This is a genomic window from Elusimicrobiota bacterium (assembly GCA_041660925.1).
Classification (GTDB): domain Bacteria; phylum Elusimicrobiota; class Elusimicrobia; order UBA1565; family UBA1565; genus JBAZUV01.
Genome location: JBAZVI010000010.1, coordinates 1 through 55687, shown reverse-complemented (window position 1 = coordinate 55687; position 55687 = coordinate 1). Strand labels below are relative to the sequence as shown.

51 protein-coding genes (1 of these 51 cut by a window edge) are annotated in these 55687 nt (G+C 72.9%); 10 read left to right on the top strand and 41 right to left on the bottom strand.

Annotated features, from left to right (window positions below; genetic code table 11):
• From WC969_13505 to WC969_13485, 5 genes are all read right to left on the bottom strand, one after another.
• Positions 1-889, bottom strand: partial view of a hypothetical protein gene (locus WC969_13505; GenBank protein ID MFA6030869.1) — the 5' portion only. The gene continues 41 nt to the left of window position 1, outside the view; only the first 889 of its 930 coding nucleotides appear in the window; the start codon lies at positions 887-889; its stop codon lies beyond the left edge, outside the window.
• Positions 886-1797 (bottom strand): radical SAM protein, encoded by a 912-nt coding sequence (locus tag WC969_13500; GenBank protein MFA6030868.1) that lies wholly within the window; start codon positions 1795-1797, stop codon positions 886-888. The genes WC969_13505 and WC969_13500 overlap by 4 nt, the downstream gene beginning before the upstream one ends.
• Positions 1794-2636, bottom strand: a complete 843-nt coding sequence (locus WC969_13495; protein ID MFA6030867.1) for a polysaccharide deacetylase family protein — start codon at positions 2634-2636, stop codon at positions 1794-1796. The genes WC969_13500 and WC969_13495 overlap by 4 nt, the downstream gene beginning before the upstream one ends.
• Positions 2633-3658 carry a radical SAM protein gene (locus WC969_13490; protein ID MFA6030866.1) on the bottom strand — a complete coding sequence of 342 codons (1026 nt, stop codon included), beginning with the start codon at positions 3656-3658 and terminating at the stop codon, positions 2633-2635. Before WC969_13490 ends, WC969_13495 begins: the two co-directional genes overlap by 4 nt.
• Before the next feature lie 63 nt (positions 3659-3721).
• Positions 3722-4792 carry a radical SAM protein gene (locus tag WC969_13485; GenBank protein MFA6030865.1) on the bottom strand — a complete coding sequence of 357 codons (1071 nt, stop codon included), beginning with the start codon at positions 4790-4792 and terminating at the stop codon, positions 3722-3724.
• A gap of 88 nt (positions 4793-4880) precedes the next feature.
• On the opposite strand from WC969_13485, the gene WC969_13480 reads away from it, so the two are divergent.
• Entirely contained in the window at positions 4881-5606 is a 726-nt protein-coding gene (locus WC969_13480) for an SDR family oxidoreductase (GenBank protein MFA6030864.1), read from the top strand.
• On the opposite strand, the gene WC969_13475 is transcribed toward WC969_13480, so the two are convergent.
• Positions 5595-5930, bottom strand: a complete 336-nt coding sequence (locus WC969_13475) for a response regulator (GenBank protein ID MFA6030863.1) — start codon at positions 5928-5930, stop codon at positions 5595-5597. The two genes, WC969_13480 and WC969_13475, sit on opposite strands and share 12 nt — an antisense overlap.
• A gap of 401 nt (positions 5931-6331) precedes the next feature.
• On the opposite strand from WC969_13475, the gene WC969_13470 reads away from it, so the two are divergent.
• The 3 genes from WC969_13470 to WC969_13460 all read left to right on the top strand — a co-directional run bounded on the left by WC969_13470 (position 6332) and on the right by WC969_13460 (position 9385).
• On the top strand, positions 6332-6676 hold the full coding sequence (locus WC969_13470) for a helix-turn-helix transcriptional regulator (GenBank protein ID MFA6030862.1): 345 nt from the start codon (positions 6332-6334) through the stop codon (positions 6674-6676).
• A gap of 109 nt (positions 6677-6785) precedes the next feature.
• On the top strand, positions 6786-7859 hold the full coding sequence (locus WC969_13465; protein ID MFA6030861.1) for a radical SAM protein: 1074 nt from the start codon (positions 6786-6788) through the stop codon (positions 7857-7859).
• A 53-nt stretch (positions 7860-7912) separates the two neighbouring features.
• Positions 7913-9385 carry a radical SAM protein gene (locus WC969_13460; protein MFA6030860.1) on the top strand — a complete coding sequence of 491 codons (1473 nt, stop codon included), beginning with the start codon at positions 7913-7915 and terminating at the stop codon, positions 9383-9385.
• Here WC969_13460 and WC969_13455 read toward each other — a convergent pair.
• The 16 genes from WC969_13455 to WC969_13380 all read right to left on the bottom strand — a co-directional run bounded on the left by WC969_13455 (position 9382) and on the right by WC969_13380 (position 30778).
• Positions 9382-10683, bottom strand: coding sequence for a hypothetical protein (locus WC969_13455; GenBank protein MFA6030859.1), 1302 nt, complete (start codon positions 10681-10683; stop codon positions 9382-9384). The genes WC969_13460 and WC969_13455 overlap by 4 nt on opposite strands.
• Positions 10680-11705, bottom strand: coding sequence for a GNAT family N-acetyltransferase (locus WC969_13450; GenBank protein ID MFA6030858.1), 1026 nt, complete (start codon positions 11703-11705; stop codon positions 10680-10682). Before WC969_13450 ends, WC969_13455 begins: the two co-directional genes overlap by 4 nt.
• Positions 11702-14215 carry a radical SAM protein gene (locus WC969_13445; GenBank protein ID MFA6030857.1) on the bottom strand — a complete coding sequence of 838 codons (2514 nt, stop codon included), beginning with the start codon at positions 14213-14215 and terminating at the stop codon, positions 11702-11704. Before WC969_13445 ends, WC969_13450 begins: the two co-directional genes overlap by 4 nt.
• On the bottom strand, positions 14212-15189 hold the full coding sequence (locus tag WC969_13440) for a radical SAM protein (GenBank protein ID MFA6030856.1): 978 nt from the start codon (positions 15187-15189) through the stop codon (positions 14212-14214). Before WC969_13440 ends, WC969_13445 begins: the two co-directional genes overlap by 4 nt.
• On the bottom strand, positions 15186-16643 hold the full coding sequence (locus tag WC969_13435) for a radical SAM protein (protein MFA6030855.1): 1458 nt from the start codon (positions 16641-16643) through the stop codon (positions 15186-15188). The genes WC969_13440 and WC969_13435 overlap by 4 nt, the downstream gene beginning before the upstream one ends.
• Positions 16640-17404 carry a methyltransferase domain-containing protein gene (locus tag WC969_13430; protein ID MFA6030854.1) on the bottom strand — a complete coding sequence of 255 codons (765 nt, stop codon included), beginning with the start codon at positions 17402-17404 and terminating at the stop codon, positions 16640-16642. The genes WC969_13435 and WC969_13430 overlap by 4 nt, the downstream gene beginning before the upstream one ends.
• Positions 17401-18798, bottom strand: coding sequence for a radical SAM protein (locus WC969_13425; GenBank protein MFA6030853.1), 1398 nt, complete (start codon positions 18796-18798; stop codon positions 17401-17403). The genes WC969_13430 and WC969_13425 overlap by 4 nt, the downstream gene beginning before the upstream one ends.
• Positions 18795-20222 carry a radical SAM protein gene (locus tag WC969_13420; GenBank protein ID MFA6030852.1) on the bottom strand — a complete coding sequence of 476 codons (1428 nt, stop codon included), beginning with the start codon at positions 20220-20222 and terminating at the stop codon, positions 18795-18797. The genes WC969_13425 and WC969_13420 overlap by 4 nt, the downstream gene beginning before the upstream one ends.
• Positions 20219-21220, bottom strand: coding sequence for a radical SAM protein (locus WC969_13415; GenBank protein MFA6030851.1), 1002 nt, complete (start codon positions 21218-21220; stop codon positions 20219-20221). Before WC969_13415 ends, WC969_13420 begins: the two co-directional genes overlap by 4 nt.
• Positions 21221-22219, bottom strand: coding sequence for an NAD(P)-dependent oxidoreductase (locus tag WC969_13410; GenBank protein MFA6030850.1), 999 nt, complete (start codon positions 22217-22219; stop codon positions 21221-21223).
• A gap of 377 nt (positions 22220-22596) precedes the next feature.
• Positions 22597-24210, bottom strand: a complete 1614-nt coding sequence (locus WC969_13405) for a hypothetical protein (protein ID MFA6030849.1) — start codon at positions 24208-24210, stop codon at positions 22597-22599.
• Positions 24207-25097, bottom strand: a complete 891-nt coding sequence (locus WC969_13400; GenBank protein MFA6030848.1) for a class I SAM-dependent methyltransferase — start codon at positions 25095-25097, stop codon at positions 24207-24209. Before WC969_13400 ends, WC969_13405 begins: the two co-directional genes overlap by 4 nt.
• Positions 25094-26845: a radical SAM protein gene (locus WC969_13395; GenBank protein ID MFA6030847.1), complete on the bottom strand. Its 1752-nt coding sequence runs from the start codon at positions 26843-26845 to the stop codon at positions 25094-25096. The genes WC969_13400 and WC969_13395 overlap by 4 nt, the downstream gene beginning before the upstream one ends.
• Positions 26846-26860: 15 nt before the next feature.
• On the bottom strand, positions 26861-27916 hold the full coding sequence (locus WC969_13390) for a radical SAM protein (GenBank protein MFA6030846.1): 1056 nt from the start codon (positions 27914-27916) through the stop codon (positions 26861-26863).
• Between the two features lie 40 nt (positions 27917-27956).
• A complete protein-coding gene (locus WC969_13385) occupies positions 27957-29501 on the bottom strand; it encodes a radical SAM protein (GenBank protein MFA6030845.1) in 1545 nt (514 codons plus the stop codon).
• The gene (locus tag WC969_13380; GenBank protein ID MFA6030844.1) at positions 29456-30778 is read right to left on the bottom strand and encodes an FAD-dependent oxidoreductase; all 1323 of its coding nucleotides are present in this window, start codon (positions 30776-30778) and stop codon (positions 29456-29458) included. Before WC969_13380 ends, WC969_13385 begins: the two co-directional genes overlap by 46 nt.
• Before the next feature lie 41 nt (positions 30779-30819).
• On the opposite strand from WC969_13380, the gene WC969_13375 reads away from it, so the two are divergent.
• Entirely contained in the window at positions 30820-32559 is a 1740-nt protein-coding gene (locus tag WC969_13375) for a PEP/pyruvate-binding domain-containing protein (GenBank protein ID MFA6030843.1), read from the top strand.
• The gene (locus tag WC969_13370; protein MFA6030842.1) at positions 32556-33260 is read left to right on the top strand and encodes a DUF2334 domain-containing protein; all 705 of its coding nucleotides are present in this window, start codon (positions 32556-32558) and stop codon (positions 33258-33260) included. The genes WC969_13375 and WC969_13370 overlap by 4 nt, the downstream gene beginning before the upstream one ends.
• Before the next feature lie 78 nt (positions 33261-33338).
• Here the strand turns inward: WC969_13370 and WC969_13365 are convergent, their stop codons facing one another.
• The 9 genes from WC969_13365 to WC969_13325 are packed head-to-tail and all read right to left on the bottom strand — an operon-like array spanning position 33339 to position 40775.
• Entirely contained in the window at positions 33339-34049 is a 711-nt protein-coding gene (locus WC969_13365) for a hypothetical protein (GenBank protein ID MFA6030841.1), read from the bottom strand.
• Entirely contained in the window at positions 34034-34879 is an 846-nt protein-coding gene (locus WC969_13360) for a U32 family peptidase (protein MFA6030840.1), read from the bottom strand. The genes WC969_13365 and WC969_13360 overlap by 16 nt, the downstream gene beginning before the upstream one ends.
• Positions 34876-35577 carry a hypothetical protein gene (locus WC969_13355; protein MFA6030839.1) on the bottom strand — a complete coding sequence of 234 codons (702 nt, stop codon included), beginning with the start codon at positions 35575-35577 and terminating at the stop codon, positions 34876-34878. Before WC969_13355 ends, WC969_13360 begins: the two co-directional genes overlap by 4 nt.
• On the bottom strand, positions 35577-36410 hold the full coding sequence (locus WC969_13350) for a U32 family peptidase (GenBank protein ID MFA6030838.1): 834 nt from the start codon (positions 36408-36410) through the stop codon (positions 35577-35579). The genes WC969_13355 and WC969_13350 overlap by 1 nt, the downstream gene beginning before the upstream one ends.
• Complete coding sequence (locus tag WC969_13345; protein MFA6030837.1) at positions 36401-37405, bottom strand: radical SAM protein; 1005 nt, start codon at positions 37403-37405, stop codon at positions 36401-36403. Before WC969_13345 ends, WC969_13350 begins: the two co-directional genes overlap by 10 nt.
• Complete coding sequence (locus tag WC969_13340; protein MFA6030836.1) at positions 37402-38553, bottom strand: hypothetical protein; 1152 nt, start codon at positions 38551-38553, stop codon at positions 37402-37404. The genes WC969_13345 and WC969_13340 overlap by 4 nt, the downstream gene beginning before the upstream one ends.
• Positions 38550-38852 (bottom strand): hypothetical protein, encoded by a 303-nt coding sequence (locus WC969_13335; protein MFA6030835.1) that lies wholly within the window; start codon positions 38850-38852, stop codon positions 38550-38552. The genes WC969_13340 and WC969_13335 overlap by 4 nt, the downstream gene beginning before the upstream one ends.
• Positions 38845-40308, bottom strand: coding sequence for a His-Xaa-Ser system radical SAM maturase HxsB (hxsB, locus tag WC969_13330; protein MFA6030834.1), 1464 nt, complete (start codon positions 40306-40308; stop codon positions 38845-38847). The genes WC969_13335 and hxsB overlap by 8 nt, the downstream gene beginning before the upstream one ends.
• Before the next feature lie 2 nt (positions 40309-40310).
• Positions 40311-40775 carry a hypothetical protein gene (locus tag WC969_13325; GenBank protein ID MFA6030833.1) on the bottom strand — a complete coding sequence of 155 codons (465 nt, stop codon included), beginning with the start codon at positions 40773-40775 and terminating at the stop codon, positions 40311-40313.
• Positions 40776-40858: 83 nt separating this feature from the next.
• On the opposite strand from WC969_13325, the gene WC969_13320 reads away from it, so the two are divergent.
• Positions 40859-42289: a radical SAM protein gene (locus tag WC969_13320; GenBank protein ID MFA6030832.1), complete on the top strand. Its 1431-nt coding sequence runs from the start codon at positions 40859-40861 to the stop codon at positions 42287-42289.
• Here the strand turns inward: WC969_13320 and WC969_13315 are convergent.
• Positions 42286-43488, bottom strand: coding sequence for a glycosyltransferase (locus WC969_13315; protein ID MFA6030831.1), 1203 nt, complete (start codon positions 43486-43488; stop codon positions 42286-42288). The two genes, WC969_13320 and WC969_13315, sit on opposite strands and share 4 nt — an antisense overlap.
• A gap of 121 nt (positions 43489-43609) precedes the next feature.
• Between WC969_13315 and WC969_13310 the strand changes: the two genes are divergently transcribed.
• Positions 43610-44269 carry a hypothetical protein gene (locus tag WC969_13310; GenBank protein ID MFA6030830.1) on the top strand — a complete coding sequence of 220 codons (660 nt, stop codon included), beginning with the start codon at positions 43610-43612 and terminating at the stop codon, positions 44267-44269.
• Between the two features lie 13 nt (positions 44270-44282).
• The gene (hxsA4, locus tag WC969_13305) at positions 44283-44609 is read left to right on the top strand and encodes a His-Xaa-Ser repeat protein HxsA4 (protein ID MFA6030829.1); all 327 of its coding nucleotides are present in this window, start codon (positions 44283-44285) and stop codon (positions 44607-44609) included.
• A 117-nt stretch (positions 44610-44726) separates the two neighbouring features.
• Here the strand turns inward: hxsA4 and WC969_13300 are convergent, their stop codons facing one another.
• Genes WC969_13300 through WC969_13280 form a run of 5 tightly spaced genes read right to left on the bottom strand, consistent with a single transcriptional unit; the run spans position 44727 to position 50005 of the window.
• The gene (locus WC969_13300) at positions 44727-45980 is read right to left on the bottom strand and encodes an aminotransferase class V-fold PLP-dependent enzyme (protein MFA6030828.1); all 1254 of its coding nucleotides are present in this window, start codon (positions 45978-45980) and stop codon (positions 44727-44729) included.
• On the bottom strand, positions 45977-46810 hold the full coding sequence (locus tag WC969_13295) for a radical SAM protein (GenBank protein ID MFA6030827.1): 834 nt from the start codon (positions 46808-46810) through the stop codon (positions 45977-45979). The genes WC969_13300 and WC969_13295 overlap by 4 nt, the downstream gene beginning before the upstream one ends.
• On the bottom strand, positions 46810-47757 hold the full coding sequence (locus WC969_13290; GenBank protein ID MFA6030826.1) for an EamA family transporter: 948 nt from the start codon (positions 47755-47757) through the stop codon (positions 46810-46812). Before WC969_13290 ends, WC969_13295 begins: the two co-directional genes overlap by 1 nt.
• Positions 47754-49505: a TIGR03545 family protein gene (locus WC969_13285; GenBank protein MFA6030825.1), complete on the bottom strand. Its 1752-nt coding sequence runs from the start codon at positions 49503-49505 to the stop codon at positions 47754-47756. Before WC969_13285 ends, WC969_13290 begins: the two co-directional genes overlap by 4 nt.
• Positions 49502-50005, bottom strand: a complete 504-nt coding sequence (locus WC969_13280) for a TIGR03546 family protein (GenBank protein MFA6030824.1) — start codon at positions 50003-50005, stop codon at positions 49502-49504. Before WC969_13280 ends, WC969_13285 begins: the two co-directional genes overlap by 4 nt.
• A gap of 85 nt (positions 50006-50090) precedes the next feature.
• On the opposite strand from WC969_13280, the gene WC969_13275 reads away from it, so the two are divergent.
• Positions 50091-51638: a tetratricopeptide repeat protein gene (locus tag WC969_13275; protein ID MFA6030823.1), complete on the top strand. Its 1548-nt coding sequence runs from the start codon at positions 50091-50093 to the stop codon at positions 51636-51638.
• A gap of 104 nt (positions 51639-51742) precedes the next feature.
• Here the strand turns inward: WC969_13275 and WC969_13270 are convergent, their stop codons facing one another.
• The 4 genes from WC969_13270 to WC969_13255 form a co-directional block, all read right to left on the bottom strand.
• Entirely contained in the window at positions 51743-52726 is a 984-nt protein-coding gene (locus tag WC969_13270; GenBank protein ID MFA6030822.1) for a glycosyltransferase, read from the bottom strand.
• On the bottom strand, positions 52723-53838 hold the full coding sequence (locus WC969_13265; GenBank protein MFA6030821.1) for a radical SAM protein: 1116 nt from the start codon (positions 53836-53838) through the stop codon (positions 52723-52725). Before WC969_13265 ends, WC969_13270 begins: the two co-directional genes overlap by 4 nt.
• 195 nt (positions 53839-54033) lie before the next feature.
• Positions 54034-55002, bottom strand: coding sequence for a serine protease (locus tag WC969_13260; GenBank protein ID MFA6030820.1), 969 nt, complete (start codon positions 55000-55002; stop codon positions 54034-54036).
• Positions 55003-55210: 208 nt separating this feature from the next.
• Positions 55211-55531 (bottom strand): P-II family nitrogen regulator, encoded by a 321-nt coding sequence (locus WC969_13255; protein MFA6030819.1) that lies wholly within the window; start codon positions 55529-55531, stop codon positions 55211-55213.
• Positions 55532-55687: the final 156 nt, after the last annotated feature.

The window sequence follows — 55687 nt, the reverse complement described above, 5'->3', positions numbered from 1 at the left end:
CCCCGGCCAGCCGGCGGCCTCCCGCGCGCACGGCGCCGCGGGAGACGGAAAGCTCCCCGCCGGCCAGGCGCCGCCGCAGGGCGGCCGGGAGCGGGGCCCGCGGAGCGCCGACCGAAGAGAAGCGGACCTCGCGGGCGCCGCGCTCCCCGCGCGAGAAGCGGGCGCCGTCGAGCGCCGCGAAGGCGAAGCGGTCGAAGTAGAGCACGGGCCGGCTCAGGAACGCTCTCAGCGCCCGGGCGTCGCCCGGGAAGAAGCGCTTCATGAGCGAGAAGACGGCCCGCGCGGAGCGCAGGCTCGGCGCGCAGCGGTAGGAGCAGGGGTGCCAGGAGACGACGCCCCGCTCCAGCGTCCCTTCCCCCCGGTTCTCGCGCGCGAGGCGCGCGTAGAGCTTGTCCTCCCCCCTCTGCGCGCGCAGCGGGGTGGAGGCGAAGGTGAAGAGGTCGTTGAGGAGGAAGGGCAGGGGATCGTCGGCCCGCGGGGTGCGGTCCGCGAGGGCGCGCACGAGGTCCTCCTCCTTCTTCCCCGGCCGCGGCGCCCAGCGCAGATAGGCGCGCACGCAGCACTCCGGATAGCCGAGCAGGCGCCCGAGCGCGCGGTTGCTGTCGGGGATGCGGGGCAGCGCCCAGGCGCGCAGGCCCGCCTTGAGGACGCCCTCCCGGCGGGAGACGAAGACGATGCGCGCGCCGTCCTGGAAGGCCGTCCCCCGGTCCGGGCGCATGAGCGGTCGCGCCTGGCGCAGGGAGAGCCGCCGGCAGAGCGCGTCCCAGCGCGGCGCCTCCTCCTCGCGCACGCTCGCGTGGAGCATGGGCTTGACCCCGGCGAGCACGCCGAGCAGGTCGCAGCAGCGCGGATCCTCGGGCTTGAGCAGCGAGAGGAGTCCCAGGCTCATCGCGCGCGCCCCCTCACCGGGACGAACTCGTCCCAGCCGTGGATCTCCGGGTACTCCTTCCAGGGGCCCTCGCAGACCGGGTCCCAGCGGCAGCGTCGGCACTCGGCTCGCTTGGCCTTGCCGTGCGCCTGCCGATAGGCGCGGAAGCTCTTGAGCGTCTCCTCGGCGTCCACGACGGGGCCGTCGGGGATGATGCGTTCGGCGACGCACGCCTCATAGCCCTTCATCAGGCAGTAGGGGATGGCCTCGGTGTAGCAGCGGACCCCGGCGCGCAGGCCGACGTCGAGCCCCTTGCGGACGAAGGGCATGGCGTCGCTCTTGCGCGGGACGATCCAGCTCCGGTTCTCCCAGGCCCGCCCGACGATGTGGATGAAGGCGAACTGGTACTGGCGCACGCCGAGACCCACGAGCAGGCGGGCCAGCGCGGGGAGCTTGCGGTAGTTGCTCGAGGTCACGACGCTGTTGGTGATGACGGAGAGCCCGCAGGCGACGGCGTTGCGGATGCCCTGCACGGTCTGCCTGAAGCTGCCGGGGGCGCGCGTGAGGCCGTCGTGCGTCTTCGCGTCGGGACCGTGCAGCGCCGGCGAGAACTCGGTCGCGCCCGCGGCCTTGAGGCGCCGGCAGAAGTCGGGGTAGGCGGCGCTGCGTCCGTTGGTCTGGATCTGGATGCCGCGAAATCCCAGCGTCCGGGCCGCGGCGACGGCGTCGAGGAGCCCGCGGTGCAGCGTGGGCTCGCCGCCGGTGAACACGACCCCGTCGATGCCCTCGCGGCGCGCGCGGCGCAGGTCGGCGAGGATGCGCGGCAGGGGCCGGTCGGGGAAGCGGTCGCGCTTGTCTCCCTGCACGCAGAAGTGGCAGAGGTTGTTGCACTGGAAGCCGACCTTGATGTCGACGCGGCGCGCGCTCATAGCCCGAGGCACTCCCTCACGGGAGAGAAAGGGAAGGCCTCGAGCAGGGCCTCGAGCTTGCCGCGCACGCCCGCGACGTTCCCGTACTGGACCCAGCGCTTCCACGCCGGCAGGCCCTCGGGCGCCGGGCCCTCGAGCTCCCAGCTGTGCGCGAAGGCGTGGACCGGCCGGCCGGCGGCGCGCAGGGCGCGCAGACGCTCGAGGATGAAGCCGGTGGGCGCGCAGCGCAGGAAGGTCCCGCCGGCGAAAGGGAGGTTCGCCCCGAGGAGGCGGAAGGTCGAGGGCGGGAACTCGAGGAGGCCGCCGGGGAGCGTCCGCGGGAAGCGCTCGGCGTCGGGCCGGAAGCCGAGAGGGTAGAGGCTCGAGTCGTAGCGCAGCCCGAGCCGCGGGAGCAGCGCCGCGGCCAGCGCCTTGTGCCGGCCCAGCGACCAGGTGGGCGCGCGGTAGCCGACGACCTCGGCGCCGGAGACCCGGCGCAGGGCTTCGACGGAGCGGCGCACGTCCTCCTCGAACTCGGCGGCGCCCATGCGGTGGACGAGGCGGTGGCGCCAGCCGTGGCTGGCGAGTTCGTGCCCGCGCGCGGCGACGAGGAGCACGGTCTCCGGGTACTTCTCGACGAGCGCGCCGACGAAGAAGAAGGTGGCTTTCACGCCGCGGCGCTCGAGGAGGGCGAGGAGCCCGGAGACGCTCTCCGGCAGGCGGGTGCGCGCTCCGTCGTCGCGCGGCCCGCCCTCGAAGAGCACCGTCTGGCACCATTCCTCGACGTCGACGCTCAGCGCGCAGGCCGCGTTCCCGCGCCCGGCCTCCGGCCGGGTCCGGGCGGGGGCCTCCGCGTTCACGCGCGCTCCCCTTGTTCGCGTCCGCAGCGCGCGCACATGGGAAGGCAGCCTCCCATGCCGCGCAGGGCCTCGCGGAAGCGGCGGTAGCGCGCGCCTTCCCAGGACGCGCGCCACGCGGCGCCCTTCCCGCTCCCCATCGGCAGGGCCAATGGCTGGCAGGTGAGCACCTCTCCGGCGGGAGACAGCCACAGGCTGCCCCACTGCGCCGGACAGCCGCCGCGGCGCTCGGAGGGGAGCTTCGGGTCGTACCAGCGCAGGATGCCGGAGTCGTCGAGATCCGGGTAGAAGGCGACGTCGCGGCGCCCGAGCGAGCTGATGCGCGCGACCTGCTCGCAGACGACGCGCGGGTCGATGCCCTTGGCGCGGCCCTCCGAAGGGCGCAGGGAGACCTTCCCCGCCTTGCAGTCGCGCACGGCCTTCGCGCTGAGCGTCAGCGCTCCGCGCGTGCAGTACTCGAGGTGGCCGAAGGAGATCCCGTCGGGCTTGAGCGCGACGAGCGAGCGGGCGAGGCGGTGGAGGACGCGGTGGTTGCCCGGGTGGATCGTGCAGCGGACGACGGCGCGCGTCTCGGTGCCCGCGCGCGCGCGCAGCATGCAGCGCAGGCCGACGATGGCCTTGTCGTAGGAGCCCCTGCGGCGCGTGTAATGGTCATGGATCGACCGGTCGCCGTGCAGGGAGACCGCGACCTCGTCGACCCCCGCCTCGACGAGCCGGACGGCGGTCTTCTCGTCGAGGAGGGTGCCGTTGGTGCTCAGCACGGCGCGGTGCCCGCGGCTCTTGATGTACTCGATGAGGGCGGGCAGGTCGCGGCGCAGCAGCGGCTCTCCCCCCGTCAGAAGGAAGGTGCGGGGACGACCCGCGAAGGCGTCGACGAGCGCCTTCCAGCGCGGGAGCGTCAGCTCCCCCCGGCCGCGCTTGAGCGCGGGGTTGTCGGGCAGGAAGCAGAAGCGGCAGGACTGGTTGCAGCGGTACGTGAGGTCCAGGGCGATCTCGACCGGCTCAGCGGCGGCGTCTCTACGCACGAGCGCCTCCCAAGGGTTTCGGAACGGCCACGACGCGCCGCGGCGGGACGGCCGCCGGGCGCTTCACTCCCCGCGCGCTCCGCACCCGCCGGCGGCGCGGAGCTTCTCCCCGTAGCGCTCCATGAAGCGCGGATCGTTCATGGGGCAGTCGAAGTGCTCCTGATGGCTCGCGAAGAGCTCCGAGCGCCACATCCGGTGCACGACCTTCTCGAGCGGCTCCTCGCGGATGTTGCCGAAGGTCAGCGGCATGTAGCAGCAGGCCATCACGTCGCCGTAGGCGGAGACGTCGAACTTGTTGCGGATCATCGAGTTGCACCAGAAAGGGACCTCGGCGCTGTTGAGGAACTCGGTCTCCCAGCAGACCCAGTCCGGGTCGAGCAGCGAGCGCAGCTCCTTGAGCTCCGCCCCGGAGAGTCCGATGCCCTCGCGGCCGATCCACTTGCCCGTCTGGATCGCCGAGAGGATGCGGACCCGCGCGCCGATGGAGCGCGCCAGCGCGATGGAGCGCCGCAGGGTCCCGTCGGCGAGGTTCTCGCGGGTCGCGTAGAGCGACATGAAGCAGGGCACGCCGTGGCGCACGCAGGCCCGCAGGGCCTCGAGGGCCTTCTCGAAGGTGCCGGCCACCCCGCGCAGGCGGTCGTGCGTCGCCGCGTCGGGGCTGTCGATGCTCACGCGCAGGAGGTCGATGCCGGCGCCCTGGAGCTCGAGGACCATCGCCTCGTCGAGGCGCAGCCCGTTGGAGTCGAGCGAGGCGAAGAGCCCCTTCGCCTTCGCGTGGCGCACGTAGTCGACGATGCCGGGGGCGACGAGCGGCTCTCCGCCGAAGAAGTGGATGCCGGAGGCCCCCAGGCGCGCGAGATCGTCGATGAAGGCGCGGACCTCCTCGGGGGTCAGCTCGCGCTGCGCGTCCTTGCGGAAGAGGCCCGCGCCGCAGTGCACGCAGCTGCACTGGCAGCGGTAGGTCACCGAGAAGACCGCGGTCGCGCCGAAGAGCGGCGAGAAGAGGCGGAGAAGCCCGAGGATATGCCGGAAATAGAGGCGCAGGAGGAAGACGAAGACGGGGTGGCCGTAGAACCGCCGGAAGACGCGGCGCAGGGCGTAGGAGGCGCGATGGATGGGATGGACGCTCGTCATCTCGGCGGCGGGGCGGGCCCGCGTGTGTTGATTATGCCATTTCGCGCGCGCGCGCGCGCATAGGGATACGTATTGCTACAATCCCTACATGACTTCCGAACGCACCGCGGTCGTGGTCGGCGCGAGCTCCGGCATGGGGCGGGGGCTCTCCGAGCTCCTCCTCGCCGAGGGCTGGACCGTGGGCGTCTGCGCCCGCCGCCGCGAGCGCCTCGAGGAGCTCCGGGCCGCGCACGGCGCGCGTGCCGTGCCCTGCGTCCTCGACCTCGCCCGACCGGACGAGGCGCGCGCCGCGCTCGAATCCCTGCTCGACGGGCTCGGCGGGTGCTCGCTCTTCGTGATCGCCGCCGGGCATACCGCGCACGACCCCGAGCTCGATTGGGAGCTCGAGCGCGAGGAACTCGCGGTCAACGTGCTCGGCTTCACCGCGGCCGCGAACCTCGCCTGGCGCCGCTTCGTCGAGGCCGGGGGCGGCCACCTCGCCGCGCTCACCACCGTCTCCGTCGGCCGCGGGGACCCCGAGGCCCCCGCCTACGCCGCCTCCAAGACCTACATGTCGCTCTATCTGCGCGGCCTGCGCCGACGCGCCAAGGAGAGCGGCTTCCCCATCACCGTCACCGAGGTGCGCCCCGCCTTCGTGCGCACCGAGCTCTCCGAGCGCATCCGCCCTTGGGGCATGGTGAAGGTCCCGCCGCGCGTGACCCCGCTCGACGAGGCCTGCCGCGCCCTGCGCTCCGGCCTCTCCCGGGGAGAGAGCGTCGTCTACGTCCCGGGCTGGTGGGGTCCGCTCGCCTGGGCCGCCTCTCTATTGGACTAGCTGCGCGAGGTCTTCCAGCGCGAAGGGCTTGCGAAGGAAGACGCGGAAGCCCGCGCGGACCGCGCGCTCCTCGTTCTCCGGGTCCCCGCTCATGATGACGCAGCGCATGGACGGACAGAGTTCCCGGAGCTTCCGGCAGAACTCGATGCCGTCCTCCCTCCCCACGTTCACGTCGCAGAGCGCCAGGTCCGGCGGCGTCTGCGCGCACAGCCGATGGAGGGAATCGCAGTCCGGCGCCCCCCTCGTCTCCCAGCCCAGCCGTACGAGCATCCGCGAGGCGAGGCAGAGCTGGGCGGGATCGTCGTCGAGCACATAGGCGAGCATACCCCCAGGATAGCATGATTGTCCTGTTCGGTCAATACTACAGGGTTTTTTCGTTCACACCCTTTGGAATCTGTCCCCTGCCCCCTGTTTGCTATAGAATCACGCCCTGGAGTCCGTCCGAGTAATAGCGTGTTCTCCGGTCGCGCGCTGTTGGAGCGAGCCGAGGAGAGAGGAGCGCGGCGATGCAGGGCATCGTAAGCGACGAACGACGAAGGCGCAGCCCGATAGCGCGCGACCCGCTCCTCCTACGAGGAGATGGGGCGGAGCGGGAGGCCCCATCCCGGTCGTGCGCCGCGTTGCTCCTCGCTCACATAGCGGCGCTATGCTCGCTCGTCGCGCCTTGCGCACGACTCAGGCTGAGGGCCTCCGGGGAATACGCTATTACTCGGACGGACTCCTAAATGAGCGGCGTCTATGACGGGATCGGCCGACGGGTGAGAGGCGAGCGCCACCGGCGCGGCTGGACCCAGGAAGAGCTGGGGGAGCGCGCCGGGATGCACCCCTCTTATATCGGGCAGATCGAGCGCGGGACGAAGAAGATCAGCCTCGCCGCGCTCCAGCGCCTGGCCAAGGCCCTCGCCGTGCGCATGGGCGCGCTCCTCGACGACCCCTTGCCGAACCCTTCCGCCGACGACGACTGGAGCTCGAAAGTCGGCGGCCTGCTCCGCGACCGGACCCCCTCGGAGCGCGGACTCCTGTACTCCACCCTTAAGCATCTGTCCCGCCAGATGCGCCGCAAACGTTGACCTGGGAAATCCGGCGCCCTGACGAAAGTCCTCGGTCTTTGCGCCGGATTTTTCAGGCCGCGTAAATAAGCGGTTCCTGACGACGGGAATGGTATTATAGGCGTAAGCCATGAGCATCAAGTCCGCCGCCCTCGACGCGGTCAACTCGCTGACCTTCTGGTTCAAGCGCAAGCCCCTCGACTACTACCGCCGCGCCGCCTTCATGCGCCTCGTGCGCGCCTATTTCTCCCACGTCGTGCCCGCCGTGCGCCGCTTCCTGCCGCTCTACGGCGCCGCGGCGGTCATCCTCCTGACCTACCGCTGCCAGTGCCGCTGCCGCCACTGCGGCATCGACTTCTACAAGAAGGAGAAGGACAAGGAGCTCTCGCACGCGGAGCTCCTCAAGCTCATCGAGGACCTCGGAGCGCTGGCCTGCCAGGAGGTCCACCTCTTCGGCGGCGAGCCGCTCATCTACCCCGACCTGCCCGCGCTCGTGCGCCACACCCGCAAGAACAGCATGAAGTCCACGCTGGACACCAACGGGCTCCTGCTCGACGAGCCCATGCTCCTCTCCCTCAAGGAGGCGGGCATCGACCAGATCGGCGTCAGCTTGGACAGCCCCATCCCGGAGAAGCACGACGAGATCCGCGCCATGCCCGGCCTCTTCGCGAAGGCGGTGGAGGGCGTCCGGCTCTGCGTCCGCCACGGCATCCCCTGCTACATCTCCACGGTCGCCACGAAGGAGAACCTCCGCAACGACGAGATGCGCGACATGCTCCGGCTCGCGGAGTCGCTGGGGACCAAGGTCCGCATCCTCGCGCCCATCCGCAGCGGCAAGTGGTGGGACCGCAAGGACATCCCCCTCACGATGGAGGAGCTCGGGCTCCTGCACTCGCTGCTGAGCAAGGAGCGCGCGTTCCGCAGCGCCGACTACCTCAGCTCCCCCGACATCCCCTACCTGTGCGGCGCGAAGCTGCGCAACCAGTTCGCCATCTCCGCCTACGGGGATGTCATGCCCTGCTGCTACCTCCCCCTCAGCTTCGGCAACGTGCGCACGGAGGCGCTCAAGCCCATCGTGCGGCGCCTGTGGGCCGCGAAGCTCTTCCCGGGCCACACGACCAGCCACGACTGCCCGCTCAACGACGAGTGCATGCACGAGCACTACGCCGACCGGATCAAGGCCCAGTCCCACATAGCCATCTAGGAGCGTGTCCCGACGATGACGCTGCGACCCTCGGGACACGCTCCTAGCCCTACATGAGAGTCGCCCTCATTCAGACGCCCTGGACCGAGGCCTCCGAAGGCGAGTACGCCGCCGTCTACAAGTCCTACACCGTCTTCCCCCCGCTCGGTCTGATGAGTCTGAGCGCCGCCATGGAGGAGGCCGGGCACCCCGTGGACCTCATCGACCTCGACGCGGAGCCCGTGGAGCTCGCCGCGCTCTGCGAGCGGATCCGCGCCTTCAAGGCCGACGTCGTCGGACTCACCGCCACCACCCCCGTCGCCCCCCTCGCGGAGGCGTACGCGAAGGCGCTCAAGAAGCGCCTCGGCCTCCCCATCGTCCTGGGCGGACCGCACGTCACGGCGGTCCGGGAGGCGGCGCTCGGCCCGGACGTCGACTTCGCGGTGATGAACGAAGGCGAGCGCACCTTCCCGGAGTTCGCGCGGGAGTTCGAGGGCGGCCGGGACTTCGCGAAGGTGGACGGCCTCATCCACCGCGCCGCCGACGGCTCGCCGCGCGTCAACCGCCCGCGTCCTTTCATCGAGGACCTCGATGTCCTCCCCTTCCCCTCGCGCGAGAAGGTCCCGCCCTCGCGCTACGCCTTCGAGGTCCCGGGCAAGGGCGTCGTGCCCGTGCCGACCGTCGAGTTCTCCCGCGGCTGTCCCTTCCACTGCGTTTTCTGCGCGGAGCGGCTCAACGTCGGCAGCCGCCTGCGCAAGCGCTCGCCGCGCCGGATCGTCGACGAGATGCTCGGCATGAAGGAGCGCTGGGGCACCGACCACTTCTCCATGCTCGCCTCGACGCTCACCGCCGACCGCGAGCACGTGAAGGCCTTCTGCTCGGAGCTCATCGCCCGCCGCGCCGGCGTCACCTTCGAGGGCCAGACGCGCGCGAACATCCTCGACCCCGAGCTGCTCGCCCTCATGAGGCGGGCCGGCCTCGTGCGCCTCACCCTCGGACTCGAGAGCGCCGACCCCGAGGTCCTGCGCCTCGCGCGCAAGGGCGTGAGCACCGACGAGCTCCGCACCGCCCTGCGCGCCTGCCGGGAGCTCGGCGTCGCGACCCAGGTCTCCGCCATGATCGGGAACCCCGGCGACACCGTCGAGACGGTGCTGGCGACCGCGCGCTTCGTGCGCGACACGCCCGAGATCATGTACTCGCCCTTCTCGATCGCCATCCCCTACCCCGGCACCGAGCTCCACGCGATGGCCGCGGAGGGACGCCACGGGCTCAAGCTCCTGCAGGGGGACCTGCGCCGCTTCTCGCGCTACGCGGGCGGGATGATGGAGGTCGGCGGACTCGCGCCGGCCGACCTGCTCAAGCTCCAGCGCCGGGCGCTCTTCATCGCGCACTCCACGCCCTCGAAGGTCTGGGGTTTGCTCCGGCACTTCGGCGTCCTCAACATGGCCCGCATCGGCCTCGTCCTGCTGAGGGGCCTGGCCTCCTCGCGCCTCGGCGCGCGCGAGTCCATCCTCGCCCGCCTCGAACGCGAGACCTCCGAGCTCTAGACGATGTAGGCGTGCTTTCCGGACGGCGTCCGCGCGAAGGCGTCCGCGTCGAGCGCGGGCGCGAAGCCGAAGCGCGCGATGAAGGCGTCGCGGACGGCGGCCTTGCGCGCGGGCTCGAGCCCGTGCGGCCGCAGCGAGAGATGCGCGCCGTCGGCCCACAGGCGCAGCTGGAGCGCCTGAAGCTCGTGCCGGGAAGCGAGGAACTCGACGAGGTCCTCCTCCCGAAGCGAGCTCCCCCCCGCCGGAGCGGCGTGCGCGCGGACGCGGCCGTGCAGGCGCAGCAGACGTCCGGGCCGGCCGCAGGAGCAGTGCCCGACCCACTCCCCGAGGTCCCCGGTCCGGTAGCGGATCATCGGCATGCAGAGGTTCTCGAAGTCAGTGACGACGAGTTCGCCCGAGGGGTCGACCTCGACGAGACAGCGCTCCTCGTCGACGTGCACGGCCGTTCCGGAGGCCTCGCAGCTCAGGCCGACGTAGCCGAGCTCCGTGGAGGCGTAGAGGTTGCGGACCTGGCAGGCGAAATCGTCCTCGAGCTCGAGGCGCATCCCCTCGGTGAGCTGGGCCCCGACGCAGACGACGCGGCGGACCGACGGCCAATGAAGGCCGGCGCGGCGCGCGCCCCGCGCGAGCGCGAAGAGCGCGTCGGGCCGCGAGAGCACGAGCGCGGGCGGGCGGCGGCGCAGGGCCGAGACGAAGTCGGCCGCGGCGTCCTCCTCGAACGCGCTCCCGTCGTAGTAGAGGTTGAGACGGTTATGGAGGAGTCGGTAGAGCAGGACCTGCTGAGCGAGCTCGAAGCCGGCGCGGACCGGCGAGGCCTCGCGCAGGGCGTTCTTGAGCATCCGTCCCAGCGAGTACTCGACCGGATGGAAGGCCGCGACCGGCTCGCCCATGCGCCAGCCGAGCCCGCGGAGTATGGCGAGCAGGCGCCGGTAGCGCTTGAGCACCGCGTCGAGGTCGAGGCGCGTGCGCGCCTGAGCGCCGCCGGTCCCTCCGCTCGCCAGCGCGACGAGCGGGCGGCGCCGCGCGTCGAGCGGGGCCGCGCCGAGGAGCTCCTCCTTCGTCAAGAACGGCACCTCGCCCAGCGCGCTCAGCGAGCGAACGGACTCCGGTCCGAGTCCGGCGGCGGCGTACTTCGCGTGATGGAAGGGCACGCGGTCCCAGGCGTGATGGAAGACGACCCGGAAGCGGGCGAGGCGCTCCTCGTCGGTCACGGCGCGCGCCGGGGCCTCGACGGCCTCGCGAAAGCCCGGCTGGAGGAACTCGCCGACGGAGGTGACGAGCCGCTCGCGCCGGTTCACTTCGCCAGCCCCGCGCGCAGCGGCGGCCCCAGCCGCCGCGCGAGCGCCTCCGGCATCCAGCGGAACAGCAGCCGCGGCAATCGGTAGCGCGCCTGCTCCGGGTCGGCGTCGAGGTTGCCGCCGTCGCGATAGACCCGCCAGTGGTAGTGGATGGGGACCTCGCGGCCGCCCCACTTGCGCTTGTGGTCCCAGACCCCGGAGTTCGGCCGCGTGCGCATGAAGTCGTAAGCGCGCGCTCCCTCGGCGCGGGCACGGTGGATGGTCTCGTCGAAGAGCCGCACCTTGGGGAAGAAGGCGTCCCAGCGCGGCAGGCCCGCGTTGACGTCCGCGTGCCAGACCCCGTCGTGCACGACGAGAAAGAGGAACGCCGCCGTCTTCCCCTCCACCGTCGCGGTGAACAGGCGCGCGAGCCGGCCCTCCAGGAGCCCGGTGAAGTACGCGGGCGGCAGCGGCGGCGAGCCGAAGACGCGCATCTGCGCGAGGTAGATCCGGTGGAGCTCCTCATCGTAGCTCCGCCGCTCCTGCACGGAGACCGTGCGCTCCGCCTTCTTGAGGTTCTTGTGGATGTTCGTGTCGAAGGCCGCGCGCAGGCGCGAGTAATCGGGAGCGAGGTCGAGCACGAAGCGGCAGTAAGGGGTCTCGCAGCGCAGGCCGGAGCCCGGCAGGGGCTCGAGCCCGCGGAGCTCGGCGTAGAGCGCGCCGCTCGCGCTCCCCTCGCGGTCGAGCAGGCCGAGGATCTCGCCGCCGAGCGCCCGCCGGCGCGACTCGCCCGCGAGCGCGCCGGGCTCGAGCGCGAGCGGGCTCTCGTCGCAGTGGGGCAGGCCGAAGAGCCGCGTGCCGAAGAGTCGGGAGCGCACCTGCGCGAGCGCGAAGACCCCGACGCTCGCGCCGTCCTCGACGACGCGCCAGCGCCGCAGCTCCCAGCCGAAGGCGCGGCGGCACATGCGCGCCCATGCGGGCTGGAGGGCGTAGCTCGCGCCCGCGGGGAGCGGGGCCTCGGGGTCCTCGAGGAGTTCGATCATACCTCGACCGGCCTCCCGTCCTTCGGGACGCGTCCGTCCAGGTAGCGCGCGCGGAACGCCGGGTCGCGCGGCATGCAGTCCCAGTCCCCGGCGAGCATCTCGACCGCGCGGGTGCGCTCGACGAGCCGTCCGAGGTCGAGCTCGCGGGAATCCTTGAACACGAAGGGAAGGTGCTCGCAGGGCGCGAGCGTCCCGTCGGGCAGGATGAAGACCTTGTAGCCGTCCTTCATCGGACAGCGGATCTGCGCCGTGCGGTTGAAGACGGGGAAGAGCAGCGGGAGCTGGGCCTCCGCGGCCTCGGCCTCCGCGGCCGTGAGGACGACGTCGCCGCGCTCGAGCCAGGCGCCGGAGGCCTGGGGCGGGAGCAGGCGCATGCCCGCGCAGCCGAGCTCGCGCGCGAGCGCGGTCAGACGCGCGACGCCTCCGTCCGCGATGCGCTCGCGCGTCGCGTAGGTCGAGACCATGCAGGGCTGGCCGAGCCGGACGCAGATCCGCAGCGCCTCCGTCGCCTTCGCGAAGCAGCCGGGTACGCCGCGCAGGCGGTCGTGCTCGGCCGCGTCCGCGCTGTCGAGGCTCACGTTCACGCTCGAGACCCCGGCGGCCTTCAGCCGCCGGACCATGCCCTCATCGAGGAGCAGGCCGTTGGTCTCGACGAAGACGAGCATGCCGTGGCTGCTCGCGCGCGCGGCGAGCTCGGGCAGGTCGGCGCGCAGCAGCGGCTCCCCGCCCGTGAAGTGCAGGCGCGGCGCGCCGAGCTCCGCGAGCCGGTCGATGCGGCGCAGGAAGCCCGCCGTGTCGAGCGGCGCGCCGGTCCCGAAGCGCTTGAGCACTCCCGAGGAGCAGCAGCCGCAGGAGCAGGGGCAGTCGAAGGTCACCGCGAGGATGGCGGTGCCGGGCACGGGGCGACCGAGCAGGCGGCGGCGCAGGCCGTAGCGCAGGAAGCGCAGGGCCGCGCGCGGACCGAGGATGCTCCGCGCCATGAGGAGCGCGCTCAGAGTCGTCCTCAGCGCCCGGCGCAGGCGCGGGAGCGGGCTCTCCGGCCGGGGCAGGAGGTAGTGCGCGTACCAGCGCAGGGTGTCGGCGATGGACGCGTTGGGATAGGGCTGGGAGCGGCCCGCGAACCGCTTCCTCCAGAGCACGCGCAGGACGATGAGCGGCATCCGCAGGTCGGAGGTCGGGACGAAGCGGCGCAGACTCGGCCGCAGGAGCGCGCGGGTCCAGGCGCCCGGCAGGAAGGAGGTCAGGAAGACGAGGTTGCGCAGGCGCGAGCGCTCCGGAGTTCGGGCGTGGCCGCCGTGCGCGTAGGGCCGGAACTCGCAGCCGCCCTCGAGCGCCGCGACCGCGCCCGCATCGAGCGCTCCGCAGGAGAGCCCGAGCGCGACGGCCTCGGTGCCCGGGTAGTAGCGCAGCCAGTTCACGTCGTGGAAGTCGGCCGGATGCCGGGAGCAGAAGCGGACGATCTCCTCGAGCTCGGCCTCGCTCTGGCCGGGCAGGCCGAAGATGAAGTTCGTGTACAGGAAGATGCGGGTCCCCGCGAAGAGGCCGAGCGCGCGCTCGACCTCGGCGTTCGAGCCCGGACGGCGCAGGACGCGGCGGCGGTAGTCCTCGTCGACGGTCTGGATGCCGAGGTTGACGACCGTGCAGCCGCCCTCGGAGAGGAGCCGCACGCGCTCCTCGTCGGCGTGGCTGGGGTGGACCTGGCAGTAGAAGGGCAGACCGACGCGCGTGCGGTAGCCGGGGAGGAAGGCGCGCAGCCAGGCCGCATCCTCGGTAAAGAGGTCGTCGCAGAAGCTCACGCGCTGGAAGCCGTACCGCGTCTTCGCCTCTTCGAGCTCGCGCAGAACGCTCTCGGGGCTGCGCCGGCGGCGGCGCGCGGCCTTCCCGTGGAGGGCGCGCGCAGCGCTGTTCGAGCAGTAGACGCAGGCGTTCGAGCAGCCGCGTCCCGTCACGGTCGAGTAGGCGCGGTCCGTGAAGCCGGGCCACTCGCGGGCGAAGAGCTCTTTGTCCGGGAAGGGCAGCGCGTCGAGGTCCTCGCGCGGGGACCGGGGAGGATTGCGGAAGTCCCGGCCCTGGAGTCCGGCGACCGCACGGCCGTCCCCCCCCTTCGCGAGCGCGTCGGCGAGCTCGACGAGCGCGTCCTCCCCCTCGCCCACGCAGACGTAGTCGACGCCCGGAGCTTCCAGGACGCGGGAGGGCACGGCGCTCGGGTGCACGCCGCCGAACACCGTCGGGACCCGGGAGCGCTCGCGCAGGGCGGCGGCGACGCGGGCGGCCCAGGGGAAGCGGTCGGACTCGACGGAGAAGGCGACGAGGTCGGGCCGCAGCGCGAGAGCCCGTTCGGCCGTGCGGGCGGCGTCGTCGCGCTCGAAGCGCGGCAGGTCGAGCCGGAAGGAGGCGAAGAGCCCCGGAGAGTAGACGAGCGCGGTCTCATGGCCGGCCCGCTTCAGACAGGCGGAGAGCAGCTCGACGGCGAGGCTCTCGGGGCCGGAGTGGATGAAGACGGTCTTCATACGCCGCAGGGGTTCGAGTCGGCCGGGGCGTCGAGCCAGCCGCTCTCCTCCAGGATGCGCGAAAGCGCTTTCTCGCGCAGGCTCCCCATCGGGCGCTCGGAGGCGTAGCAGGCCCGCACCTCGCCGAAGGGGCTGACATAGACCGACAGGCGGCGCTGCATCGTGCACTCCATGCGCCCGGTGAGCTCGTCGAAGAGCGGGCTCTCGGAGGTCACGAAGGAGTCGTCGACGAACTCGCGGAAGAAGCGGGCCATGTTCGCGTCGCTGAGCAGGCGCGGCCCGCCGTGGAAGCGCCCCGTGTAGACCGGGAAGAGCACGCGCACCGCCGAAGCGCCGCGCTCGCGCGCGAGCGCGATGACGCGCCCCAGGTCGCCGCTCTCGAGCGAGCGGTCGGTCGCGTAGGTCGAGACGACGCAGGGGAGCCCGGCGGCCCGGCAGTGCCCGATCGCCGCGAGCGCCTTCTCGAGGCAGCCCTCGGAGCGGCGCAGCCGGTCGTGCGAGGCGGGGTCGGGCCGGTCGACGCTCACGGCCGCGTTCGAGAGGCCGGCCCCGGCCAGCCGACGCGCGGCCGCCGCGTCGAGGAGGAGTCCGTTGGTGTCGATGGAGACGCTCATCCCCAGGGAGGCGGCGTGCGCGACGAGCTCGGGCAGGTCCGCGCGCAGCAGCGGCTCGCCGCCGGTGAACCCCGCCTTGGGGACGCCGAGGCGGTGCGCGTCGTCGAGCAGGGCCTTGGTCTCGGCGGTCGAGAGCTCGGGCCGCTCGTCGAAGCCGCGCCCGGCCACCGCGCAGTGCGCGCAGTCGCACTGGCAGCGGTAGGTCAGCGCGGCCATGACCGTCATCGGCACGCGCCGGCCCGCGAGCCAGCGCACCGCGGCGAAGCGCGCGACGTTCCAGTGCCCGCGCGCGCCCGTGCGCGCCACGAAGACGCGGTGGAGCAGGGCGAAGCGGCGCAGGACGCGGACGGGGCTCCTCATGCGTCGTCCTCCGCCGGTCCGGGCAGAAGGCGCAGGATCTGGTGGCGCACGACGAGCGCGAAGCCCCAGAAGAGGCGGCGCAGCTCGGAGGGCGAGCGCAGGGCGCGCAGGCGCCGCAGGAAGTAGGCCGGGCGCAGGTAGAAGCCGCGCGTGTAGCGCTCCATGAGCGCGAGCAGCTCCTCGCGCGGGACCTCCGACATCTCGGGGAGCGGCGCCTTCTCGGAGTAGACGGTGACGAAGTCGGCGCCCTGCACGGCCTCCGGGCGCACCTTGCCCGCCGAGACGGCCGCGTCGAAGAGCTCGGAGCCGATGACCGGGACGAGCACGGAGAACATCACGAAGTCCGGGTCGAGCTCGAGAGCGAAGCGGTAGGTGGCTTCGGCGCTCTCCCGGGTCTCCCCGGGGGTGCCGAGGATGAAGGCGCAGTTGACGAGCAGGCCGTGACGGCGCGCCAGCGTCACGGCCCGGCGGACCTGCTCGAGCGTGATGCCCTTCTTCATGCGCTCGAGCATCTCGGCGGAGCCGGACTCGACGCCGAGCAGGACGCGGCGGCAGCCGGCGCGGTGCATCGCATCGAAGAGCTCGCGGCTCGCGGTCTCGGCGCGCACATTGCAGTTCCAGACCAGGTCGAGCCCCTCGGCCTCCAGGAGCTCGCAGATGCGCAGCACCCTCTTCGGGTCGCAGGTGAAGGAGTTGTCCTCGATCTGCACCTCGCCGACGCCGTGCCGCTCTTTGAGATGCCGGAGCTGGCGCACGACGTCCTCGGGCGAGCGCTTGCGCAGACCCCCCTCGTAGCCGTAGTGGTGCGAGCAGAAGGTGCAGCGGTAGGGACAGCCGCGCATCGTCAGCACGTTGGCGACGCGCCGGCCGGTGACCTCCCGGGTGACGGCGAGGTAGTAGCGGTCGAAGTCGAGCTGGCCGTAGTCGGGCCAGGGCAGCGCATCGAGGTCCTTGAGAAGCGGCCGCGGCGGGCCGGAGTCGACGACGCCGGGCTCCTCGCGCCAGGCGAGGCCGGCGAGGCCGCGCGGCGAGCGCCCGGCGGCGAGCGCTTCGACGAGCTCGCGCAGGGTCTCCTCGCCCTCGCCGCGCACGACCCAGTCCACCGCCGGCTCCGCGAGGCAGACCTCGGGGAGGTAGCTTGCGTGGATGCCGCCGAGCACGACCGGGACCTCGGGGAGCGCCTGTTTGCTCGCGCGCGCGAGGCGCAGCGAGACGTCCACGTTCGCGGTGTAGGTCGTGAATCCGACGAGGTCGGGCTTCCACATCTCCGCGACCTTCGGGAAGTCCTCCTCCTCGACCTCGCGCGCGTAGAGGTCGAGCACCCGGGTCTCGTGCCCGTGCTTCTGGAGCCAGGCGGCGAGATGGAGCAGGTCGAGCGGCGGCATGACGCCGCGCACGCGGACCTGGCTCAAGTCCATGTTGCGCAGCGGAGGCGAGACGAGGAGGACCCTCACGCGCCGCCCTCCGGCTTGCGGGCGTACCAGGCGACGCTCTCGGCGAACAGCGCCGTCGGGCCGAAGAGGCGCATCGGCGCGTCGACGGCGGCGAGGAGGCGCTGGAGCGGACACGGGAAGCGGGCGTGGCCGAAGCCGAGCGCCCGGACGAGCGGCGCTTCGAAGCCGGCCGCGCGCAGAGCGGCCGTCAGCGCCGGAGGATGCAGCGGCCGCTCGCCGCGCACGCGTCCGGCCGCGCGGCCGAAGAGCGGGTCGGCGAGCGCGAGGAGGAAGGCCGCCGGGTGCCAGAGCCCGGGCTCGAGCACGGCGAGGAGCCCTCCGGGCCGGAGCACGCGGCGGAACTCCGCGAGATGCGGGGCCAGTTCCCCGCCGACGTGATGGAGGAAGCGGGCGCAGACCACGAGGTCGAACTGCGCGTCCGGGTAGCCCGAGCGCGGCAGGGCCGCCTCCCGCTTGAACACGACCGCGGGCGCGCGCTCGAGCGCGAGCGGCGAGACGTCGAGCCCGTGGAGCTCCCCGCAGAGCTCCCGGAGCGCCGCCGCGTCGGCGCCCTCGCCGAGCGGGGCCAGCAGGGTCCTCTCGGGCCTGCGAGCGCCCAGCGCCGCGCGCAGCCCCGCGTGGAAGCGCTCGTGCACGAGCGCTTCATGGAGCGCGTGTCGGTCCCGGCCCGCGAAGGGCCAGCGCGAGCTCCAATGTCCGTTGTCGAGGTAGAAGGGCCGCTCGTGCCAGGCCTTCTCGGCTTCGAGGTCCTGGGGGCTCATGAGCTCCTCAGAACGGAGAGCGCGCCGGAGACGGCGCGGGCCAGCTCGGAAGGCGAGCGCAGGGCGGCGAGCCGGCGCAGGACGCAGCGCGGGCGCAGGTAGAAGCGGCGGTAGGCCTTCCGGACGAAAGCATTGAGCTCGGCGGGGCCCCAGGCGCCCACGCGCAGCACGGGCTCCGTGAAGTCCGCGGTGTCGTAGAGTTCGCGCCCGTCGCGCAGCAGGAGGCCGGCCGCCCGCGCTTCGTCGTAGAGCGGCGTGCCGGGGATGGGGAAGGCGAAGCTGAAGAAGACGAAGTCCGGGTCCGCGCGCACGGCCTCCTCGACCGTGCGGCGCAGGCTCGCTTCGCTCTCGCCGGGATGCCCCAGCACGTAGTAGGCGCGGCTCTCGATCCCCGCCGCGCGCGTCCAGGCCAGCGCCGCCCGGGCGTCCTCGGGGCGCAGGCCCTTGCCCATGCGCGCGAGGACCTCGGGGTCGCCCGACTCCATGCCGTAGGCGATGGAGACGCAGCCCGCCGCGGCCATCGCGCGCAGGAGCTCCGCGTCGACCCGGTCGACGCGGGTCATGCAGGTCCAGGTGAGGTCGAGGCGCGCCGAGCCCAGCCGCGCGCACAGGCGCAGGGTGCGCTCCCGGTCGAAGGTGAAGACGTCGTCCTGGAAGCTCGCCTCGCGCCAGCCCTCGTCCGCGAGCGTTCGGAGCTCCGAGAACGTGCGCTCGGGCGACTGCGCCCTCCAGCGCGCGCCGAAGACGGCCTTCGAGCAGAAGCGGCACGCGTAGGGACAGCCGCGCGAGCTCACGAGGCTCGCGACCGGCAGGCGGCGGTAGCCGCCGTGCGACGGGCGGTAGGGGGCCGGGTCCAGCAGGTCGCGTGCCGGCGGCGGCAGACGGTCGAGGTCGAGCGGCGCGGGGTCGGCGGCCGTGCGCCGCGGTCCGGGAAGGACGAGGTTCGGGACCGCCGAGGGGTCCCCGCCGTCGCCCCAGGCGGCGGCGAGGCGCGCGAAGGTCTCCTCCCCCTCCCCGAGGACGACGGCGTCGAAGCCGCCCTCCGCGAGGGTCTCCTCGGGGCGCAGGCTCGCGTGCGGTCCGCCGGCGACGGTCCGGCAGGACGGGAAGAGGCGCTTGAGCGCGCGTCCGGCGGCCGTCGCGCTCGAGTAGTTCCCGGTGTAGACGCTCACGCCGGCGAGGTCCGGCTCGGCGGCGGCGAGCGCGCGCTCGAACGCCGCGCCCTCCAGGCGCAGGGCGGGCGCGTCGAGCACGGCGACGCGGACGCCGGGCCGGCTCTCGCGCAGGCGCGCCGCGACGTGGAGCAGGCCCAGCGGCGGCAGGGCGAGCCCCGCGCGGGCGAAGGGGTTGCCGCGGGCGAAGCGGTGCGGGGGGTTGACGAGCAGGACCTTCATCGTCCGCGCGTCCTCCCGAGCACGAGCCCCGCGCCCCGGGCCAGGCGCAGGGCCTCCCGCGCCGAGCGGATGCCCAGGAGCCGGCGCAGCAGGTAGCGGGGCCGGCCGTAGAAGCCGCGGTGGAAGCGGTCGCTGAGCTCGAGGAGCTCCGCGCCGCTCAGCTTCGAGAGTGCGACCGGCGCGCCGCCGCGCGCGCGCAGGATCAGGTAGTTGGCGCCCTGGTAGGCCGCGGGGTCGATGCGTCCGGCGGCGACGGCCTCCTCGAAGAGCCGGGAGCCGACGCTCGGCACCAGCGGCGAGAACATCGCGTAGTCGGGGTCGAGCTCGAGGGCGAAGCGGTAGGTCTCCTCGGCGGTCTCCCGCGTCTCCGCCGGCGTGCCGAGCACGAAGGAGCAGTTGATGCGCATGCCGTGGCGGCGGGCGAGCGCGACCGTGCGCCGGGCCTGGGAGAGCGTGATGTCCTTGTTCATCCCCAGCGAGTCGAGCACCGCCTGCGAGCCCGACTCCACTCCCAGGAAGACGCGGCGGCAGCCGGCGGCGCGCATGTCCGCGAAGAGCTCCTCGGAAGCCGTGTCGGCGCGCACGTCGCAGTTCCAGACGACGCCGGGGCAGCGCGCGCGCAGCAGCGCGCAGAAGCGGCGCACGCGGGAGGGGTCGTCGGTGAACGAACAGTCCTCGATGCGGAACTCGCGCACCCCGTAGCGCTCGACGACGCGGGCCAGCTCGTCGACGACCTTCTCCGGAGCGCGCATGCGCACCCGGCTCTTGTAGCCGTAGTGGTGACTGCAGAAGCTGCACGCGTACTGGCAGCCGCGCGAGGTGAGCACCGAGGAGACCGGCCCGGCCGTGACCGCGCGCGTGGGCGCGAGCCGGTAGGCGCGGAAGTCGAGGAGGTCGTAGGCGGGCGGCGGCAGCTCGTCGAGGTCCTCGACGAGCGGGCGGGGAGCCGTGTTCACCGTCTTCCCCTCGCGGCGGAAGGCGAGGCCGGCGACCGCGTCGAGCGCCTCGCCGCGTTCGAGCGCGGAGGCCAGCGCGGGCAGCGTGCGTTCCCCCTCCCCGCGCACGACGAAGTCGACGCCCTCGCGGCCGAGGCAGACCTCGGGCAGCCAGCTCGGGTGCACGCCGCCGAGCGCGAGCGCGGCGCGCGGCAGCGCGCGCTTGAGCGCGGCGCCCAGCGCGAAGGCCTCCTCGGCGTGCGGCGAGTAGACGGCCAGCCCGATGAGGCCCGGCTCGCGCGCGGCGGCCATCTCGAGGACGCGCGCGGCCGGCAGCGGCGAGGCGTAGAGGTCGAGCAGGGCCGGCTCGTGGCCCGCGGCGCGCAGCGCCGAGGCCAGGTAGAGCAGGTTCAGCGGGGGCATGTAGTTGCCCAGCTCGCGCTCGAGCGTCCCGGCGTCGTGCGGCGGGTTGACCAGGAGGACCTTCATGGGTGCCGGTGCGCGTCCTTGTAGGTGTCGCAGCCCGCGCAGAGGGCGGCCTGCTCGTCGTAGAAGGCCCGTCGCGCGGGCTTGCGGTGGATCTCGGCGAGCGACTCGGTGCGCAGGTCCCCGAACGGATGCCCGCGCAGGCCGAAGCAGGGGAGCACGCGCCCTTCCACGTCGATGAAGAGGTGGTCGTCGCTGAGAAGGCAGACCTCGCCGTCCCGCGAGGCCCAGCGGCGCAGGAGGTCGTGCTCGTTGTTGTGCCAGACCTCGAGGCCGCGCGCCGCGGCCTCCCCGCGCGCCCAGCGCACGAGCGCGCGTTCGTCCTCGAGCGGCGGGCGGACGACGGGCGGCCGGGCGCCGAAGCCGTGGAGGTCGAGGCGGATGAGCTGGACGAGGCGCACCCCGTGCGCCTCGGCGAGCGTCAGGACGCGCCGCAGCTGCTCTTTCGTGGAGATCAGCGTCTGGATGCGCACCCCCAGCTCCGGGCGCAGCTCGGCGCGCAGGCGCATGAGCGCGGCGAGGTTCGCGCGGTGCGCGGGCCCGAAGGGGTGGAAGGCCGGACCGGCGGCCTCGGGATCGTCGACGGAGACGCTCACGCGGTCGACGAGGCCCTCGGAGAGCAGGACGCGCAGGCGCTCGCCGCCGCACTCGCCGAGGTTCGAGGAGAGGTTGATCCGCGTGCGCGGGAAGCGGCGCCGCAGCGTCCGGAGCAGGGGCTCCAGGCGCGGGTGCCGCGTCGGCTCGCCGAGCCCGACGAAGGAGAGGTAGGCCGGCCCTCGCTCCCCGTACGCCTCCGCAAGCCGCTCGAGGACCTTCGCGAAAGTCTCCTCCGACATCGTCGTCTCCGGCACGCCGTAGGCGAAGCGGTAGCAGACCCCGCAGCGCTCCCCGCAGGCGGTGGAGAGCTCGAGGGTCAGGTCGTTGGGCGGGAAGGCGTAGCGCCGCGCGAGCAGGCGCAGGAACTTCCGGGCCTTCTGCAGGAGCGAGCTCTCGGCGTACATCTACAGGAGCCCTTGCTCGCGGTACCAGGCGACGGTGCGGCGCATGCCCTCTTTCAGGTCGACGCGCGGGCTCCACCCCAGCGCGCGCAGTTTCGCGTTGCGGCAGACCCAGTCGGAGGAGCCGCAGGCGATGTTCTCGGGGCGCAGGTCCATCCGCATCGGGCAGAAGCGCAGGCCCACGACCCGCTCGAGGAGGTCCTTGGCGCCGGCCCCGGCGTCGACGAGGGCCCGCGGCACGTAGAAGCCCGAGAGCCGGACCCCGAGCGCCTCGGCGATGGCCCCGCCCATCTCGCGCATCGTGACCGGGTCGTCGACGGCGTAGTAGGGCTCGCCGAGGACGCCCTTCTCCTCGAGGAGGAGGAGCGCGTCGACGAGGTCGTCGATGTAGACGAGCGGGGTGCGGTTGTGTCCCGGCCCGAAGGTCGGCATGACCCCGTGCCGGATGAGGCGGAAGAGGACCAGGTGCGGGAGGCTGCCGGGACCGTAGACCGTGCCGGGGCGCGCGCTCACGACCGGGAGCCCCCAGTCGCGGTGGTAGCCGTGCAGGAGCTCCTCGGCGGCCGCCTTGGCCTTCCCGTACTCGGTGAGCGGCCGCGGCGGGACGCTCTCGTCGACCTCCCCGAGCCCGCCGGCGGCGACGCTGCTGACGTTCACGAAGCGCTCGACGCGGCCGCGGCAGGCCTCGGCGAGGCTCCGCGCCCCCTCGACGTTCTGGCGCATGTAGAGCGCGCGCAGGCTCTCGAGGCCGTGCAGCCAGCGCAGGGGCCGCACGAAGGCGGCGAGGTGGAAGACGCGCTCGACGCCCCCGACGAGCCGCGGCGCGAGGGCGCGATCGAGGAGGTCGCCGACGACGACCTCGGCGCCCTCCTTCGCGAGAGCCGCGGCGTGGTCCGCATGGAGAGAGAGCACGCGGACCCGGTCGCCCCGCGCGAGCAGCGCGCGCACGAGATGGGTCCCGATGAAGCCGGCTCCGCCGGTGACGAGAATGCGTCTGGGCATTCAGGAGTCCGTCCGAGTGACAGCGTCCGTGCCGGACGCGCGCTGTTGGAGCGAGCCGAGGCGTGAGGAGCGCGCATAGCTGAAGCTATGCAAGCGACGAACAACGAAGGCGCAGTCCAATAGCGCGCGACCCGCCTCTCCGTAGAGCATGTCCGGAGAGGCGGGAGGCCCGATTCCGGAAAATCGCGGCGTCGCTCCGCGCTCAGATAGCTCCGCTATCCTCGCTTGTCGCTCCTTGCGCTTTCCTCGACCTCGGGCCTCTGGCATGGGCGCTATCACTCGGACGGACTCCTAGGAGATTCTACCAACTCCCCGACGGGTCCGGCGCGTTTTTCCGTACGCGCGCCGGCGCGCGTTCAAAGAGAGCCGCGCAGGAGCTAGAGAGGGCGGGGGACGCGGACGAGATGCACCGTCGAGCCGCGGTCGGAGAAGGAGAACTCCGAGCGCTCGCGCGCGAGGCGCAGCAGCGCCGAGCGCCCGGAGGGGGTCCGCTCGAGCCGTGCGAGCAGGCTCCGCGCCGAGGGGCTCGACTCCATGCGCAGGCCCGCGAGGAAGCCCTCGCCGTAGTGGGCCTCCTCGACGACGAAATAGTCCACCCCCTCCTCGGCCGCGTAGCGCGCGAGGACCGCGGGGGAAGGCGTATACAGCGCGTCGAGGAGCTTCTCGCGGCGCGCGGCCCTCGTCGGGCCGCCGTAGGCCATCCAATAGAGCTCGTCGAGCTCGCGCGCGACGACCGCGCTCCGGCGCGCGAAGAAGGGTATCTCGCTGACGAGCACGCTGTCGGGATGCCCGGCGACGAGGACGGAGACCGGCGCGGCCTCGAGCCGCTCGAAGAGCGGACGCGCGCCCGAGGCCAGGCGCATGTCGCTCCAGCGCGCCTGGCCGAACGCTCCGAGCGCCAGCGCCGCTCCCGCGACCCACGCGACGAGCGCCGGGCGCCCGAGGTCGAGCGCCCAGCGGCAGGCCAGGACGCAGAGGGCGAACGGGACGGCGAAGACGAAGAGCTTCGAGGAGGTGGCCGGGCTGAACGGATAAAGCGCCGCGCCGGCCGCCGCGCAGGCGACGAGCAGGAGCCCCAGGGGCCGGGGCACGCGCAGAGCCCTCCCCCGCGCGGCGCCGAGGACCGCGGTCAGCGCCCCGAGCGCCGCCAGCGCGCGCGGGTAGAGCTCCCCGTGCTCGTTGAGGTTCAGGACGTAGTAGGCCAGGAAGTCGTAGGCGCGCCGGGGGTCGAGAGGCACGCGGCTGCCCTGGTAGAGCTTGTAAGTCTCGAACTCCTCCGGGGACGAGAGGAAGCCGCGCGCGGCGCCGGTGAACGCGGCCCAGACGCAGATCCCCGCCGCGGCCGCCGTCGCCGCCGCGTAAGGCGCGGGGCGCGCCGAGCGCCGGAACCCCTCGCGGTCCGCGAGCGGCGCGAGGACGGCGAGGAGCCCGAGCGGCGGGACGAAGGCCGGATAGAGGAGCCCCGCCGACGCGAACAGGACCGGCAGGGGACCGTAGCGCTCCTCGAAGAGGAAGCGCGCGGCGAGGCACAGGAGCACCGCGCCGAACGCGCGCGGGTAGCCGAAGAAGCAGTCCGTGCTCAGGAAGACGGCCAGGAAGAGCGCCGTCATCAGCGTCGCGCCGCCCTCCCCTCCCATGATCCTCCCGACGCGGCGGGCCTGGAGAGCGCCGAAGGCGCAGAGCGCGATCGAGAGCGCCTTCAGCCCCGCGGCGAGGCCGAAGGGGAAGGCGGCCGCGCGCATGAGGCTGAACCAGAGGAACTCGCGCGAGCCGGGCTGGAGATGCTCGCGCAGGAAGCGCACGACGGCGTCGCGGGGGAACAGGGACGGGTCGCCGAGACCCTGGATGAAGTAGAGGACGGTGAGGTCGGGGTAATAGACCCAGCGGAAGCTCAGACGCAGGCCGCCGGCCCCGCAGGCGGCGTAGAGCGTGAGCCCCGCGAACGCCGCGGCCCAGAGCAGCCGGCGGAGCGTCTCTTTCCCCGCGCTCACGCGGCCTCCGCCGCCGCGACGAGGTTCCCCTGCTGGAGGAGCAGGTCGAGGCGGCTCCAGCGCAGCAGCGCGCAGCCGGAGCGCGCGAGCGGACCCAGCGGACGGCGCAGCGTCATCTCGACGCGGCGCGGGTCGCCGATGAGCGTGACCTGCCCAAGACGCAGCGGGCGCAGGCCCGCGCGCTCGAGCGCGGCGCGCAGGGTCGCGGGCGCGAAGAAGTTGATGTGGCCGGGATGGACGGGCTCCGCGGCATAGAGCCCGAGCGCCCCGCGCGCGGCCGCGCGCAAACCGAGGAGGCGTTCGTTGGGGAGCTCGAGATAGAGCCGCCCGCCCTCGGCGAGGCGCTCGCGCGCCGCGCGCAGGAAGGCGACGGGGTCCTCGACGAACGGCAGCACGTCCACGGCGACGACGAGGTCGAAGCGCTCCGCTCCGAGCCCCTCGGGGAAGCGCGCGCGCTCGACGCGGAGAGCGAGCGCCGGAAAGCTGCGCGAGAGAGCGCGATGGAAGAGCGGGGAGGGCTCGAGGCCGCGGTACTCGGCGGCCTCGGCCGCGAGCAGCGAAGCGAGCGCTCCCACGCCGGCGCCGAGCTCGAGGACGCGGGCGCCGCGCACGGGGCCCGCCCAGGCGCGCAGACGCTCGAGCCGCACGCGGTCGACCTCGAGCCGGGCGGAGAGGAAGGCGGAGGAGTAGCCCGCGTCGAGACACTTCTCGTCGTCGAGACAGCGGTCGCGGCAGTCCTCGCAGCGGTCCTTCGCCGCGGCGTAAGGGAGCCGGAACATCATCGCGCAGCCCTCGCAGCGCGCGACGCGGGACGCGGCGCCCCGCGCGGCCTCGCGCAGGCGCGCGCCGCCGCACAGCGGACAGGCCCCGCCGGGGGCGGCGCTCACGGCCGGCTCCACAGGAGGTAGCCGAAGAGCCCGTGGCGGACCGACACGCTCGCGCCCGGGAGGAGCTCCTCGTAGCGCCGCCGGAAATCCTCGAGCCCGAGCTCGATCTCGCGGGCCTGATGGCGCTCCAGCAGACCTCCGCCGCGCAGGCGCGAAAGGACCGCGCGCGCGAAGCGCAGAGGCCCTCCGACCCGAAGCAGCTGGCTGAAGAAGACCAGCCGCCCGACGAGGCCGCGGCCCGAGAGGGAGTCGACGATGAGGACGCGCCCGCCCGGCGCGAGCGCGGAGCGCATGCGCGCGGCGACGGACTCGAGCGCCCGGACGTGGTGCATCGTGGAGAGCGCGACGACGAGGTCGTAGGGGCCCTCGGGCCACTCCCCGCGCTCCAGGTCGAGGGAGAGGAGGCGCGCGCCCTCGCGGCCTCCGAGACGGCGACGCGCGCGCTCGAGCATGCGCTCCGAGGAGTCGACGGCGTCGACGCGGCAGCCTTTCTCCGCGAGGACCTCGGCGAGGCGTCCGGTGCCGCAGCCGAGGTCCAGAACGCGCGCCCCGGGCCCGACGAGGCGCAGGACCTCCGCGTCGTGCAGGCCCTCCATCCAGTCCACCTCGTCCGCGTAGGCGTCCGCCCAGCGGTCCCACTCGGCGGGATCGTTGGGGGAGGAGGCGCGCTCGAAGGGGACTGCGGGATGGCTGCCGTCCTCGGCGCGCCGCTCGAGCAGGGGGCCGTAGCGCTCGCGGAAGGACGGGGAGTTCATCGGGCAGTCCGTGCCCCCGTCGAGCACGCGGAACATGTCCGAGGACCACATGCGCCGCGCGATGCGCGCGAGCGGCTCGCGGCGCACGCTCCCGAAGCCCACCGGCATGTAGGCGCAGGGCTGCACCTCGCCGTGCGGCGAGACGAAGAAGAAGTTCGCGACCGCGGTGCCGCAGAAGAACGGCGTCGCGGGGTCGCTGACGAACTCGGCCTCCCAGTAGGCGTCCGCGCCGAGCAGGGCGCGCAGGCTCCCGAGCTCCTCCGTCGTCAGCGCGACCTCCCCGCGCTCCTCCAGGCGGCCGCTGCGCACCGGGGAGAGCAGGCGCACGCGCGCGCCCAGGGAGCGGCCCTCGTCGATGAGCGCCTTCACGCGGCCCTCGCGCAGCCCCTCGCGCGTCGCGTACGCGGAGAGATGGCACTCCAGCCCGAGCCGGCGGCAGATGCGCACGCCCTCGAGCGCCCGGCGGTGAAGACCCTCGACCCCGCGCAGGCGGTCGTGCTCCGCGGCCTCCGGGCTGTCGATGCTCACCCGCACGACGTCGAGCCCGGCCTCCTTGAGCGCGCGGGCCCGCTCCTCGTCGAGCAGGAGCCCGTTGGTGTCGAGCGCGGTCGACAGCCCGACCTCCTTCGCGCGGCGGACGTAGCGGGCCAGGGCGGGGACGAGCAGCGGCTCTCCGCCGAAGAAGTAGACGCCCTCCGCGCCGAGCCGGGCGAGCTCGCCGAGCAGGCGCAGGACCTCGTCCTCCGTAAGCTCCGACTCGGGCCTCTTCGGATAGCCGGCCGCGCCGCAGTGCACGCAGCGGCACTGGCAGCGGTAGGTGAGCGCCAGCATCGCGGTGCTCCCGTAGAGCGGCCAGACCCGGCGCAGCAGCGGGCGCGCGTACCGGAAGTAGGCGCTCAGAAGGCCCGCGAAGAAAGGGAAGCGGTAGAGCCCGCGCAGCCGGTCCTTCAGCGGGCGCAGCACGGCCGCCCTCAGCGCGCGCTCAGCCCGCATGCGGGACTCCCGCGCTCACGGGCGCTCCGCCGGCACGGGCCGGGGCCCGCAGGGACGGGGGCCGAAATCCGGGGCGTTGAGCGGACAGTCGTAGTGGGCGCGATGGCGGCGCACCAGGTCGGAGGCCCAGACGCGGCGCACGGCGTCGAGGAGCGGCTCCCGGCGCACGTTGCCGAAGCTCACCGGCAGGTAGGCGCAGGGGAGCACGTCGCCGTAGGCCGTCACGGAGAAGTGGTTGCGCAGCACGGCGCCGCAGAGGAACGGGGTCTCCGGGCCGCAGACGAGCTCCGTCTCCCAGTGCACCGCGTCGGCGCGCAGATGGCGGCGGAAGAGTTCGGCGTCCTCGCGCGTCAGCGCGACGTCCTCGCGCTCCGCCCAGCGCCCCCCGCGGATGGCGGAGAGCACGCGCACGCGCACGCCGAGGGAGCGCGCGAGGGCCAGCACCCCGTCGAGCGTCCCGTCGCGCAGCGAGATCCGCGAGACGCAGGCCGAGACCTCGCATTCGAGCCCGGCGCGGGCGCAATGCCGGATCCCCTCCACCGCGCGCGCGTGCAGGCCGCTCAGGCCGCGCAGGCGGTCGTGCTCGGCGGCCTCGGCGCTGTCGAGGCTGACGCGGATGCGGTCGAGGCCGGCCTCCTTCAGCCGCCGCGCCGCCGCCTCGTCGAGCAGCCAGCCGTTGGTGTCCAGCGTCAGCTTCAGGCCGCGCGCCTTCGCCTGGCGCACGTAGTCGGGCAGCTCGGGCACGAGCAGGGGCTCTCCGCCGAAGAAGTGGATCTCCTCGGCTCCGAGCCGCGCGAACTCGTCGATGAGCGCGCGGACCTCGTCGGGGCGGAGCTCGTCGTCCGCGTCCTTGCGGTTCGTGCCCACGGCGCAGTGGGCGCAGGTGCACGGGCAGCGGTAGGTCAGCGCCAGCACCGCGGTGCTGCCGAAGAGCGGCTTCCAGCGCCGCAGAAGCGGGAGCGCGCGCTCGAAGTAGGCCTCGGTGAGCCGCACGAACGCGCGCGTCCGATAGAGCGGACGCAGGGCGCGGCGCAGCGCGTAGACGAATCGGTTCAGGGGAGAGGTCTGCACGATGGAGAGGGCTCTTCCCCGTCGGAAGAGGCCTCCGGCATTATAACAATGTTCGGCGCTCCCGACTTTCGCAGGGGCCGCGGGCGCCGAATGCCGGCAGGAAGCGGAGGTAGCGCAGCACCTGACGGCGCGTGTGGAAGTCCCAGCGCGGCCGGTTGAGCAGCCGCGCGGCGACCCGCAGCGGCAGGTTCGGCAGCGCCGGGACGCGGCGATGTCCGCGCGCCAGCGCCGCGCGCGCGCGCGGCGGGAGCAGCGGCAGGACGGCGAGGAGCGTGAGGAAGCGCCGCGCGAAGGGCTTGAGGAGGCGGTCGTCGCGCACGATCCCCCCGTCGATCCCCCCCCGCTCGACGAGCCGGGCGGACGCCTCCGCGAGATGTCCGTTCGCCAGCGCCCAGGCCGTGAGGGAAGCCCCCGGGTAGTAGCGCAGGAAGAAGGTCTCGCAGTGGTCGGGCGCGTGCTCCGCGTAGAAGGCGGCCAGGGCCGCGAGCTCCGCCTCGGTCTCGTCGGGGAAGCCGAGCATGTTGTCGCAGGTGACGTAGACGCCCGCCGCCTTGAGCGCGCCGATCGCCCCGGCGATGCGCTCGCGCGTCGAGGGCCGCTGGAGGAGGCTCCGGCGCTTCTCGTCGTCGAAGACCTGCACGCCCATCTGCGCCTTGAAGCAGCCGGCGGCGGCGAGGGCGCGGGCCCCCTCCGCGTCGACGAGGTCGGGGAAGAGGTAGCAGGAGAACGGGAGCCCGACGCGCGCGCGGTAGGCCGGCAGGAACTCGGCGAGCCAGCGCCGGTCCGCGTTGAGGACCTCGTCGGTGAAGTGGACGTAGGCCGGCCGGAGCTCCGCCTTCGCGCGCTCGAGTTCCGCGAGCACGCGCTCCGGGCCGCGGTAGCGCAGCGTGCGCCCGCCGTAGAGCTTGTGGTAGACGTCGTTGCAGCAGTACGCGCAGCGCATCGGGCAGCCCCGCGAGGCCGCGACGAGGTAGCCGTCGCGAAAGAGCGGGGACTCGCGCAGGTAGAGCTCCTTGTCGGGGTCGGGCAGGGCGTCGAGGTCGGCGATGAGCGGCCGGACCGGGCCCCCCTCCGCCTTCCCGTCCCGGCGGGTCCACACCCCGGGGAGGCCGTGCGCCGTCCGGCCCTCGCGCAGGGCGCGCGCGAGCTCGACGAGCGCCGCGTCCCCCTCCCCGACGACGACGTAGTCCACGCAGTCCTCGGCGAGGGTCTGCGCGGGCAGAGCGGTCGGATGGATGCCGCCGAACGCCACGGGGACGCCGAGCTCCGTCTTGAGCTCGCGCGCGCGGCGGCACGCCCAGCCGAAGAGGTCGCTGGTGACCGAGAAGGCGACGAGGTCGGGCCGGAAGGCGCGGGCGCGCGCGCGGAGCGCCGCGCGGCGGTCGAAGAGCCGCGCGAGGAGCGGCGAGCGCACGAAGCCGGGCTCGTCGAAGAGCACGGGGTCGAAGGCCAGCGCCGTCTCGACCCCGTCGCGGCGCAGGGCGGCCGAGAGGCACTCGAGCCCGAGGCTCTCGTGGGCGGGATAGACGAAGAGGACCTTCACGGCGCGGGGACCGCGGCGGCGTCCCAGGCGTCGAGCAGGCACTCCTCCATGTCGTAGTAGGAGTGGGTGCCGGTGCGCCCGGCCAGGCGCAGGTTCGGGAACTCGGCGCACCGGCGCGTCAGCGCCGCGAGCGGCGCCTCGTAGCCGGCGTAGAGCAGAGGATAGGCGAAGGGCACGCGCACGACGGAGGCGAAGGCCCGCGCCCCGTCGGGGACGGCGCGCACCCGGCGCAGGGAGGCGAGGATCTTCCCGACGAGCTCGTCGTCGGAGGCGCGCCAGACCGCGTCGTCCTCGTCGCAGAAGACCTCGCAGGTGACGCCCGTGCAGCCGGCGGGGGCCATCGACGGGCTCCAGTTCACCGTCTCGCTGAGGCGGGAGAAGAAGAACTCCTCCTCGGGGAAGTAGACCCAGTGCTCGTCGAAGAGCGGCGCGCACCGCAGCGCCAGGTGCACGACGATGAGCGCGCGGTAGCGGACCCCCTCGACCGGGGCTCCGCCGGGCAGCAGGCGCGCGAGCTCGGTGAGAGGGACCGTCGAGACGAGGCGCCCGAAGCGCAGCGTCCGCTCGCCTTCGGCGGTGCGCACGCGCAGGACCCTCAGGGAGCCGCCCTCGGCCTCGAGGGCCAGGGGCTCGGCGCCGCAGAGGACCCGCCCCCCCCCGACGCGCTCGGCGAGCGCCTCGGTGAGCGCTCCGACGCCCCGGCGCGGGTAGAGGAAGTAGGAGGCGTTCTCCTTGACGTCGCCCGAGTCGATGAAGATGCGCCGCGCGAGGCTGTAGAGGTCGAGGTCGCCGATGCGGCGGTCGGCCCAGGCGGCCGAGATCCGCTCCGTCGGCAGGCCCCAGACCTTGCGCGAGTAGTCGCGGAAGTAGAGGTCGTGGACGCCCTCGCCGAAGCGCTCGACGACCCAGTCGCGCAGGGAGCCGGGGTCTCCGCGCCGCCCGCCGAGCAGCCGGCGGCGCAGGAGGCCGAGGGCGAGCGGAAGGCCCTGCAGCAGCCCCTCGCGCACCCCGGGCGGATACGGGAGGAAGCGGCCGCGGAAGCAGACGCTGCTGAGCCGGGGATGTCGGAGGAGCTCGGTCTCGCCGACGAGCTCGACGACCCGGCGCAGGGCCCGGTCGTCCTGGAAGTAGAGGCGGTGCCCGCCGAGGTCGAAGCGGAAGCCGTCGCGCTCGAGGGTGCGCGCGAGCCCGCCCGGCTGCGGCGCGCGCTCCACGACGAGGACGGAGCTCCCCGCCGCGGCCAGGCGCTCGGCCGCCGCGAGCCCGGTGAGGCCGGCTCCCAGGATGAGGACGTCCGCCGCGTCGACTGTGCTCGGCATGGGGCTCCTCCAAGTATATATATAATCCTCCTTCACCCGGGATGAGCTTCTTCTTCGACGCTTTCCGCGGTCCGCTCCCTCCCGACGCCGGGGGGAAGGCCGTCGGCCTGCGCGCCCTCAAGGACGCGGGCTTCGCCGTGCCGCCGACCTGGTCGCTCCCCGCCTCGGCGGTCGAGCGGCTCTTCGAGAACGCGGGCGGGGCCCTCGTCCTGCGGCGCGGCGCGCGCGCGGCCTTCCTGCGCGAGGCCCGCCGCCTCTTCGGCCGCCGCTTCCCGGTGCTCGTGCGCAGCTCCGCGCTCGACGAGGACCTTCCGGGGAGCGCGGCGCCCGGCGTCTACGCCTCCCTCCTCGCCCCGACGCTCGAGAGCCTCCCCGGCTCGGCCGCCGCCTGCGCCGCCTCCGCCCGGACGCCGCGGGCCCTCGCCTACCGGGCCCTGAGCGGTGCGCGGGGCCCGGCGCGCATGGGCCTGCTCGTCCAGCCCTGGATCGAGGCGGAGTACGGCGGCGTCTGCACCCTCTACCACAAGCAGCGCCTCGTCGTGGAGCTCGCGCCGGGCGGCAGCGCCCCCGTCACCGCGGGACGCGGCGCCCGCTGGCGCGTCGTCTACGACCTGGCCGCCCGCAAGGCCGTCGAGGAGACCCCGGGCGCCCCCCGCGCCGCCCTCGAGGCGGCGGCCGCCGCCGCGCTCCTCGTCCAGCGCGAACTCTACCCGCGCCTCAACATCTCCGTCGAGCTCCTCGTCGACGGCGGCCGCGCGACGCTCCTGCAGGCGCGTCCGCTCGCCTCCGGAGAAGGCTCGCGCCCGCTCGACATGGAGGCCGTCTACCGCCGCGTCCTCGAGATGATGGAGTCCTTCGGCTTCAAGGACGGCGAGTGGGCGCTCAGCGAGACCCCGCCGGTGCTCGCCTACAACCGCCTCGGCCTGCGCCGCCCCCTCAACGAGACCCTCGAGCACTTCGTGGTGCTCCTGCGCCCGGACGGCGCGCGGCGCGCGCGGACGCAGGACTGGATCCTCGCGCGCAGCGGCGGCACGGACGTGACGGTCTTCCCGCCCCGCGGGGACCGCGAGAAGCAGCGCCGGATCGCGGAGCTCTCCCGGGACGGGCTCCTCTTCATCTTCCGTCACGACGAGGACGCGAACCCCGTCGAGCGCCGCCCCTTCGAGAGCGGCGGCCGGCGCTTCGAGCTGCCCTTCGCCTTCGTCGCCGCCGGCTTCTCGCGCGAGGAGGCGGCCTTCCTCCGCCGACGACTCGACCGCGCCTCCGCCTTCGGCCTGCGCGAGCGCCTCGAGGAGGAGGAGCGCTGCTTCCGGCGCGTCCTCTCCGGCCTCCCCGCCGCGCCGCGCGGCGCCTACGCGCGGCGCCTCAAGCGCCTGCTCGGCTCCCAGGTCCGGCTGGGGCGCCGGCGCCGGGCCATCGTCGACGCGTTCCTGCGCGGACCCGCCGGGGGGACGGAGACCCGCGGCATCCCCCTGCTCCCCGAGCGCCGCGTCGTCGAAGGCTTCGCCGTGACCCACGCGGACATCCTGCGCGCGCGCTGGCCCTCCTTCATCTACGCCGCCCACGACCTCGAGCCGAGCTTCCTGCACCTGCTCGGGCGCGTGCGCGCGGTGCTCGTCAGCCGCGGAGCGCTCGGCTCGCACGCCGCCGCGCTCTGCTCCGAGTTCGGGGTGCCGCTGCTCGTCGAGACGCGCAACCTCTCCCGGGTGCGCACGGGAGACTGGCTGCGCGTGGACCTCTCCGACGGGAGCGTGCGCGCCGTCCGGGGGCGCCGCCGATGAAAGTCCGCCTGGCGTTCCTGCGCGACGACGACCTCGCCGCGCCCGACCCGCGCTTCCGCCGCGTCTTCGAGCTCTGCGTCGGCCTGCGCCTGCCGGTGAGCTACGCGGTCGTCCCGGGCCGGCTGCGCCCGCAGCTCCCGCGCTGGCTGCGCGCGCGCCGCGCGCCCCGCGCGCTCTACGACCTCGTCCAGCACGGCTGGACGCACTCCGTGCGCTCGCGCCGCGGCGAGCCGCGCGGGGAGTTCCCGCCCTCGCGCCCGTACGCGCTGCAGCGCGCGGACATGGAGCGCGGCCGCGCCGCGATGCGCCGCGCCTTCGGCCCCCTCTTCACGCCGGCCTTCGTCCCGCCCTACCACCGCTTCGGCGCGGACACCCTGCGCGCCGCCGCCGAGCTGGGCCTGCGCGGCTTCTCGGCCGGCGCCCCGCGCCTGCCCGTGCTCCCGCGGAGCCTGCGCTGGCTGCCCGCGCAGGTCGGGGTCAACCGCTACGACGACCGCTACCGGGTGCTCCCCCTCGACCTCGACGCGCTGACGGCGGCGACCGCCCGCTCCCTGCGCTCGGCGCCGGTCACGGGGATCTACTTCCATCATGCGGCCCTGGGCCGCGGGGATTGGGAGGCCTTCGTCCGCTACTGCGGCTTCCTGCGGCGGCTCGCGGACACCGGCGGGGTGCGCTTCGTCCGGATGCGCGACCTTCTCTGACGATTCGGCATACGACGCCGAATCGTCAGGGGGCTTAGGCAAGCCCTCCCGAAAACTTCGGCGCCAAGGACTCGTCCTCTATCGTCGGGTACGAACAGGCGCCGAAGTTTTCGGACTCGGGGTGAAGACGCAGCGCGCCGCGTCGCGGCGCGGTCCCTGCCCCTTCACGAAATAGGCCGGACCCCGGAGCCAGAGCGTCTCCGGCACGCGCGGGCTCGACAGCGGCGTCGCCTTCCCCCGACAGGAACGCGCGCAGGCGAAGGCCCAGCGCTTCTCCCACGGGCAGAAGCGGGTCAGCGTCGCGTAGCGGAAGGGATGGTGCCAGGAGATCTCCGGGCCGAGCGCTTTCAGCCGCGCCAGCGCGCCGGCGTCGTCGGCCTCTATGCGCGCGACCTTGTAGCGCGCGAGGAAGCCGCGCGCGTACTCCCGAGGCATGATGCGGACCCTGTTCGCGAGGACCCGCCCGCACGAGACCTCGACACCCCTCCGGAAGCCCGCGCGCAGGACCTCCAGCAGCCCCAGGTCGTTGGCGACCACCTCGAGGCGGCGCCCCCCCGCGGTTCCCAGGCGGAGGAGCTCCCGCACGCGGTCGAGCCCGTCGTCGGTGAGCAGCGGCGTGGCGAGCGCCAGGCGTCCGGGGAAGAGGTCGCGGAAGGCCGCGAACTCTCGCGCGTCGGGGAGCAGGCGTTCGCAGAACTCCGAGCCCAGCACGAGCGTGCCGTACCCGGGCCGCGCCGCGAGTCGGAGCGCCTCCGACCCGTAGAAGTCCAACGCTACCGCTTTTTCCATGCCGCCCTCGCGTGCCGGGAGACCGAGAAGTAGAGCTTCTCGCCCAGGCGCGCGAACTCCTCCTCGCCGACGCCCCTGTCGTAGAGCCGGGAGAGGATGCGCGCGAACTTGAAGACCTCCAGCTCCTCCATGAAGTCCTTCATGCGCACGAGCTTCAGGTAGCCGGCGCCGCTGCCGAAGAAGCCGTGCACCGCGCGCATCTTCTCGCGGACGTCGGCCTCCGGCATCTTCCAGCGGGCCCCGTCCTTCCGATAGGAGTAGCGGCAGGTCTGGTCCCGCCGGGTCAGCCGCCAGAGCCGGCAGGCGGGGTCGATGTTCGCGCAGCAGAAATCGGCGTGGAAGAAGACCTCGGTCTCGAGGCCGTACGGGTTGTCGATGAGGCGCTGAGATTCCCGCGGGACCATGTGGAAGGGCAGGACGACGCGGCTCGCGCCGAGCTCCTTGAAGCGCTTCATCGCGGGGAGGTTGAAGCAGAGCGCCAGCGAGCTGACCGTCATCCGGGCCTTCAATCGCAGAGCGCGGGCGCTCTCCATCATCGGCAGCTCGCGCACGATGCAGGCGCCCAGGCCCTCCCCGTCCAGCTCCCGGAGAACCGCGAGGGTCTTCCGGTAGCGGTCGTCGTAGGAGGGCTGGTTCACGAGGAACGAGAAGCGCTTCCCCTTGGAGCGCGCCAGGCGCACGGCGGCCTTGAGCTCGTCCATGCTCTGGAAGGACATGTTCGTGCGCCGGTGGTTGGGGACGACGGCGAGGCCGCCGTAGACCTCGTCGGCCCCGAGGCGCAGCAAGGCCTCGGCCTCCGCGTAGTTCTTGACCCCCGCGACGATCCTCATCCGAGCGCCCGCACGCGCGGCTCCGTCACGACCCGGTCGACGAGCGGGTGCTTCGGCGCGGCGGCGGTGCTCACGCCGTAGGCGGAGCCCCGGAGCACGAGGGGCTGCGGGAGCTTCGCATGCTCGAGGACGCGCGAGCGCCCGACGCAGGCGTACGCGCAGGGCGCCGGCCAGTGCCGCTCCCATGGACAGAAGCGGGTCACGGAGACATAGCGGAAGCCCGCGTGGAAGGAGAGCGGCAGCCCGAAGGACGCGAAGCGCGCCAGGAGCGCCGGGTCGTCGAGCTCGATGCGCGCGAGCCCCTGCTCCTTCAGGAAGCGCTCCGCGAAGGTGCGCGCCATGACCTTCACCCGGTGCCCGAAGACCCGCCCCAGGGCCGCCCGCACCCGGCCCGCCCGGCGGCGCCGGCGCAGCTCGCAGAGCAGCCCCAGGTCGTTGACGACGAGCTCGAGGGGCTCGCGCGCGGAGGCGTTCGCGTCGACGATCCTCAGCACCGAGTCGAGCGCGGCGTCGGTCAGCAGGGGAGTCGTCAGGACCGTGCGGCCCCCGAAGGCCCGCCGGGCGCGGGCGAACTCGTCGGGCTCCGGCAGGAGGTTGAGGCAGAATTCGTCGCCGAGGTAGAGGGCGTCGAAGCCCTTCGCGGCCTTGAGCGCGCGGGGCCCGAGCTGCGGCGGCGTCAGGTGGAGGGCCTTCTCCATCAGCGCCCCCGGCAGTGCCGCGACACCCGGAAGTAGAGCTTCTCGCCGAGCCGCTTGAACTCGGCGCGGTCGACGCCCCGGCGCAGGAGGGTCCGCAGGCACAGGGCCTCCTTGAGCACCTCCTGCTGGTCGGTGAAGCTGTTGGTGCGGATGAGCTTGAGGTAGCCGACCCCGGCCTTGTAGAAGTCGTAGACGACGTCCAGCTTCTGCGGAACGTTCGCCTCCGGCATGCGATGGGGCTTCCCGCCGCTCATATAAGGGAAGCGGCAGACCTGGAAGCTCTTCGCCCAGCCGTCGAGCCGGCAGACGGGGTCCATGTTGGGGCAGCAGAAGTCGGCGTGGAAGAAGACCTCCGTCTCGATGCCCCAGGGATTGCGGATGATGCGCCCGGCCTCCTGCGGCAGAAGGTGGAAGGGAAGGATGACGCGCGTCACGCCCAGGCCCTTGTAGAACTCGAGCGCGCGGGAGTTGAAGGTCAGCGCGAGGCTGCTGAGGATGTAGGGGGCGCGCACGCCGCTCTCGACGAGATGGCGCAGCAGCGGAAGCTCCTTGACGACGACCCCGCCCGCGCCCGCCTTCACGAGCGCCCGGGTCCGCCGGGCGACCTCCGGATAGTCCTTCTCGAAGCAGGCCTCGTTGAGGGCGAGCAGCGCGCGCTTGCCCGTTCGGCGGGCGAAGCGGGCGATGCGGACGAACTCCGCGTCCGACTTCAGGCACTGGTCGGGGTCGCGATGGTTGGGCAGGCCGGGGAGGCCGCAGTAGACCTCGGAGGCGCCGTGGGTGAGCAGCCACTCCGCCTCGTCGGGAGCCTTCGCGCCGATGACTATGCGCACGGCCGGCTCCCCCCCGCGAGCGGCGTCAGCGGGAAGCGCTGGCAGCAGCGCGCGCAGCCCGGCGGCAGACGGCGTCCGGCGCGGCGGCGGAAGGCCTCGAGGGCGCTCCCGCGCCAGACCGGCTTCCAGCCCTCCTCGAGCACGTTGCCCGCGCGCTCCGTCTGGTTCTGACAGACGCGCGCCGTCCCGTCGGGCTCGACGACCAGCGTGTCGGACGGCGCGCGGCAGCCGCCCTTCGCCGGGAACTCCCCGCCGTACCAGCGCGCGAGCGCCGAGGGTCCGAGCGCCGGACGGACTTCGAGCCGCGGTCCGCCCTCGCTGCGCGCGAGCGCGCGCAGCGAACGCGCCAGTCGCGCGGCCCCGGCCAGCGGCCGCGGATAGCGCGCGGTGAGCACCTCGGGGCCGCCCCGTCGGGGCCGCATGAACTGGAGGTGCTCGAAGAGCACGCGGTCGACGCCGAGCCGGCGGCCGAGCGCCGCGACCTCGCTCAGGCTCCCGGCGTTCTCCGGGGTCACCGTGCAGCTGAGGAGGAGCTCGGTGCCGGGCCGCCTGGCGCGCGCGAAGCGCAGCGCGGCGCGCAGGAGCAGGCGGAAGGCGCCGCGGCGGCCGCTGAGCCGGTCGTGGACCGGCTCGAGGCCGTGCAGGGAGAAAAGGACGTAGTCGGGACGGGCCGCGGCGAGACGCTCGGGAAGGCCCCCCGTCAACCGGGTCCCGTTGGTGTTGACTCCGCAGCGGTGCCCGGCCCTTTTGAGGCCCGCGAGCAGGGCGAGACAGTCTCCGCGGACGAAGGGTTCGCCCCCCGTGACGAAGAACTCGGTCCCCCGAGGGAGGGTGCGCGCGAAGCGCAGCCAGCGGCGGGCCCCGGTCTCGGCGCGGCCGGCTCCCAGCCGGCCGGCATGCGCGAGATAGCAGAAGGAACAGCGCAGACCGCAGCGATAGGTGGTCTCGAGGACCACCCGTCGGGGCGCCGGGGGCGCCGCCGCCGCGCGCTTCACTCGAAGTGCTTGGGCTTCGAGCTGCGGCGCTGCTTGTGGTACTGCTCGAGCTTGAGGAACTCTTGCTTCCGGTGCTCCTCGGCGGCCTTCACATCGTCGTCGGTCATGCCGATGTAGCCGTTCATCTTCTTGTTGTAGTCCTCGCGGGCGCGGCAGTAGTAGCTCTCGAGGGACTTCTGCAGGGGAGCGCAGGCGTCCGCGCCGCGGGTGCGGAAGGCCTCCCAGAAGGGCCGGTCGTCCGCCGAGAGGCCGGCGGCGGATTTCGCGGAGAAGGCCTTCAGGACGCGCACGGACCACTCGCAGTCCTTGCTGCCGCCGCAGTGCGCCGTCTCCGAGGGGATGCGGTCGCTGCACTCGCGCGCCTCCTTGGCGCCGAAGGGAGCGCCTTTGGCGCGCGCGCGCTGGGCGATGTAGGCGCACAGGTTCAGCGGGTTGCGGGAGGGCTCGCAGACCTCCTCGGCCGGGATCGGCAGCGCGTCGCCGAAGCCGGCATAGAAGTTCACGCAGACGGTCTTCTCGCCGGCGCCTTCGCCTCCGGCGAACATCAGCGAGAGGTAGTGGCGCATGCACTGCCCCTGGGGAGTCTCATCGAGCGGGGTCAGGGCCCCGTCGATGAGGGTGCGCTCGCCGGAGAGCTGGAGACAGGTGCTCGGATTGCGCGCCGCGAGCGCCCGGCAGATCTGCAGGCCGGTGATGCGGTCGGCGACCCCGTCCGAGAGGTCGGAGGGCAGCGCGCGCACGAGCTTGCGGTTCACCGAGCGGCCCCAGGTGCGGCCCTGGTCGCGGAGGATGCTCTCGAGCGAGCCGTCGGCGCAGGGGCCCTTGGGGACGTTCGCGTCCTCGACGATCTTGCCGACCTTGGGACCCGCCTGCTTGGCCGGGTCGGGGCCGCTGGCGACGCTCGGGGTCGGCGGCTGGACCATGGTCTGCGGCTCGACGGTCGGCAGGGACTGGGCGTTCGGCGACGCCGGGGCCGTCGTCGGGGTCTCCGGCGCGCCGGGGGGCGGGGTCTGGGCCGCCGGCGTGAGCGGGACGGCGGGCTGAACGGGAGCCGTCTCGGGCGCCGCGGCGCGGCGCCGCTCGATGGCGCGGTAGGCCAGCAGGCCGCCGAGCACGACGACCGCGGCCGGAATGATCCATTTCTTCATCGTTCCCCTCCCTTCCTGTTCGAGCGCGCGGTGGCGAGCATGACGGTGAGGACGGCGCGCTGCACCTCGCGGTTCCGGGTCAAAAGGTCGCGGCGGCACTCCTGGTTGAGCGCCTCGTCGGCGAACTCCGCGGCGAGGGCCGCGCCGTCCGCGTCGGCCCGCGCGCGCACGCGGACCTCGATGACGCCCTTCGCCGGGCGCAGACGGAAGTCGCCGCGCCCGGCGAGGGTCCGGGCCGCGAGCTCGGCGGATTCCTTCGAGTAGAAGACGGTGCTCAGCCGGAGGACGCTCTCACGCATCGGCTTCCTCCGCGGTCTTCAGCCAGGAGCGGAAGACCTTCGCGTCGGCCGGCCGCTCGAGGCGGCGGAAGACGGAGGCGAAGAGGCCCTTCATCATCCCGCAGCGGTCGTTGGACGGCATGCTGCCCCAGAGCCCTCCCTGCGCCTGATAGTTGTAGGCCGGGCAGACCCCGCACCAGGGCCGGAAGGCGCAGCGGAAGCAGGCGGGCTGCTGCTCGAGGTTCGAAGAGGCGCAGCAGGCCTTCGTCGCGCCGCTGCCGACGAGGTCGTCGTAGCCGTCGCGGAAGACGTTGCCCACGCGGAAGAACGTGTCCCCGTCGTAGGAGATCATCCGCCCTTCGTCGCAGGTGTAGACGTCGCCGTCGTAGTTGTAGGCGAGCTGGCCGACCGAGGCGCCGCAGGGAGAGCGCAGGTCGAGGTAGCCCGGGTCGGTCCCGCCGATGATCTTGTGCAGGAGGATCGCGGCCGTCTTCTCGACGAGCGGGGTGCCCCTGCGGTTGACCTCGAGGATGCGGTCGAGCGCGCCCGCGTAGAAAGCGGCGAACTCCGCGGAGGTGTAGCCGACCCGGTCCCAGGCGCGGCGCGCGTAGCCCAGCGGCGAGAGCGGGCGCAGGAACACGCTCTCGAGCTTGAGCCGCGCGTACTCGTCGACGATCTCCTTCGGGTGCGAGAGAGAGAGGCGCGTGACGGTGAGCAGGGCGTTGACGCGGAAGGCCCGCTGGTCCTGCGCGCTGTGCCGCTCGGCGCGGCGCGAGATCTCCTTGATCCAGCGGACGGTCTGCGCGTGGGAGTTCCCGCCGGAGTAGAAGCGGTTCTTGTTGTGGACCTCGGCCGGCCCGTCGAGGGAGGTGCACAGCGAGACCGCGTTGTCCTCGAAGAAGCGGACCTTCTCGTCGTCCATGAGGCTGAAGTTCGAGACGAGGCCGATGCGCAGGTCCTTCTTCTCCTTGAGGTTGCGCTTGCGCGCGTACTCGACGGTGGCGCGGAGGACCGGCCAGTTCATGAGGGGCTCGCCGCCCTGGAACTCGAGGGTCAGCGTCGGGCTCGGGCTGCGGAAGGCCATGTCCACCGAGGCCTTCGCGGTGCGCAGGTCCATGTCGGCGCCGCGGGCCTTGGCCCCGACGGCCGCCGACTGGCAGTAGAGGCACTTGTGGTTGCAGCGCTCGGTGAGCACGAGGATGTGGAGGCTCGGCCCCTGCCAGAGGAAGCCGTGGCGGCGCTTCCAATCCTGCGAGAGCGTCTCGAAATCCATGTTGTCGCGGATGAACCCGCCCGCCTGGAGGCGCGGGTAGGCGGGGTCGGCCGGCGTGATCTTGCCGGCCAGCCAGCGGCGGAACTGCGCCGGCTTCAGGAAGAGGTGGTGTCCCCAGTCGTTGGTGAGCAGGTAGCGGCCGTCGAGCTCCACCCACTGGGAGGCCGGGACCTTCTGGGGATGCGGGAGGAGGGGTTTAGGCACTCTCAGGCCGTCCTTTTCCGGCCATGCTGTTCTTCCCAGGTCTTCAGGATGCCGAGCGGGTCCTTCCCCGGAGCGCTCTTCGCTTCCTTATGCAGTTCCTCTTCGACCTCGGCGATGAGCCGGTCGAGCTCGGCCTGCTGGTCGGCGGAGAGCGCGGGGTCGCGCGGAGTCTCGGCGGGCGGGGTCCGCCCCATGGCGAGCCCGATGACGTGCTCGCGCAGCTTCTGGTTGTTCTCCGCGACCCGCGTGCGCAGGAGCTCCTGGTCGAGCACCGCCCGCAGGCGGCGCTCCCCGCGGCCGGCGGCGCTTCCCGGACGCTTCGGGGTGAGCAGGACCTTCGCCGCCGAGCGTCCGGCGGGCACGAGGAGCACATGGAACTCGTCGGTGAGCAGGTGCGCGGAGATGCGGACGGTCTCGAGGTCGTAGACCCGGAGGTCCACGGACACGGAGATGGGCGGCTTAGTCATGTTTACGAGAGTCTATCAACCCCTTCGGAAGCTGTCAATGAACGCCGCTTCCGTCGGAGAGGGTTGCTATAATGGGACCTGCGATGATCCCCGCTTCGAAGGCCCCGCGCCGACCCGCCCCGCCGCTGCCCGCCGCTCGCCGGCTCCTGCGCGCCCTCGGCTTCGCCGTCGACGCCGAGCCCTCCCGCCGCATCGTGTTCGTGCGCGAGGACGGCTGGCTGCTCCGCGCCGCGCGCCGTCCCGAGCTCGTCGCGGCGGGCCGCGCCCTGCTCGTCGGCTTCCTCGAAGCTTTCGGAGAGGGCTGGTCCGTGCAGTTCGCCGGCCTGCCGCCCTGCGTCCTCTCCGGCGCCGAGACCCGCCTTCGCTGGGGCCCCGTCCACGGCCTGCGCGCCGCGCGCCTGGGGATCTGCCGCCTCTGCCGCCGGGCTCCCGCCTGCCCCGGCTTCCCCGATCCCGACGGCTCCGGCGCCGTCCCCGCCGCTTTCGCCGGCGCGCTCGAACCCATCCGCGCGCCTCTGCGCGAGGTCGCGCTCGAAGTCACCGGGGCCTGCAACCTGCGCTGCGGGCTCTGCCTGCTGCGCGACGGCGGCCGCTCCGAACCTCCGGCCCGCGCGCTGCGCCGCGTCCTCGAGGATGCGCGGACGCTGGGGGTCGGCGTCGTGCGCTTCACCGGCGGGGAGCCCCTGCTGCGGCCCGACCTCTTCGAGCTCATGGCCTGCGCGAAGGAGGCCGGCCTCGCGGTCCTGCTCAACACCAACGGGACCCTGCTCGACGAGCGCCTCGTCGCCCGGCTCGAGGGGCTCGTCGACAGCGTCCTCTTCTCCCTCCAGGGGCACGACGCGGCCTCCGAGCGCCGCCTGACCGGCGGGGACTTCTTCGCACGCAAGTGCGCGATGCTCTCCGCCCTCGCCGCCTCCCGGGTCCCCTCGACCCGCATGGACACCGTGGCGACGCGCACGCTCGCCTCCGAGGGCGCGGCCTACGCGCGCCTGCTGCGACGACTCGGGGTGCGCCACTGGGTGGTCAACCGGCCGATGCCGGGCCCCGCGAACCGCCATCCGGAGTACGCCGTGGACCGGCGCCGGATGCTCTCCGTGCTCGCGCTCCTGCGCCGCCTGCGCCGCGACGGCCTGCAGACCCACGTCGGCAACGCCGTCCCCTTCTGCATGAGCGGGGATCCGCTCGACCTCTTCCTCTTCGAGGCCAACACCCTGACCGAAGGCCACGACCGCCTCGTCTACGACTGCCGCGGCTTCTTCAAGCCCTCCTACCACTCCGAGGAGCGCCTGGGCTCGTCGCTGGCCGCGGCGCTGCGCGCCCCGCGCCTGCGCGCGCTGCGCTCACTGCGCGCGGTCCCCGCGGCGTGCGCGCGCTGCCTGCTGTTGAAGGATTGCGTGGGAGGGAGCCGTTCGCTCGCCCGGGCCGCCGGCGGAGGACCCGCCGCGCCCGACCCCTGGATGTCGCGCCTGAAAAATCCGGTGCCTGCGCTCGCCGGATTTTGCAGGAAGGCTTAAGCCGGCGGCCCGGGGATCCCTCGTCGGGGATTCCCGTCCAGCATGAGTCGCGCCGAGGTCTCCGCCCCGTCGTACCAGCCCGCCCTCTTCTTCGGCCCCGGCTCCCGGCGCGCGAGCTGGGCGCGGACGGCCGCGGCCAGGCGCTCGGACGTCAGGCCCTCCGGAGAAAGCACCGTCGCCCCGCACAGGTCTCGCAGCAGCCGCGCGCGCGCCAGCTGGTCGGAGCGCTCCCGGCCCGGAGAGCCGAGGAAGGGGACGAGCACCGCGCGCTTGCCCCAACGCAGCGCCTCGTAGACCGCGCCGCCGGCCGGGCCGACGACGACGGCGCAGCGCCGGATGTCCTCGTGGAGCTCGTCGCGCCAGCGCTCGAGCCGCGCGCCGTTCGCGCGCGCGAGCGCGCGCCAGCGCCGCAGCCGCGCCGGCGCCGTGGCCGGCCCGGCGAGGACGAGCAGGTCCAGGCGCGCGTCGAGGAGCGGCCGCAGGCGCAGCGCGCACTCGACGAGCCCGTCGAGCACGGCCCCACCCCCGCGATGGACGAGCACGGTCCGCGCCCCCGCCGCGGCGCCCTCGCCGCGCCGCGGGGACGCGAGCACGTAGCCGGTGAAGGCCAGGCGCGCGCCGAGCGTCCGGAAGGTCCCGAGGAACTCGGCGGGGGTCACCCGCCCTTCGCGCGCGACGGCGCGCGCCATGTACGCGAGGTCCGCGCCGGCGGGGCAGTGGATGAGGAGCCGGTCGTAGAGCGCGCAGTGAGCGAGCAGCTCCCCGACGCGCTCGCGCGGGTGGACGAAATAGGGCAGCGGCACGCTCGCGAAGGTCCTTCCCCCCGCGGCGCGCACGCGCGCGAGCGCGGGGACGATCTCCGGAGCGCACTCCAGGCGCCCGAAAGGGAAGAAGCCCGTCACGAGGGCGTCGGCGTCCGCGACGAACGCGAGGAGCCGCCGCGCGCGCGCGCGCAGGAGCGCGGCGGAGGGCGCGGCGGGGACCCGGGGACCGAAATCGGCGACGGAGGTGAAGGGCCGGGGCAGCCGGACGACCTCTCCGGGCCAGCGGCGCTCGAACTCGGGCTGGGGACGCCCGGCCTGGACGAGGCGCAGGCGCAGACCCGGGGCGCGGCGGCGCAGCGCGCGGGCCAGGCGCAGAAGGTGCACCGCATGCCCGACGTCCCCGCTATGATTGTGATAAACGACGAATCTGGCCATGGTTTCCGGAACGCCGCATTATAACACAGCTCCCGACGGAGAAGCCTTCCTTTTAAGTATTGACACTCGCCCGCGCGAGTGTTAACCTTAGGGGGAGGGGGCGTTTCGCCCTCTGTTGCCCATGTCGAGGGATTCCTTCGTCGTTCAATTCCGCTTCTCCCGGGCCCATGCGCTCTGGGCCCTGGCCCTCGCGCTGCTTTGCGTGCATCCCGGAGAACTCGGCTCCGAGCAGCTCACCCTGACGACCTACTACCCGGCCCCCTACGGCGTCTACCGGGACATGCTCACCACGATGACCACGACCCTCTCGCGCGACGGCGGCACGACCGCCATCGGCGCCGGCGGCGTGGCCGCCGGCTACAAGAGCCAGGTCAACGGCAGCCAATACGTGACCGGCACGTCCATGGCCAACACCCTCGTGGTCAACGGCAACGCCACGGTCGGCGGCAACCTCGGCGTGGGGAGCATCAACGTCACGAACCTGACCGCGACGAACCTGTGGGCGACGAACGCGACCATCGGGACCAACAACGTCACCCAGCTCAACCTCACCAACGGCGTCGTCAACAACCAGCTCTGGTTCAACGGCTACATGTGGAACGTCTGCGTGACCCGCTATTACGGCGCGGGGACCTGGGGCTGCGCCTGGAACGAGACGGCGCTCAACAACTGGCCCACGGGTTTCTCCGTCATCGGCCCCCTTTCGACCATCGCCGGGAACAGCGTCTACATCTCCGTCCCCAACGTCGACGGCTGGATGTGGTGCTGCCGCTTCCGTTAATCTTGGAGGACCCGTGGCTAAGAAAAAGAATCTCAAGGACAAGATCAAGAAGAGCATCGACCTCTTCCTCTCCAGCGAAGAGGGGAAGATGCTCGACAGCGACGTCGTGAAGACCGGCGTCGCCCTCGGCATCCTCGGCGGCGCCGTGCTCAGCGGCAGCGACGCGGCGGCGCAGTACTACCACACCAACTACATGACCAGCAACTCGCACGTGAGCCACTCGAGCCACGGCTCCCACGGCAGCCACGGCTCCCACGGCAGCCACGGCTCCCACGGCAGCCATGGGTCGCATGGAAGCCATGGGTCACACGGGTCGCACGGATCACACGGCAGCTATTGAGACGACCTCCAAAAAGAACCCCGCGGGATGTTCCCGCGGGGTTCTTTTTGTGTCGAAAACCCACTCCTTAACTCCCCTTCCCGCAGGAAGGGGAGTTGAGGAAACTGTCCGTCCTATCTAAGAGTTAACGAAGACATCCAGAGCGTCCAGAAAATCGTCAACCTCTCCCGTCGTACTGTATGGACCGAAGGACACTCGTACAGTCGCGTCCACACCCAGTCGGCGATGCAACAGGTGCGCGCAATGCTCTCCCGCGCGCACGGAGACGATGCGGCCGGGGAGCTCGTGGTCGAGGAAGAGCGCGAAATCGGCCGGAGAGAAGCCGGCGCCCGCGGGAAGCAGGGAGACCAGCGCACCCTTCTCGAGCTCGGCGCTCGCGCCCAGGGGCCGCAGCTCCCGAAAGCGCTCGAGCCCGGCGACGAGACGGCGCACGAGGCCCGCGACGTGCGCGCGCAGGGCCGCCGCGGGCAGCGCGCGGCGCACCCGCAGGGCCGCGGCGAAAGCGGCGGCGCCGCCGAAGTCCGGCACGCCCGGCTCCAGCCGCGCCGGCGCGTCGAGCCAGCGCACCCGGAGGCCTCGAGGTCCCCCCGCCACGGAGTGGACGGTCCCCCCGCCGACCGCGGCGACGCCGAGCCGGCGCAGGCGCTCGCGCCGGCCGTAGAGCACGCCGAAGCCGAAGGGCCCGCCGAGCTTGTGCGCCGAGAACGCCGCGTAGTCGGCGCCGAGGGCGCGGACGTCTTCCTCGTGCGTAAGGAGATACTGCGCGTCGTCGACGAAGGTTTGGGCGCCCCGGCGGCGGGCGATGCGCACGACCTCCGCGGCCGGCGTCACGCCCCCGGCGACGTTCGAGGCGCGCGTGAACGCGACCAGCGCCGTGCGCTCCGTGACGAGGCGCTCGAGCGCCTCGAGGTCGAGCCTCCCCCCCGGCGCGGGGCAGACCCGCAGGCGGATCTCCCCCCGCTCGGCCAGCGCATGGAAGGGCAGCAGCACGCTGTTGTGCTCGAGCTCGGTGACGACCACCTCGCGCCGCTTCGCCGTATAGGGGAAGGCGCGCGCGAGCAGGTTCGCCGCCCCCGTCGTGCCGGAGGTCAGGACGATCTCCTCGGGCGAGGCCGCGCCGATGAACACGGCGGCCTCCTCCCGCGCGGCCCTCAGGGCCGCCTCGGCCTCGCGCGCGAGCCGGTGCGTCGAGCGCCGCCCGCCGCAGCCGCCGGAGGAGAGGTAGAAGTCGCGCAGAGCCTCGGCCGTCTGCCGCGGCTTGAGCGCGGTGCAGGCGCTGTCGAGGTAGACGAGGCGCTTGCCCCCGACGCGGCGGCGCAGCACCGGATAGTCGCGGCGGACCGCGCCGACGTCGTAGCGGGAGGGGCTCATAGGGACCGATGGACCTCGATGTAGTCGACGCGCGGGCCCGGGCAGCGCGCGCGCAGCCGGCAGCCGGCGCAGTCGGCGGTCTTCTGCTTCTCGGAGAGATGGACGCCGGAGAGCCCCTCGCGCATCTTCCGGTAGTCGACATGGTGCTCCCGGTACTCCCGCACGTAGCAGACCGGGATGTGGTCGACCTCGAAGCGCAGTCCGCCGCGCCGGCAGGCCGCGAGCGCGCGCCGCAGATACGGCGCGGCCTCGCCGTAGCGGGGGATGAGGCGGCTCTTCCCCTTGGCGCGCCCGATCCCCTTCACGAAGCTGAACTGGATCCAGGAGACCCCGGGGAGCTCCCGGCGCACGAACTCGACGAAAGCCGGTGCGTGGCGAAAGTTCGGGCCGCAGAGCACGTGCGTGAGCCGGACCTTCGCGCCGAGGGCGAGGAGGCGCCGCACGCCCTCGAGCCGGCGGCGGAAGCCGCCGCGGACCCCGGTGACGCGCAGGTCGAGCGCCGGCGTGTGGGCGGAGAAGTTCACGTTGAAGAAGCTCGTCAGGCCCGCGAGCGCCTTCAGCCGCGTCGTGCTCGGCTCGAGCAGATGCAGGCCGTTGGTCTGCAGCTCGGCGACCTTCCCCCGCTCGCGGCAGCGCGCGAGGATGCGGAGCAGGTCGGCGCTCCGGCGCAGGAAGGGTTCGCCTCCGGAGACCTGCACGTGGTCGCCGGGGTCCTCGTCGATGAGGCGCAGGAGCAGCGAGAGGCGGTAGTCGCCCGGCCCGCGCCCGTGCGCGGAGCAGAAGGCGCAGCGGCTGTCGCACGCGCGCGTGACCGGAAGATGCAGCGCCATCAGGCGGAGCGGCCCCAGAGCCGCCGCAGCAGGCGCACGCGCAGAGGCAGGGCCGTGTCGGCCGCCGTGGGCGCGGCCCCGTGCGTGTTGACGAGGAAGACCCCGAGCAGGACCAGCGGCACGCCGAGGCGCATCGAGGGCTCGAAGGGCTCTCCGAGGAAGGAGATGCCGAGGAGGATGGCGACGAGGGGGTTCACGTACGCGTACACGGCGACCTGCGCGGTCGGGAGCTTGGCGAGCGCGTAGATGTAGGAGCCGTAGCCCACGATGGAGCCGAAGAGCACGAGGTAGGCCACGGCGAACCAGCTCGTCGAGGTCGCGTGCCAGCGCGCCGGCTCGCCGAGCGACAGGCCGACGACGGCGAAGAGGCCGCTCCCCATGAGCATCTGCACCGCGGCGCTCATGAGCGGCGCCGTGCGGGGCGCGCGCTTCTTGGAGTAGACGGAACCCAGCGCCCAGACCGCCGAGGAGGCCAGGATGGCTCCCGCGCCCTCGATGAAATGCGAGCCGGGCTGGGCCGTCTCGATCTTCGGCCAGAGCACGAAGGAGAGGCCGACGAAACCGAGGAGGAGGCCGGCCAGCGTGCGGGCGCGCACGTTCTCGCCGCCCAGCCAGGCGAAGGAGGCCATCCAGAGAGGCGTCGTGACGATGATGAGAGAGGCGACGCCGGTCGGAACCCAGCGAAGGGCCCAGGCCAGCGTCCCGTTGCCGACGGCGAGGAGCAGGACCGCCACCACCGCGAGGTCGAACCAGTCGCGGTCCCGCGGGAGCCGCTCGCCGCGGGCGAGCGAGAGGGCCAGCATCGCGGCGCCGGCGATCGCGAAGCGCACCGCGCAGAAGAGGGCGGGCGGCAGGTCGTTGACGGCGAGGCGGATGGCGAGGTAGGTCGTGCCCCAGAAGAGGCAGACGGCGGCGAGGGCGACGAGGGCGAGGGTGCGCTCCTTCACCGGAACAGCCGCCGCAGGTCGGGGAGCGGCTTCCCCCCGCCGAGCGCGCGCTTCTGGAGCTCTCCGAGCCGCTCCTCCACGCCGAGGCTCCCGAGCAGGCCCTTCGCGCGGGCGTCGAGCTGTCCCTGCAGCCCCTTCACGCGCTCGCCGGCGAGGCGGTCCACCTGGGCCCGCAGCTCCCCGGCGCGGGCCGCGGCCTCTTTCCCGAGCGCCTTGCCCAGCGCCCCGGAGAGCGCCCCTCCAAGGTTCGACTCCACGCGCAGCTCGGGCTGCTGGAGCGTCCCGCCCAGGACGACCCCGACCTTGAGGACGTCCACGCCCTCGAGAGCGGAGGCGAGCGCGCGGGCGAGCGCGGGGTCGAGCCCGGCGGCGCGCGGCACGAGGCGCACGCCCTTCTCGACGAAGTCGACGCGGCCGGAGAGCGCGTCGCCCGCGAGCGTCACGGCCCCGGAGACGTCGGCCGTGCCCGCGCCCACGCCCACGGAGAAGGAGGCCGGGTCGCCGGCGGTGAACTCCCCCACGCTCTGTCCGTCAAGACGGAACTCGAGGACGTCGCGCGGCGTCGGGCGACGGTGGTCGAGTTCGGCCGAGATCAGCAGCTTGCGGCCGTCGGCGCCGCCGCCCAGACGCAGGCGCGCGGGTTCGGCGAGCAGCGGCGGGTTCGAGGAGAAGTCGACGGCCTCCCCGCCGAACGCGAGCGGGGTCCCGAGCTCGGCGCTGCCGGTGAGCTTCGCCTGGCGCAGCCAGAACCCGGGCAGGCTGCGCTCCGCGCGCGGGAACTCGACGGTGACCCCGCGCGCCGCCTCCTTGGCCGACGGCTCTCCCTTCGAGGGCATGCGCTTGCGCGCGGCCGCGAGCACCCGCAGAGCGGTGGAGAGGCGCTTGGCGCCCTGCTCGCCCACGAGGTAGGCGGAGAGGCGCTCCGAGTCGAAGCGCGGCAGATGCAGGCGCTTCTCGAGCTCGGCGAGGTCGGCCGCCTTGGCCGCTTCGACGGCCTTCAAGTCGGCGCGGGCCGCGGCGAGCTCGCCTTCGACGCCCGAGCGCAGCGCCGCGGCGTCCTTGCGGAGCGCCTCGGAGCGCTCCTTGAAGCGGCCGAGCGCGGCGAGCCGGGAGGCCGGTTCGCCGGCGCCGGCCTTCCCCGCGAGGTCGGAGAGCTCCCGGATGCGCCCCTCCGCGTCGAAAGCGTCCGTCTTCTTCTTCCAGGCGTCGAAGCGGGCGGGCCAGCCCTCTTCGAGCGCGCGGGCCAGCTTCACCGAGGAGAGGTCCTCGGGCTTCACCGTGTAGGAGCGCGCGAGGTCGGCCTTCGCGCTCGCCGCCCCGCCGAGCCCGAGGTCCTTCGCCCCGCCCGCCCACTTCGCGAGCGCGACGGAGGCCTGCGAGGGCGGCTCGCGGCGCACGGCGCCGGAGCGCTTGCGCGGCGCGCCCCAGGTGACGCCCTCGACCTCCGCGGCGCGGATGACGAGCTTGCGCTCGAGCAGCGGGGCCGCCTCGAAAGAGAAGCGGGCCTTTTCGACGCGCAGCAGGTCGCGCATCGGGTCCGAGGGGTCGGCGGCCGCGAGGCCGGCGATGCGGAGCGTGGGCGGCAGCACCCGCGTGTTGAGCTTTCGCAGCGTGACCTTCGCCCCCAGCGCGCGCGAGGCGCTCTTCTCGAAGGCACGCCGGGCCAGCGGGTCGACGGCGAACGCGAAGAAGGCCCACACCAGGGCCAGCAGAGCCGCGCGCGAGCCGACGTAGGACCACCGGATCACAGGACCTTCCCCGCCGTCTCGGCGCCGAGAAGGAGCCCGATGACGCGCAGCCGGCGGATCTTCGCGCCGAAGGCGTCGCGGTAGCGCGCGAAGACGCGCGTCATGAGGAGGTAGAGCGGTCCGAGCAGCGCGAGCCCGAGCAGGATCGAGCCGAGGGTCACCGTGTTGTTGAAGCCGGTCCAGGGGACCACGGGCACGTTGTAGAGCCGGGTCCAGAGCGGGGAGAGCGGGGCGGCGTCGACGAGCAGCAGCGCCCCGATGCGGTGGGTGAGCGGGTCGGCGAGCGGGGAGAGCAGCGAGAAGAGGGCCGCCGCCCCGTAGCCCGCGGCCGGGTTCACCTGGGTCGCGGCGATGAGGACGAGCGCGAGCGTCGAGACGATGCTCGACTTGGGCACGAGTCCGGCGAACGCGCCGAGGGCGAAGCCGGCGGCGAGCTGCCGCGGGCTGTCCTGGGCCGCGAGGGCCTGCGCGAGGTAGCGGAAGGGTCGGAGCAGGAACATTTCAGTGGACGGCTTGCTCCCTCATTATAAACAATTTCCTATAATGGCGCGGTCGCTCGTCCGGATGCCCGCACCCAGGAGAACGATGATGAACAGACTCTGGTCTTTCCCGCTCCTCGTCGCGGCGCTCGCCCTCGCGGCGGCCGCCGGCGCCCAGGAAACCCCGGCCCCCGCGGCCGAGCCCGCCGCCGAACCCAAGGTCGAGGCGCCCGCCGTCGCGGAGCCCGCGCCAGAGACGCCCGCCGCCGCCGAGCCGGTCGTCGCCGAGCCCAAGGTCGAGACGCCCGCGCCGGTCGAGCCCAAAGCCCCGACGCCCAAGCCCGCTCCGAAGGCCGAGCCCGCGCACATCCAGGCCCCGCGCGTCGAGGCCCCCAAGGTCGAGCCCAAGCCCCGCGCCCCCGAGCCCAAGGCCGAGGCGCCCGCAAAGGCCGAGACGACGATGGCCGTCGGCGAACGCGCGAAGGCCGAGCTGACCTTCCTGCAGAACGCCTTCAAGACGGCCGCCGGAGAGACCCTCACCTGCCTCCCCGAGCAGGTCGACGCCTACCTCACGCTCTACCGCGAGCTCGACGGCGCCGACATGGCGCAGTACCTCAAGTTCGAGGTGCACGAGAAGCAGGGCGACCTGCTCGCCGCCTCCGTGGACCTCCTGAAGCTCCTCTACGAGTATCCCGACACGAAGCTCTCTTTCAACGCGAAGAAGAAGCTCATGGAGATCGTCGACAAGAAGATCCGCAAGCAGAAGCCGGCCGTCACCGAGGTCTCCAAGGGCCCCGGCGCCGGGCTCGACCGCCCGGGCCGACTCATCGCCCTGCTGCGCGCCCTGGCCTCCCTCAAGGAGACCGCGATCTACGAGCCGACGGTGGCCGAGTTCAACGAGTTCTTCCGCCGCTACCCGGACCATCCGAGCGTCGGCGAGATGATCTACCTCCTCGCGCAGGTCTACGCGCAGAACGGCAAGCAGGAGACCGCCATCCTGCTCAACGAGAAGGTGCTCGCCGTCTACAGCAAGGACGGCCCGCTCGGCGCGAAGGCCGAGACCGCCATCGCCGACATCTACGCGGGCGCGCTGCGCAACTACGACAAGGCCGTCGAGTCCTACCAGGCCGTGACCGACAAGTTCGGCTCCTTCCCGGAGGCCGGCGACGCCTACGTCAAGATGGCCCGCATCCTCGACGAGAACCTCAAGCAGCCGGCGCTCGCCGTCGACCGCCTCGAGAAGATCGTCTCGCTCTATCCGAACACCGACGCGGCCTTCGCCGCCTTCCGCGAGCAGTCGCGCATCCAGCGCGACCGCAACAAGGACTTCGGCAAAGCCGTCGAGGCGCTGACCAAGCTCGCCGACATGTTCCCCGGCGACCGCGCGGTCGCGGCGCTCAAGGACGCGGCCGACCTCGCCGGCGGCTCGCTGAAGGACTACACGCTGCAGGCGAAGCTGCTCGAGCGCGTGGCCGCGGACTTCCCCCAGGACAAGTCGGCCGCACAGTGCCTCTGGGACGCCGCCCAGCTCTACGAGCGTCAGCTGACCAACCCGGGCGCCGCGAAGGGCGTCTACGAGAAGCTCGTCGCCGATTACGCGAAGGACTCTCTCGCCAAGAAGGCGTCCAAGCGCATCGAGGCCCTCAACAAGTGATCGAGAATCCCTGACGGGATTCTCGACTCGAAGAAAAGCTCCCCGCGCCGAACGGCGCGGGGAGCTTTTTTAACCCCCCTCGGGAAATCCGACCCGGGGAGGCCTTAAGATCGAGCGGGGTCGGATTTCCCGAGACGACGGAGGAGGCCGGCGAGGAAGCCGAGCCCGTAGACGAGGTGGGCGAGGAAGGTCCCGGCGAGGAACAGGAGCCGGCGCCCGGGACCGCCGCGTCCCGTCGCGACCACCGCGAGCGCATAGAGCGCGAGCGCGGCGGCGTAGACCGGCCGAAGGCCGGGGCGCAGCGCCGCGGCAGCGCCCCCGAGGAGGACGCAGAGCGCGAAGAGCGGCGGCGCCAGGTAGCGCGGCGAGTTCAGGCGCGGCGCCGCGGCGAAGTACCCCGCGCGGTCGGCGGCGAGCTGGAAGACCCGGCCGAGGAAGGAGCGGAAGAGCGGGCGGCAGTGATGGAGCACACGCACGTCGGGGGACCAGGCGATGCGCAGGCCCAGGCGCCGGAGCCCGCGGCAGAAGTCCACGTCCTCGCCGACGCGGCGCGTCTCGTCGAAGCGGAGGCCCCGCTCGACCGGCTCCCGGCGCACCACGAGGTTGCAGGTCGGCAGCTCGCGGCTGTCCTCGACGCCGCCGGGGCCGCGGCCGGAGCGATAGAGCCCCCGCGTCCCCCAGACCGTGTGGATGACGTCCCAGGCGCCCCGCTCCAGGACGCCGGCCGAGGGCGGCAGGAGGTCGGGGCCGCCGCAGGCGCCCAGGCCGGGGTCGGCCTCGAGGAGCTCCACGGCGCGCTCGAGCCAGTCCGTCTCGGGCGACGCGTCGGAGTCGATGAAGGCGAAGAAGCGTCCGCGGCCGGCGGCCAGCGCGGCGTTGCGCTTCGCCGCGGGATTGCGCGGCCCGGTCGGAAGGATCCGCGCGCGCGCGCGGAGCTCCGGCGGGAGGAGCGCCTCGTCGAGCGGTCCGTCGGGGAGCAGGAGGAGCTCGAAGTCGCCGCGCAGCCGGGCCATGCCCGCGAGGCACTCGTGCAGGCGCTCGTCCGGCGCCCGGAACGGGACGACGATGCTGACGGCCGGGCCGCTCACGCCGCGCGGCTCCCGGGGGACAGCCGGCCGGCCTGGAGCCGGGCGTACTCGGTGCAGACCCGCGCGAAGCCGTCCGGGTTGAAGAGCGCGTTGGTGATCATCTGGCACTCGAAGGTGCAGAAGCAGCCGGCGCGGGCGGCGGCGCGGGCCTTCGCGGCCGCGGGGCTCGCCCAGAGGCGGCCCAGGTCGAAGCCGTGCTCGCGCAGGCTCCCCATGTGCAGGTCCGAGCGGACCTCGCAGGCGTACACCCGGCCGTCGGGGTAGACGACCGCGTTGAGCTCCGCGGCCCGGCAGGCCGTGCGGCAGGTCTTCGTGCGCAGGGTGTCGGCGACGAGTCCGTGCACGGCGCGGTTGACCGCCGTGTAGAGCAGCCCGCCCGGGAAGTTGTAGCCGCGCAGACGCCCGGCGGCGTGCTCGGCCTCGACCTCGCGCTCGAGCCCGACGTAGTCCTCGAGAAGGGAAGCGTCGAGCGCGTCTCCGTAGCGCGTGTCCCGGTAGAGGTTCACCTGGAAGTGGTCGAGCCGGCGCCGGCGTACGGTCTCGCGCAGGAGCTCGCCGACCTCGGAGCGGTTGGCGCGCGTGAGCGTGCAGGTCACGCCGATGTTGAGGTTCCCGTAGCGGCCGCGCAGGCCCTCGAGGACCTCGAGCGAGCGCTGGGCCTTGTCCCAGCAGCCCGGCACCCCGCGCACGCGCTCGTGGACCTCGCGCCGCCCGTCGAGGGAGACGCTCACGTTCAGCCGAAGCCCCGGGTTCTCCCGGAGGATGCGCTCGGTCTGCGCGGCGATCGCGTCGGTGAGCATGCCGTTGGTCGGGAAGCCCGCGGCCTGCACGCCGGCGTGGCGCCGGAAGAGGCCGATGATCTCGGGGAGGTCCTTGCGCAGGAACGGCTCGCCGCCGCCGATCGCCAGCGTCATGAGTCCGCGGCTGCCCCGCGCGAGCCGCTCGATGTCCTCGAGCGGCATCTCCCGCCCCTTATTGAGCTCCGCGCTGAAATAGCAGTGCGCGCAGCGCAGGTTGCAGCGGTCGGTGACGTAGAGGATGAGATAGAGCGGCCCCTTCCGCCGCGGGACGACGAGGTGGCGAAGGTAGGGGAGACTGCGGAGGAGGCCCATAGGGGGATTATAGCTTCCTTGACCCTATGAGGGGCGATAGTTCCTCACCGCCCTCCCCTTCAGGGGAGGGGCAGGGGAGGGGAGAGCCCTTCCTCCCCTGTTCTCCCCCCCCTCCTGCCTCCCCCCGAAGGGGGAGACATTGAGGAAAATGAAAGCCCCCCCCGCCTCACACGAGGCGGGGGGGCTCCTTCACACTCAGAGACCCAGGTCCTCCGTCTTCGCCTTCGCCGAGCTGACCAGCTCGCTCAGCGCGGGCGTCACGCCCTTGAACTTGACCGTGCGGCCGGCGGCCTGCGGGACGAGCGAGGTGACCTGGCCGACCTTGGTCACGTCCTCTCCTCGGCAGCCCTCGGCCGGGCACTTGTTGGAGACCCGGCAGCCGCCCTTCCAGACGTAGTCGTTCTCGCCGCGCACCAGGATGCCCTCGACGAGACCGGTCGTCGCGTTGAAGACCGCGCTGCCCGAGTTCCCGCCGTAGGTGTCGAGGTTGGCCACGAAGAAGCCTTCCGGCGAGGCGTCGCGCACCTTCGCGCCGCCCGCGACCTTGGTGGGCAGTCCGGCCGGATGGCCGATGACGAAGAGCGGCGTGTCCTTCGCGACGACGCCGGCCCGGTTGAGCTGGAGCGGCTTATGCCCCGTCACCTTGCGGTCGAGCTTCACGATGGCGTAGTCCGCGCCCTCGCCCTCCTCCATGCGACCGACGATCTTCGCGCAGGAGTAGACATCGCTCGCCGGCACTTCCCTGGGAAGGACGCCCTGTTCCTTGATCCCGAAGCCGAAGACGAAGCGAACGCCCTTGCAGGCGTCCTCGGTCCGGACGCAGTGGCCGGCGGTCATCATGAGGTCGGGGCCGACCAGCGAGCCCGAGCAGAAGGCGCCGGTGACCTGGTCGAAGAAGGGCTCCTCCTTGCAGAGCTGCAGCTCCTCCGCATAGGACGCGACGGTGAGCTTCGCCTTGCCGCCGCTCATCTGGATGTCGCCCGCCTTGAAGAGGGCGACCGTCGAGTCGGCGAGCTGCTTGAGCCGGAAGTTCTTGACCTGCCAGAGGTCGAGCCGGTCGTCGTCTCCGTAGATGACGTCGGGGCTGACCTGGGCCTGGACCTTCGTCGCCGCGTAGCCGAACACCGCGACGAGAGCGAGGACGATGAGGATGAGTCGTTTCACGGAACCACCTCCAACAGGGAATGACGACCGTCACCCCCATTATCGGTTCCGAAGGGCCCTCTCGCAGGCGCCATAGGACCCGGCCGTTTCTGGGCCTGTGGGCCTAGATTGTTGAATGTCCGCCGTCGCGAGCCCTCTTTATACGGTAAAAGAGACCCGGGCCCGCGCTGGGTGGGACCCGGGTCCCGGGACCGGAAGGCCTATGGGGCTACTGGGAGACCGGGACGAACCCGACCGCCTTCTCGACCTCCTGAACGTAGGCGAAGCCCATGCCGGCGTCGCGGAGCCGGCCGGCCTTCGTCAGCGCTTCGAGGACGGCGTCGGAGTGCTCCGGGTCGGACACCACGAAGAGGACCTGCTTCTCCCCTTCGATCAGGGACCCAATCGCGCCCAGGCGCTGGCGCACGCCGGTCCCCTGCGCGTCGAAGAAGGTCGCTCCCGAGGCCCCGGCCGCGAGCGCGGCGTCGAGGACCCCCTCTCCGAGCTTTCGCTGCACGACGGCGGTGATGAGATGGAGTTTTTTGTCCATGAGGGGAAGTGTAGTCGCCTCGGCGCCTCCTGTCAATTCCCCGGCGAATGCTAGGAGTCCGTCCGCGTAATAGCGTATTCCCCGGAGGCCCAAGCCTGAGCCGTGCGCAAGGCGCGACGAGCGAGCATAGCCCCGCTATGTGAGCGAGGAGCAACG

What these genes read in the sequence shown, in the direction of transcription:
- WC969_13500 (MFA6030868.1), bottom strand. Translation starts at nt 1,797, where the DNA reads ATGAGCGCGCGCCGCGTCGACATCAAGGTCGGCTTCCAGTGCAACAAC.
- WC969_13485 (MFA6030865.1), bottom strand. Translation starts at nt 4,792, where the DNA reads ATGACGAGCGTCCATCCCATCCATCGCGCCTCCTACGCCCTGCGCCGC.
- WC969_13480 (MFA6030864.1), top strand. Translation starts at nt 4,881, where the DNA reads ATGACTTCCGAACGCACCGCGGTCGTGGTCGGCGCGAGCTCCGGCATG.
- WC969_13475 (MFA6030863.1), bottom strand. Translation starts at nt 5,930, where the DNA reads ATGCTCGCCTATGTGCTCGACGACGATCCCGCCCAGCTCTGCCTCGCC.
- WC969_13470 (MFA6030862.1), top strand. Translation starts at nt 6,332, where the DNA reads ATGAGCGGCGTCTATGACGGGATCGGCCGACGGGTGAGAGGCGAGCGC.
- WC969_13465 (MFA6030861.1), top strand. Translation starts at nt 6,786, where the DNA reads ATGAGCATCAAGTCCGCCGCCCTCGACGCGGTCAACTCGCTGACCTTC.
- WC969_13460 (MFA6030860.1), top strand. Translation starts at nt 7,913, where the DNA reads ATGAGAGTCGCCCTCATTCAGACGCCCTGGACCGAGGCCTCCGAAGGC.
- WC969_13450 (MFA6030858.1), bottom strand. Translation starts at nt 11,705, where the DNA reads ATGATCGAACTCCTCGAGGACCCCGAGGCCCCGCTCCCCGCGGGCGCG.
- WC969_13445 (MFA6030857.1), bottom strand. Translation starts at nt 14,215, where the DNA reads ATGAAGACCGTCTTCATCCACTCCGGCCCCGAGAGCCTCGCCGTCGAG.
- WC969_13440 (MFA6030856.1), bottom strand. Translation starts at nt 15,189, where the DNA reads ATGAGGAGCCCCGTCCGCGTCCTGCGCCGCTTCGCCCTGCTCCACCGC.
- WC969_13430 (MFA6030854.1), bottom strand. Translation starts at nt 17,404, where the DNA reads ATGAGCCCCCAGGACCTCGAAGCCGAGAAGGCCTGGCACGAGCGGCCC.
- WC969_13425 (MFA6030853.1), bottom strand. Translation starts at nt 18,798, where the DNA reads ATGAAGGTCCTGCTCGTCAACCCCCCGCACCGCTTCGCCCGCGGCAAC.
- WC969_13420 (MFA6030852.1), bottom strand. Translation starts at nt 20,222, where the DNA reads ATGAAGGTCCTCCTGGTCAACCCGCCGCACGACGCCGGGACGCTCGAG.
- WC969_13415 (MFA6030851.1), bottom strand. Translation starts at nt 21,220, where the DNA reads ATGTACGCCGAGAGCTCGCTCCTGCAGAAGGCCCGGAAGTTCCTGCGC.
- WC969_13410 (MFA6030850.1), bottom strand. Translation starts at nt 22,219, where the DNA reads ATGCCCAGACGCATTCTCGTCACCGGCGGAGCCGGCTTCATCGGGACC.
- WC969_13395 (MFA6030847.1), bottom strand. Translation starts at nt 26,845, where the DNA reads ATGCGGGCTGAGCGCGCGCTGAGGGCGGCCGTGCTGCGCCCGCTGAAG.
- WC969_13380 (MFA6030844.1), bottom strand. Translation starts at nt 30,778, where the DNA reads ATGCCGAGCACAGTCGACGCGGCGGACGTCCTCATCCTGGGAGCCGGC.
- WC969_13375 (MFA6030843.1), top strand. Translation starts at nt 30,820, where the DNA reads ATGAGCTTCTTCTTCGACGCTTTCCGCGGTCCGCTCCCTCCCGACGCC.
- WC969_13370 (MFA6030842.1), top strand. Translation starts at nt 32,556, where the DNA reads ATGAAAGTCCGCCTGGCGTTCCTGCGCGACGACGACCTCGCCGCGCCC.
- WC969_13365 (MFA6030841.1), bottom strand. Translation starts at nt 34,049, where the DNA reads ATGGAAAAAGCGGTAGCGTTGGACTTCTACGGGTCGGAGGCGCTCCGA.
- WC969_13360 (MFA6030840.1), bottom strand. Translation starts at nt 34,879, where the DNA reads ATGAGGATCGTCGCGGGGGTCAAGAACTACGCGGAGGCCGAGGCCTTG.
- WC969_13355 (MFA6030839.1), bottom strand. Translation starts at nt 35,577, where the DNA reads ATGGAGAAGGCCCTCCACCTGACGCCGCCGCAGCTCGGGCCCCGCGCG.
- WC969_13340 (MFA6030836.1), bottom strand. Translation starts at nt 38,553, where the DNA reads ATGAAGAAATGGATCATTCCGGCCGCGGTCGTCGTGCTCGGCGGCCTG.
- WC969_13335 (MFA6030835.1), bottom strand. Translation starts at nt 38,852, where the DNA reads ATGCGTGAGAGCGTCCTCCGGCTGAGCACCGTCTTCTACTCGAAGGAA.
- WC969_13325 (MFA6030833.1), bottom strand. Translation starts at nt 40,775, where the DNA reads ATGACTAAGCCGCCCATCTCCGTGTCCGTGGACCTCCGGGTCTACGAC.
- WC969_13320 (MFA6030832.1), top strand. Translation starts at nt 40,859, where the DNA reads ATGATCCCCGCTTCGAAGGCCCCGCGCCGACCCGCCCCGCCGCTGCCC.
- WC969_13315 (MFA6030831.1), bottom strand. Translation starts at nt 43,488, where the DNA reads ATGGCCAGATTCGTCGTTTATCACAATCATAGCGGGGACGTCGGGCAT.
- WC969_13310 (MFA6030830.1), top strand. Translation starts at nt 43,610, where the DNA reads ATGTCGAGGGATTCCTTCGTCGTTCAATTCCGCTTCTCCCGGGCCCAT.
- WC969_13300 (MFA6030828.1), bottom strand. Translation starts at nt 45,980, where the DNA reads ATGAGCCCCTCCCGCTACGACGTCGGCGCGGTCCGCCGCGACTATCCG.
- WC969_13295 (MFA6030827.1), bottom strand. Translation starts at nt 46,810, where the DNA reads ATGGCGCTGCATCTTCCGGTCACGCGCGCGTGCGACAGCCGCTGCGCC.
- WC969_13280 (MFA6030824.1), bottom strand. Translation starts at nt 50,005, where the DNA reads ATGTTCCTGCTCCGACCCTTCCGCTACCTCGCGCAGGCCCTCGCGGCC.
- WC969_13275 (MFA6030823.1), top strand. Translation starts at nt 50,091, where the DNA reads ATGATGAACAGACTCTGGTCTTTCCCGCTCCTCGTCGCGGCGCTCGCC.
- WC969_13265 (MFA6030821.1), bottom strand. Translation starts at nt 53,838, where the DNA reads ATGGGCCTCCTCCGCAGTCTCCCCTACCTTCGCCACCTCGTCGTCCCG.
- WC969_13255 (MFA6030819.1), bottom strand. Translation starts at nt 55,531, where the DNA reads ATGGACAAAAAACTCCATCTCATCACCGCCGTCGTGCAGCGAAAGCTC.